The following is a 54,895-nucleotide window of genomic DNA, read 5'->3' as shown; positions in this document are numbered from 1 at the left end:
AGTGATTTCGCCAACTCCTTCTTCGATCTGACGGATGTCTTGGGGGATGGCCTCATCGACACCGGTGAGGGCGAGGAGATGCACGATGCCACCCATGTGGTGGAGAAGATCCAGAGTGTGGATGAACTCTTCAACGCCTTCCGGGAGGGTGTCGAGCAGCAGGTCAAGGGTGATGACTACGACACTCACTACAACCTCGGCATCGCCTACAAGGAAATGATGCTGATCGAGCCCGCCATGGAGGAGTTCAAGAAAGCCATGCGGGATCCCGAGCGCACCCTGGAGTGCTGCTCCATGCTCTCCATTTGCGAGCAGGCCCAGGGGAACCTGGAGGAGGCCGTTGCATGGTTGCGCCAAGGCATTGAATCCCCTGGTTTCCCTCCAGAGGATGGCATTGGCCTCCGCTATGACCTGGGTGAGATCCTGCTCCTCCAGGGCAACCATGAGGAAGCCCTGGAGCAGTTCCATCAAGTCTACGAGATGGACCCTGACTACCGCGAAGTGGCTGCGCGGCTGGGGTGATCGCCGTGGGGTGCTGAAAGATTCAACGCGGAGGGCGCAGAGGGAGGTCGGAACCTTCTCTGCACCCTTCGGTGGATCCTGTGTGGGTATCAGAGCTTGAAGCGGTCCTTCAGCTCCTGGGCCATGCCGAGGAAGACCTGGGACTGGGGGCTTTCGGGGTGTCCCACCACCAGGGGCGTCCCTTCGTCTCCGCCCTTGCGCAGGTCCAGGTCAATGGGAACCTCGCCAAGGAAGGGCAGGCCCATGCGGGCAGCGGCGGCCTTGACCGTTCCGTGGCCGAAGATCTGGGTCTCGGTGTGGCAGCTGGGGCAGATGAAGCTGGACATGTTCTCGACGATGCCCAGGATGGGCAGCTCCACGGTCTGGAAGAGGCTGATGGCCTTCCTGGCGTCCAGGAAGGCGACATCCTGGGGAGTGCTGACCACGATGGCCCCGCCCTTCTGGATGGCCTCCTTGGCGTTCTGGACCAGGCTGATCTGGACATCTCCGGTGCCGGGGGGGAGGTCGATCACCAGGACATCCAGGTCGCCCCACTCCACATCCCCCAGGAACTGCACCAGGGCCTTGTTGAGCATGGGGCCGCGCCAGATCACCGGCCGGTCGTCATCGATGAGGAAGCCCATGGACATGAGCTTGAGCCCGAACTTCTCGATGGGGATGATCCGGCCCTCCGGGGTGCCTTCCGGCCCGTCCTTGACCCCGAACATCATGCCCATGCTGGGGCCGTGGATATCCATGTCCAGAAGCCCTGTCTTCAGCCCTTTCAGGGCCAGGGCGCAGGCCAGGTTGGCCGCCACGGTGCTCTTGCCCACGCCACCCTTGCCGCTGCCCACGACGACGCAGTGCTTGACGGTGGGAAGGAGGTTGACCGTTTCAACCTCCGGGGCCCGCTCCCAGGCAAAGCGGAGGGTGAGCTCGGCGGCTCCGGCCCGTTCCCGGAGGCGGGTTTCCAGCTCCTGGCGCATCACGGCTTCGTGGGGCTGGAAGACACTGGAGAGGCGGAGGTCCAGCAAGACCCGGTCCTCCTCCACCTCCATGCGCTGCACGGCCTTCATGGCCACTAGGGAGGCGTTGGCCCCCGGCGCCTGGAAGGCGTTCAGCACATCGTAGATTGCGGCCCGACTGATCTTTCCCATGATGCCTCCGAGAACTACCAGTCTAAGGCCTCAGATGTCCTCATCGTGATAAGTCCCGCTCAGCTTCTGGGTGACGAACCTGGCGCCGCTTACGAAGAGCAGGTGCTCGTAGGTCTTGATCTGACTGTTGAGGCGAGGGCCATTGGGGTCCAGGCCGCGGCGGAGCACCGAACCATCTGGGCCCAGGACCCTCCCCTTGATCGTGTCCTGAAGTTGGAGTTCCAGAAGTTCCACCACCTGGGCGGCCACGATGGGATCCACCAGGGGGAAGGCCACTTCGACACGGTTGTCCAGGTTCCGGCTCATGAGATCCCCGGATGCCAGGATGGTTTCCGGATCCCCGTCATTGGTGAAGTGATAGACCCTCGCATGCTCCAGGAAGCGATCCAGGATGGATACCACCCGGATGTTCTCCGAAAGACCGGGCACGCCAGGGCGGATGCAGCAGCTTCCCCGGACGATGAGATCGACCTTTACGCCGTCCTGGCTGGCTTCGTAGAGCTGCTGAATCATGGGGCCGTCGGCCAGTGCATTGCTCTTGAGAATCATGCGGGCTGGTTTGCCATCCCGGGCGTGCTGGCGCTCTCGGTCGATACGGTCGTAGAGGGCTTGGCGGAAGGATTGGGGCGCTATGATTAGCTTATGGAAGCTGGGGGGGCGGGTGTAGCCCGTCAGCAGGTTGAAGAGGTTGGAGAGGTCTTCGCCGAACTCCGGCCTGGCTGTGAAGAGCCCCAGATCAGAATAGAGGCGGCTGGTCTTTTCGTTGTAGTTTCCGGTGCTGAGATGGCAGTAGCGCTTGATACCCGTGGCCTCTCGCCGGATCACCAGACAGGCCTTGCCGTGGGTCTTGTAGGAGGGCATGCCATAGACCACGTAGACGCCGGCCTTCTCAAGGCGTCGGGCCCAGGCGATATTGGCCTCCTCATCGAAGCGGGCCCGGAGTTCCACGATGGCGGCCACCTGCTTACCCCGCTCCGCGGCGCGCTCCAGGGCGGAGGCGATGGGACTTTGCCGACTCATCCGGTAGAGGGTCATCTTGATGGCCAGGACGTTGGGATCGTCGGCAGCCTCCCTCAGGAAACGCATTACCGAGTCGTCGAAGCTCTGGAAGGGGTGGTTCACCAGGATGTCGTTCTTGGCGATGGCGTCGAAGACGGAATGGGCTTGCTCGATCTGAGGTACCGGAAGAGGGGGCATGGGGGCCTCCTTCAGGTGCGGCAGGTCGATCTGTTCGTAGAGCTGCATCAGGTCGGAGAATGCGGCGAAGCCTTCCGTGGGGTAGAGGTCCTCCGGCGCCAGTTCCAGTTCCTCAATGAGGGTGTTGAGAAGGTGGGGGCTGAGGCCCTCCTCATACTGGAGCCGGACCGTGGCGCCTCGGCGGCGGCTGCGGAGGTGCTCCTCCACGGTCTTCATCAGGTCTTCGTAGGGGTCCTCATCCAGGGGCAGATCCATGTCCCGGGTCACCCGGATGGCGTTGCAGTTCGTAATGGAATATCCGGAGAAGACCTGGTGGGCGAACATCCGGATCACGTCCTCCAGGATCACAAAGGCATAGCCTCCCTGGGGGCTGGGAAGCCGCAGGAAGCGGGGGGCCACCGTGAGGGGAACGTGGATGATGGACAGTTCTGATACGGGGAGGCGCTCCTCCTCCAGTCGTTCCTCGGCCTCCAGCTCCGCCATCAGCACCAGGGCGCGGTTGCCAAGGCGGGGGAAGGGGTGGCTGTTGTCCACCGCCAGGGGTGTGATCAGAGGGGAGATCGTCTGCTCGAAGTAGCGACGGACGAAGTCCCGTTGGAAATCGCTGAGCTGGTCCGGCTTGAGGATGTGGATGCCCTCGGAGCGCAGCAGGGGCTTGAGGGTGTCGTGGAAGATGGCGTGCTGGCGGGTGGAAAGGTCGTGGATCCGGGTGGAGATCTCGTCCAGGAGCTGCCGGGGTGTCCGCCCGTCAGGCCCGGGGTGGGTGATACCGGCATCGATCTGGCGCCAGATTCCGGCGACCCGGACCGAGAAGAACTCGTCCCAGTTGCTGGAGACGATGGCGAGGAACTTGACCCTGTCCAGGAGGGGGACATGGGGATCCTCGGCCTCTTCGAGCACCCGCTCGTTGAAGGCCAGCCAGCTCAGCTCGCGATTCAGGAAATCATCAGGGCGGGGGAGGGTTCGAACCATGATTACAGTCTGCCTGGGGGCCGTGACGTGCGTGTGACGGGTAATGGACCTTTGAAAAATAAGGGAAACGGGGGTATTCTAACAGCTTGCCCACGACGGGCATCCGGGCCGCCAGGCCCGTCCCCAACGAGAGGGCCGCGTTTCAGCGGCCAGGTAGGAGGAACCATGAGCGAAGAAACCATCGTCGTAACCCCCCGTGAGAAGGTCGGCAAGAACGCCACCCGCGATCTGCGCAACGCCAGCCTCATCCCCGCGGTCATCTACGGTCTCAACGAGCCCACCGTGTCCATCGCCATCAGTCCCAAGGTTGTGGCCCGCATCATCGCCAGCGAATCCGGCATGAACAGCCTGATCAACATGCAGCGTGAAGGCACGGACATCAAGCGCCACGTCATCATCAAGGACCTGCAGCGCGATCCCGTCACCGGCCGCCTCTCCCACGTGGACTTCATGCGCGTCGATCCCACCCACAAGGTGCGTGTCAAGGCTCCCCTGGTCCTCAAGGGCAACCCCATCGGCGTCAAGGAGGGCGGCATCCTGGACTTCACCCACCGCGAGGTTGAAGTCGAGTGCCTGCCCGCCTTCATTCCCGGTCACATCGATATCAACGTCGCCGGGATGCGCATTGGCGATACCCTTCGTGTGGATCAGGTGACCTTTGACACCCACCTGACCATCATTGGCGACACCCACAATGTGATCTGCACCATCCAGGGCAAGCCCGTGGAGGAGGTCGTCGAGGGCGCCGAGGAGGCCCCCGCCGCTGCTGCCCCTGCCAAGAAGGGCAAGAAGTAATCGAATCCCCCCAGGGGAAGGAAAAGGGCCGCGAGAGCGGCCCTTTTTTTAGCTGGCGGCGATGGTGATTTTGCGGGGTTGCACCTCCGGCACCTTGGGTACCGTCAGGGTGAGCACACCGTCCTTGATCTCTGCCCGGACACCGGCGGCATCGACGCCATCCGGCAGGGTGAAGGTGCGGGAGAAGTGGCCGAAGGCCCGCTCACAGGTGAAGACATTCTCGCCCTCCCTGCGGCTTTCCGCCTCCCGCCTCCCGGCGATGGTGAGGCGGTTCCCGGTGAGGTTGATGTCGAGGTCGTCGCGCTTCACGCCCGGGAGGTCGGCGGCGAAGACATACGCATCGCCAGTCTCCTTGATGTCGAAGGAGGGGACGAAGGCGCTGAGTTCGGTCCCGAGGTCCGTGTCCCGGAAGGGGGCCCACCTCATGAAGTCGCGCATGAGCGCAAAGGGCTCCAGGGTGGTGCCGAAGGCAGGGTTGCGGGTTCCACGACGGATGAGGTTCATGATGTCCTCCGTAGAAAAGGGGATGACTGGCTTTTGTGGCCTATGTCTATCCGCACATATAATCTGCGTTCAATGCGCTCACGTGTCAAGGGCGAAATTTCATCCATGAAAATGCCCCTCCGGAGAGGGGCGTTTCATTGGGATGGCCTGGGTTCAGTGCCGGTAGGCTTTCACCTTGTCGGTGACCTCCAGCTTGGGTCCCCCGATCTGATCGACGCAATCGGGGATAGCGGCGAAAACGGCGTCCAGGCACTCGCGGATGGCCTTGGGCTTGCCTGGGAGGTTCAGGATCAGGCTGTGGCCTCGGATGACGGCTGTCTGTCGGGAGAGGATGGCCGTGAGGACGATCTGGGAAGAGACGGCTCGCATGCGCTCTCCGAAGCCCGGAAGTTCCCGCTCCCCGACGGCCAGGGTGGCCTCGGGGGTCACATCCCTGGGGGCAATGCCGGTGCCGCCGGTGGTCAAGACCAGGCAGCACCCTTCGACATCACAGAGCTCCCGGAGGGCTGAGGCTATCTGGGTCTGGTCGTCGGGCACCAGGCGGGAGATCGGCTCCCAGGAGCCAGCCAGGAGATCCTGGAGTGCCGTCAGGATGGCCGGGCCACCAAGGTCCTGATAGACCCCTTGGTGGGCCCGATCCGAGATTGTGAGGACACCGATGCGCGGGGTGTCCATCGGAAGGCCTAGGCTTCCTCGGAGGCCACAGCGGCGGGTTCACCACCCTCCTGGGACTCCAGCTCGCCACCCTCCAGGCCACCGGCGTCGAAACGGGCGGCGGGAATGCCCATCTCGCGGCGGCGCTCCAGTTCGACCAGTTTCTCGAAGGCTTCCTTGTCCAGGAGCTCCTCGGTGACGGTGGAGTAGGAGCTCAGCTTGGCAAAGATCTTCTCGGTGCGGGCGCGGCCCTGCAACTCGGCGAGGCTGCCGTGGCGCATGAGCTCGGCCTTGAAGGCTTCCAGGGGCTGCTGGACATCGTGCTCGGCCATGAAATCCTTGACCTGGGTGTCCAGCTCCTCCTCGGTGACGGTGATCTCCTCGGCATTGCCGATGGCCTGGAGCAGGTAGCCGCTGCGGACGGCCTTGCGGGCGTCCTCGATGCGGGTCTGACGGTAGGCATTCCAGTTGATCTTCTTGGGGTCAACGCCCCGGCGGGAGATGGTGCGGGCGAACTCGTTGCAGTAGTCATCCAGCTGGAGGGAGACCATGGAGTCAGGGGCCTCGAAGGGGGTGATTTCCAGGAGCTTCTCGAGGATGGCGGACTCGAGGCGGATCTGGGCATCGCGCTCGGCGGCCTCGTTCAGATCCTTTTCCACAGAAGCCTTCAGGGCGGCCAGATTCTCGTAGTCGCCCAGATCCTTGGCCAGATCGTCATTGGCCTCGGGGATTTCGCGCTTGCGGAGGTCCTTGAGGGTCACCTCGTAGGCTACGGCCTTGCCAGCGACTTCGGGGTTGGCCACATCGCCGGGCATGGTCAGGCTGAACTGCCTGGATTCGTCGATCTTGAGGCCCAGGACCTCCTTGTCGAAGGGACGCTCGTCGGAGAGCTCGATGACCTGGTCCTGGTAGTTCTGACCCTTCATGCCCTGGGGCTTGATCTTGATGTCGAGGGTGGCGATGAGGCCGATGGCGGCGGCGGCGTCCTCCACGGGGACGAAGCGGGCGGCCTGCTGGCGGAGGGCCTCGATCTGCTCGCCGATGGCGGCTTCGTCGATCTGGCGCTTCTGCTTGGTGAAGGCGAGGCCCTTGTAATCGGGCAGGGTGACCTCAGGGGCGACGTCGAAGTGCAGGGTCAGCTTGCCTTCCTGGCCCTCGACCAGCACGGGGGGCTCGACGGAGGGCTGGGAGATGGGCTCGGCACCCACGGACTTGGTGGCGTTCATGAAGTGAGCCTTCACCAGATCGGTGGCGACCTCGTGGAGAATCTCCTGCTGGTAGCGGCTCATGAGCACGGACTTGGGAGCCTTCCCGGGACGGAATCCAGCGATCTTGGCCTTGGGGGCCAGCTCGGCAAGGACCTTGCTGTAGGCTTCACTCACCTCGGCGGCGGGAAGCACGATTTCCACGGACTTGCGGGTGGCGCTCTGGTGGGTGAGGGTGGCCTGCATGAAAACTCCTGAATCAGAATGGACGTGCTAGGTGGTGCGAATGGCGGGACTCGAACCCGCACGGGATGAACCGCTGGAACCTAAATCCAGTGCGTCTACCAATTCCGCCACATTCGCCAAGGTTGAAAAATCTCTCGTGGTGCGCCCGGAGCGATTCGAACGCCCGACCCTCAGGTTCGAAGCCTGATGCTCTATCCAGCTGAGCTACGGGCGCACTACGAATCCGCTATTTTGCCATGAATATCCTTGGGATTCACGTCCCAATCTGGAAGCACCAGGCATCCTCTGCAGATTGCTCCTGGAGCCGTTGTGCCGCTTCGGGGGAAATCCCGGTTCCCATTGCGCGCTGCCACTCGCCCGGCAGATCGCAAAGCATGACCCCGGGATCGTCTGTGCCAAGCCCGCAGCGGATGCCGGCCGCAAGGAAGCCGGGCAGGGGATGGTGATCGAGGCCGGGAACGAGGGCGTGGTTGGAGGTGAGGCAGACATCCACGGGGATCTGCCGTTCCGCCAGGAGTTCAAGGATGCTCGGTTCTTCGACGGCCCGGACAGCGTGGACGATACGTTGAACCCCGGCTTCTAGGATGGCCTCCCTGATCCGGGAGGCGGGGCCGTTCTCCCCGGCATGGGCGGCGAGCCGCAGTCCGGCCTTCCTGGCCCGCTCGAAGACCGGCGCCCATTCCCGGAAGGGAACCTTCTCCATCCCCCCGGTGGAAAAGCCGACGACCCAGGAGGGCCGTTCCCCCAGCACGAGGTCCAGAACCTCGTGGCCGTGGGCTGGGCCGAAGTGATTTACGGCATCGATGACTACGGCGACGCGGACCCCTTGGCAGCGCGCAGTCTCTATCCCCTGCTCAAGCCCCTTCCACAGGTGTGCCAGGCTGATCTGCCTGCGCTCCTTCACGAGCCAGTGGGGGGAGATCCAGAGATCGATGCCCCGGGGGAGGCCGGGCTCGGGGGGGGGGAGGCGCTTCACGGCGGCGCCCAAGGCCACCGCCACCGCTTCGCTGGAGGTCAGGAACCCGCAGGCGAAGACGAAGGTGGCGATGAAGGCCTCGAAGCTGTGAGCCTCGCCCCGCCAGAAGGCCTCGGTCAGGTCCGGGACCGACAGATGGCGACGGGCCGCCTCTAGCCGGACCCAGTCTGGGGCCAGGCTGCCCTCCAGGTGGGTGTGTCGATCCACCCGAGGGGGAAGGAGCACTCTACTCGTCGTAGTCGTCCATGTTCAGATCTCCGGGGTCCACGCCTTCCGCGCGGGCGCCGGTGATGCCGAAGCTTTCGACAATGCCGTCCTCGCCAGCGGCGTCGAGATCCGGCTCGGCTCCGAAGTCATCCTCGATCTGGATGGCGACTTTTTCCTTTTTGATGGCCCGCGGTTTGGCGGGGGCATCCTTCTGACTGGTGCCGCACTTGGGGCATGTGGCTTCTGGCTTGCCAAAGTCGTAGAACTTGGCGCTACAACTGAAACAAATCCATTTTTTACCCAAATTCGCCATGGTCCCCTCTGTATCCCTTTACAAGGTCAAAGGGTTTACCATGGAATGGGGCGAAAGTCACGTAAAGTGTGTCGAATTCCTCAAATCCAGGGGGCGGCTCCCAGCTTGACGGGGTCGCCACCGCAGAGCTGCTGGACCACGGTGGACAGGAAAATCTGGTGGTGGCGCTCCAGATCCTCGCCGTATCTTTCCACGAAGGAGGCTCGGCTGCGGTCCAGTTCATCCCGGAGCAGTCCGTAGAGGTTTCCTGCGCTTCGGCCCTGTTCCACCTTGGCCGGGAAGTACAGTTCGATGTCGCCCACCAGCACCCGGGCGCTGCGCTCGGCGTTGGCCCGCACCGTGGGATCCACCACCGGGGCCGGTGGCGTGGTCTCTGTGATGGGGTCCGGAATCTGCTGGGTCATGGAGGAGGGGTGGGAATCCGCCGGGGTATTGCGCTCTTCCTCCTTCAGCCCGGCGAGATGGGAGATGCACGCTTCGGCGGTGTGGACCAGGACTCGGATCGCGTGGGGGTGGTCCAGGGTGGGAAGGTGTCCGCTGTCGGCCAGGAGCACGGCCACGGTCTTGCGGCGGAGCTTCAGGGGCAGGATGAAGGCTGCTGGGGCCTCGAAGCGACTGAGGGGGTGCAGGAGGGCTTCGTACGCGGGGCCGGGCTGATCCAGGCGATGAATGCGTCCCTGGAAGAGGGCTTCCAGTTCCGAGGGGGGGACCACCGGTGAGCCGGGACGGGGCGCTTCGGCTTCGAAACCGCGGGAGGTGTAGAGGCTGGCGATGCCCTGCTTGACCACGAAGAGGGCACAGCGTTCCGCGAAGGGCTGGATTGTCTCCAGGAGGCGCTTGAGGACCTCGCCCTGGCTCTGGGCCGATTCGAGGAGTTCCAGTCCCTTCCCCAGGTGCCTCTCGATGGAATCGACGGGGGCGGGCAGGGAGGGTGGCTCGACGGTATTCAGGATGCCTTTGATGATGGAATCATCTTCAAGACAGCGTCTGAGCCCCTCCATCAAGGAGGTGTCGAGTTGCTCCTTGAGGGCTAGGTGTCGCTCCTCGACCCACTTGTGGAGGACTTGCTGAAGGGTTGCCTGGGCTGCATCCGTCATGAGAGATCCGGGGTCTGGTTTCCTCAAGCATACCAGGACAGCCCTGGCTTTTTCGCGCCTTGAAGGATAGGATTCACGCAGTTCATCTGGATCATCCGAATGCCTGATCTGGCGATGTCACTCTGGTTGGGTGACGCGAAGGAGGCCGTCCCTGGCATTGTTGAATGTGAAAGCGGAATGAGGGGCATGCGAGAGAAGATCGGCAAGTTCCAGATTCGGAGTCTCATCGGCAAGGGGGCCATGGGTGAGGTCTACCTCGGCTTGGACCCCGCCCTGGGACGGGAGGTCGCCATCAAGACCATCCTGCCTGGCACCGCCTTCGGGGAGGAGGCCCAGGCGCGCTTCGAGCGAGAGGCCCGGGCCACCGGATCCCTGAATCATCCCCACATCGTCACGGTCTACGAGTTCGGTGAGGACCAGGGGCTGCACTATCTGGCGATGGAATACGTGCACGGGGAGGATCTGGAGACGCTCATCCGGGAGCAAAAGCTGGCCAAGACCGAACTCCTGGAACTGGTGGCTCAGGTCTGCGAGGGTTTAGGCTATGCCCACGCCAAGGGGGTCGTCCACCGGGACATCAAGCCCGCCAATATCCTGGTGGCCTCGGGAAGGAAGCCCATGGCCAAGCTCATGGACTTCGGCGTAGCCCTCATCAGCCAATCGGACCTGACCCAGAAGGGCGTCTGGATGGGGACGGTCAACTACATGGCCCCCGAGTATCTGGATACGGGCAAGGCCACCCCCAGTTCCGATCTTTTCGCCGTGGGGGTTATGCTCTACGAGGTCATCACCGGAGGGCGGAAGCCCTTTTCCGGTGAAACGGTCACCACGGTGCTCAATGCCATCCTGAGGTCCACCCCAGGCCCCATCGAACCTGGGGAGGCCCAGGATGCGCCCCCTCAGATTCTGGCTGTCGTCGCCAAAGCCCTTGACCGGGAGCCTCAGAATCGATATGCCACGGCGGAAGACTTGGCTTCGGCTATCCGGCAGGCCATTCAGCCTGGAGTGCTGGTCCAGGCGGCACCCGCTGGGCCCCGTCCCCTTCCCAAGCGCTTTCAAAGTGATAAATTAATTATAGTCGGAAAGGGCGGGCGGGCCCATTGCCTGAGTCTTCGGGTGGCCCTGCGCCAAGCGGAGGCAGGGGTCCAGATCCTCCTTCTTCCAGGGCTCTACCGTGAGTCGGTGGTGGTGGACAAGGATGTGAGCATTCAAGGGGAGGGGGACCCTTCCCAGATCATTCTCGAGAGCCCCAAGGGCCCCTGCCTGACCCTTCAGAGCTCCCGAATTTCCATTCAAGGCCTGACTCTGAGGAAGGCCTGGACCCCAGGGAAGGATCCCGATCCGGCCCCAGCGGTACTGCTCCTCTCGGGCCAGGCCGAGCTGGAGCAGTGCGAGATCCTCTCGGATGGTGAGCCCGCTGTCAGTCTGCAGGGTGCCGGAAGCGCAATCACTCTTCGGAAATGCACCGTCGGGGGCGAGGGTCTCATTGGCATCCGAGCCATGGCTGGGGCCAACGTCACGCTGGAGGACTGCATCCTGGGGGGGCACGGGGCAGCGGAGATCCAGATCCTGGGGGCAAGCAGCCTCCTCCTGAAGCGCAGTGCGCTGCGCAATGGGAAGGGTGTGGGAGTCCAGGTGGATGGAGCGAGCCAGGCCACTCTGGAGGACTGCGAACTGGAAGATCTGGCCGGGGGGAGCATGGAGGCTGATGGGGACAGCCGATTGATCCTGCGGAGGAGCAGACTTCACGGGAGCCGTTTCGCGGGAGTGCTGGCCATGGACAAGAGCCAGGTCTTCCTGGAAGACTCGGAGTTCAGCGGCCACGCCGGTTCCGGGCTCCATGCCACGGGTGGAGCCTCCTTCCACCTGAAGCAGTGCCGCCTTCACGACAATGGGGGCTTCGGCATCTCGCTGATGGAGCAGAGCATCGCCACCTTGGATGACTGTGAGATTTACGCCAATACCCATCCCGGGCTCCTGGTGCACAAGGGGGCGACGGCCCAGCTCAAGCAGTGCCGACTGCACGACGGTCTTTCCTGGGGGGTCGTGAGTTCCGCCAGGGGGCGGGGGGTGCTGGAGGGCTGTGAGATCTATGGCAATGCCCGCAGCGGCGCCAAGGTGGAGCCCGGTGGGAGCCTCCTGCTGGTGCGATGCACCCTTCGGGATGGCCAGGACACAGGTCTCCTGCTCTTCGAAGAGGGTGAAGCCACCCTTGAGGAATGCGTGGTTCACCGGAACGCCCGGGGGGGCATTCTCTTGGCCAAGGACGCCTCGGACCCAGTCCTGCGGGGCGGTAATCGCATCGAGGACGATCTGCTTCGCATCGGTCCCGAGGGCAATGTGGTGAAACTGGCCCCGGTTCGGAAGTAGCCAGCGGAGCGGCGACGGGGTGGGACCTAACTTTCGATGCCGGCAAGCCCATCCAGGGTGCGGATCCAGTGTTCCTCGTCCTCTTCGGAAGAAGGGCTGAGTGGGAGGATCCTGGTTTGGCTGTCCAGGCCCATCATGAGGGATGGATCGGTCGCATCGCTGAGGAGGACTCCTGGAATTCCCCCCAGGGCCTTCAGGAGCTGTTCGAAGGCTTGCGGGGCAGAAGGGAGTTCGGCCAAGACAAGGCTGGGACGGTGGCCTTCCTGGCCCCAGACGCCCTTGGCCTGACCCAGGTCTCTGGCCAGCTCGATACGGTGATAGCCGTGCTTTTTCAAGAGCTCTAGGAGATGCTCCCGGGTCCCTGAGGCGGCGAGAATCAATCCCAGACGGGTCGTGCGCCGCTGTAGAATCCGAAGCGGGCTGTCGGCCTCCTCAAGTTCCGGCACCTCTTCGGATTCCTCGGGTCTCTCATCCTCAGCCTGGGCTTCGGAGCCCTTGCTCCTGGGCGGACTCGCTGCTCCTGGGGCGCTGGTCCGCACCCCAGCACCGGGCCCACGGGAGATCTTTTCCCGGAAATCAAGGCATTCCCGGAGGAGTCGCGCCTCCTCTTCTCCCAGTTCTCCGAACTCGAGGCCCAGGATCACCTCTTCCCCCCTTGGGGACATGTGGGCGACTTTTCCTCGCAGTTCCAGGAGCGGGAGCCTGGGGAGATCCTGGAGCCGGACCCGGTCGAAGACCATTCCCGCGTCAAGGGAGCCCGTATGGATCGGCAGCCGCATCTTGTCTTCCAGGCGTATGAGCCGGTCCATCCGAAGGGCTAGCCCACCCATGCTGATGTTGGCGAGGGGACCTGCCACGCCGAGTCCCATCAGCGAGCCTGATTGGGCGATGATGTAGGCGGATTCCCGGGGGCGGAAGGGGAATCGTGGATGCCGACGGCGATCCGAGTGGAAGAGCTGCTGGGGCATCTCGAAGCGGTACTGGAGGTAGGCCTCCCGACTGCGAAAGGTCGTCAGGCCCTCGTAGCGGTGTTCGGCCACCGTGAAGACCATGCGAAAGACGGCCCCCAGCGCCAGTTCGTGGGGCAGGGGCCGGACCAGCTTCAGGATGAACTGGCCCTTCTCCCAGTCCAGGGCCACTGCCTGGGAGGCGTAGGGAAGGGTGCTGGTGCCCTCCACCTTGATGGGGAATTCGGTTCCTTCGGCATGCAAAGCGGCCATGCAGCTCTTGACGAGCTGGGGATCCGCGATGGGCGCCTCGCGCCCAGCTTTACCGCCTTTGGTGGTATTCATGTGCCGTCCGGTTACGCCACAAGCCTAGCAGGCGCGGGCTTACACGTTGAACAGGAAGTGCACCACATCGCCATCCTGGACGACATATTCCTTGCCCTCGGAGCGCATGCGGCCCGCTTCCTTGGCACCCTGCTCACCTTTGAACTTGATGAAGTCTTCGTAACTTATGACCTGGGCTCGGATGAACCCCTTTTCGAAGTCGGTGTGGATGACCGCTGCGGCCTGGGGGGCGGTGTCTCCGATATGGATGGTCCAGGCCCGGACCTCCTTCACGCCAGCAGTGAAATAGGTCTGGAGTCCCAGCAGGCTGTAGGAGGCCCGGATGAGACGGTTCAGGCCCGGCTCGGAAAGCCCTGCCTCCTCCAGGAACATGGGGCGTTCCTCTGGGCTCAACTCCTGGATTTCAGCCTCGAGTTTGGAGCAGATGGCGATGACGGGGCAGCCCCGCTCGGCACCCACCTTCTCCAGGGCGGCGTAATGGGGATTCCCATGGGGGTTGGGAATGTCGCCTTCGCTGATGTTGCCCACCAGGAGCATGGGCTTCATGGTGATGAGGCAGAAGGGCTTGAGCTGGAGCACTTCCTCCTTGCTAAGGTCCACGGTACGGGCCCACAGCCCCTCGTTGAGGGCTGCGTTGACCCTCTCCAGGACAGTCACCAGGGCCTGGGACTCCTTGTTGCCGCTGCGGGCGGTCTTGGTGTGGCGATCCAGGGCCTTTTCGACGGACTCCATGTCCTTGAGAATGAGCTCAGTATCGATGATGCCGAGATCCCGCACGGGATCGACCGCCCCCTCGACATGGGTGATGTCGCCGTCTTCGAAGCAGCGCAGCACCTGGACGATGGCGTCCGTCTCGCGGATGTTGGCCAGGAAGGCGTTCCCCAGGCCCTCACCCTTGCTCGCGCCCCTCACCAGGCCCGCGATATCCACGAACTCCTGGGCCGCGGGCAGGGTCCGCTGGGGGTTGACGATCTCTGCCAGGGCATACATGCGCTGGTCCGGCACGTCCACCACCCCGGTATTGGGTTCGATGGTGCAGAAGGGATAGTTGGCGCTCGCGGCCCCAGCCTGGGTCAAGGCATTGAAAAGGGTGGATTTCCCAACGTTGGGAAGTCCCACGATGCCGCACTGAACTGCCATGATGCCTCCGGGCCAAAGAACAAGTTTCTCAGACCCTACGCAAGGATCAAGGTTTCTATTCCGAAGTGCCTGTCACCTTGACGCCGCGGGTTCCCCTCGGGGGAGGCTGGTCGCTGATATGGAAGCGTCCGCCATCATCGGTCCAGCGATAGAGGCGGGTGTTCAGCCTCGGCGGTGGCGTGGGAGCCGCCGGGGTGGCGGTGGCCAGGAGGGTCTCCGGGTTCTTTTGCGCCTTGGCGGGGCTTTCCTCTACCTTGAACCCACCATGTCCCTTCTTGAGAAGGGCCATGGATCCAGCGGCCCGAGGGTCGGGCTGAACGAGCTTGCGATGGTAGAGGTCCAGCACCCTGGGTACATAGGCCCGGGTCTCCTTGTAAGGGGGAATGCCTCCGTGGCGCTCCACAGCGCCTTCCCCGGCGTTGTAGGCTGCCACCACCTTGGTGGTGTCCCCCTTGAAGCGGTTCAGTAACCACCGCAGATACTTGGTGCCCCCGGAGATGTTCTGGCGGGGGTCGAAGGGGTCAAGGACACCGAAGCGCTGGGCCGTCTGGGGCATGAGCTGCATGAGTCCCAGGGCTCCGACCCTGCTCCGGGCCCGATAGTTGAAGGCGCTCTCGGCCTGGATGATGGCCCGGGCCAGGAACGGGTCCACTCCCTCGGCCGTGGCGATCTCGTCCACCAGGGCGAGGAGTTCGGGGCTGCGCAGGACCCTGGACATCTCCACCCGGCTCATGGCCAGTCGGACATGGCCGACTCCGACATGCTTGAGGATGAGCCCTTGTCCCTTGACGCTGGAGGGCGGGAGGTTGTTGATCACCAGGCTGCCGTTGCGATCGTAGTACGTGTAGAGATAGGCCGTGCCGGATCTGGATGCAGGTTTGCCCGCCCCGGCCAGGGCCAGGGTGAGCAGGGAAAGGGGTAGGAGGCGCCAGTTCACGTCTTTCAGGATAGCTGGTATTCACGGGCTGGGAATCATTGCCCGCCGAGTCTGGAACCCTATATTTCCAGACATAAAGGGGCCCCCCATGAGCAGCCAGCCATCCTCTCCGCAACTGCGCCCCCTCTCCAGGAAGGTGCTTGGGCTCAGCTTCGTGCCGGTGGTGCTCTTCCTTGTCCTGATCTTCGGGTTCATCGTACCCAGGGTGGGAAGCGCCATCCTCCAGGGCAAGCGCGACTCCATGCGTCAGGTGGTGGAGGTGGGCTACGGCATCATCCAGGCCATGGACAGGGAGGTCCAGGCCGGGAGGATGACCCGACCTCAGGCCGAGGCAGGGGCCAGGGCGATGCTTGGATCCCTCCGTTTTGACAAGACCAACTACTTCGTCGTCCAGGATCAGTCCGGGTTCCTCAAGGTGCATCCCCGGGGAGAACTGGTGGATAACCCCAGCATGCTGAAGGACGGCCCCTCCATGGCCATCCACAAGAAGTGGCTTGAAGCTACTCAGAACCCCGATGGGCGGGTGGTCGAATATGAATTCACCAAGCCCGGCCAGAAGGGCATGTTCCCTAAGATTAGCTATGTCAAAAAATACGATCCATGGGGATGGATGCTGGCGGCCGGGGTCTATGTGGATGATGTCGAGCGGGAGATTCGCCTCTTCATGGGGGCCATTCTGATCGCATCCCTGGTGGTGGCGGTGATTGTCTTCCTGCTTACCATGAAGGTGGCCAATCGCATTGTCGAGCCCCTGAAGCAACTGGTCCGGGGCCTGAAGGAGAGTGATCTCCGTCGCACGCTTGAGGTGACAACCCGGGATGAGATCGGCGCCGCCGCCCTGGCCTTCAATGAATACAACGCCAACCTGCGGGAGGCCGTGACGCGTGTCAGCACCTTCTCGGGCCGTGTGGCTTCCGGCAGCACCGAACTGGCAGCCTCTTCCGAGGAAATGGCCCGGACTGTGGCCGATGTCGCCAAGGTCAGCGAAGACCTGAAACGCGCAGGGGACCAAGTCTTCCAGGCCATGGACCAGCTCGCCGGCAATGTGAAGACGATGGCAGGGAGCGCCGAAGAAACCGAGCGTGAGAGTGCCCAGGCGGTGAATGAAGCCGCCAGCGGGGCCGAGGCCGGCAAGGGGGCTGCCCACGGCATGGATGAAATCCAGGAGGTCACCGGACGCATCTTCCAGGCGGTGAAGGTCATTCAGGACATTGCCCGCCAGACCAACCTGCTCTCCCTGAACGCGGCCATTGAGGCCGCCAAGGCCGGAGCCCAGGGGAAGGGCTTTGCCGTGGTGGCCGAAGAAGTCCGCAAGCTGGCCGAACGCAGCCGGGCCAGCGCCACGGAGATCGAGCAGCTCATCCAGACCGCCCAGGCCACGGTCCAGAACGGGGTGGGGAGTGTGAAGGTTACCTTGGAAAATCTGGAGGCCATCGGCCAGCGGATCTCTGGAATTGCGACGGGCATTCACGAAATCGGAGGGTTGAGCAAGGAACAGGCCCATACCAGCCAGAAAGTCGGTCACATGATGCAGGAGACCAACCAGCGCTTGGTGCAGAATGCCGCATCGACCCACGAACTGGCGGCCACTGTGGAGGAAATCTCCCATACGGCTGACGATCTGGCCCAGGTGGCCTCCGGGCTGCGGAAGATCGTGGAGGGGTTCAACCTCTAGGGACCGTCGCGGAATAACCCGTGCAGTTCGGGTTGTTCCGTTACGGCCGCTTATGCTGCTCCTCTGAATGTTTGTTCAGGTTATTTCTGGACAGCGGCTTAGTGCATTCCCTCCACATGGGGCAGGCAGGGCCCTCGCACTGCGTGGCCACATCCAGCACGGACCGCTTGGCGTAGAGCACCGGAACTCCGATTCGCTTGGCCTCCCTGCGGAGTCGCTGCATGGAGGCATGTCCCAGGTAGGACGTGAGCATGAGCAGGCAGTCCAGGCGCTGGGGGAGGGGGTGGGAGGCCTCGGACTCCTTGCGACAGCTCCGGTGCAAAACCTCGTCTGCCCCCAGGCTGCGCAGATAGTTCGCAATGGTATCGATCCGGTCCCCCCCTGCGATCATGACGCACATATCACCCTCCTTATTTAGGATACTGAGACTCAGTATCAAATAGCAAGGGGAAGCCTGACGGAATTGGTTGGGACCGGGTAGTATGGGACACATGGTGGAATTCGCCCCTCGGCCCTGGGACCGCCCAGCCCCTGAACGGGCTGGGCGGTTGTCGATATATGGAATGCTCCCCGAGGACTTCACGGCCATGGGGGCTCCGGGCAGGGCCGAGCATATCTTCGCCATGATCCAGCGCCCCTGGGAATACCGCGATGGCTTTCCACGCTTGTCCCGGGAGATCCGGGAGTGGCTCGTGGCCAATCTCGACACGGCCCTACCGGAGGTGGCGGAACGCCACGCCTCGGAGGACGGATCCACGAAGCTGATGCTGCGCCTGGGGGACGGCGAGTGTATTGAGGCGGTCCATATGCCCCGGGAGGTGCGAAATCCCAGGGTGACGCTCTGCGTCTCCAGTCAGGTTGGGTGCGCCATGGGCTGTGCCTTCTGTGCCACGGGAACGCTGGGGATCCGACGCAACCTCTCGGCCGGGGAGATCGTGGGGCAGGTGCTGGCGGCACTCCGGGAACTCGGCCCCGAGCGGCCCCATGCCATCACCCTGGTCTTCATGGGCATGGGCGAGCCCCTCCACAACCTGGAGCAGGTGCACCGGGCCATCCAGATCCTCAACCACACCCGGGGACTCAATATATCCACCCGACGGATCACGGTTTCCACCTCGGGCTTGGTGCCAGGCATCGAGCGTCTGGCCCACATGGAACCTCGTCCCTGGCTGGCCGTGAGTCTCAACGCCACCACAGACGAAGCCCGCAGCGCGCTCATGCCAGTGAACCGGGCATGGGGCCTGGCCCGTTTGCGGGAGGCCCTGGATGCCTGGTCTCTGGGGGACCGGGAGAGGCTCACCATCGAGTACGTCCTGGTGGCGGGTCAGAACGACACCATGGAGGACGCCGAACGTCTGGCGGAGTGGATGGGTGAGCTCCGCCGGGGCCACAACGTGAACCTCATCCGCTTGAACGAGCACGAGGCCGCTTCCTTCCGGGAGCCGGACGAGGCTCAGGTGAACGCCTTCGTTGCCCGCCTCAAGGCCCTGAACTGCTTCGTTACGGTGCGCAAGAGCCGGGGGCGGGATATCCAGGGAGCCTGCGGCCAGCTGGTGAAAAAAAGTAAGGGACCGTCAAAGCGGATCGAAAATTGCTGACCCTACAGGCAGGAGGCACACGATGTTCAGCCAGGAACTGATCAATGAGGACAATCCCTACGGGATGCTTCCCCAGGAGGATGCCGAGGGGGTTCATCGCCAGCCCCCTGCGGACAAGCCCAGGGAGGATCCCTACCATCCCGATCCCTACGCCTGAGGGGCCCCGATCGTGATCGTTCTCAATCATGTGGGCAAGCAGTACGGGCGTATGCACACCGCTCTGGCGGATGTGAACTTTCATATACAGGCCGGGGAGTTTGTTTTCCTGACCGGTCCCAGTGGTGCCGGCAAGTCTTCGCTGCTTAAGCTCCTTTTCCGGCAGCAGGTGCCCACCAGCGGCGAGATCCGCTTGGCTGGCCATCGTCTGGGGGAAATGCCTGAGAAGGAGATCCCCGTCCTGCGTCGCAAGATGGGGGTGGTATTCCAGGACTTCAAGCTGATCCACTCCATGACGGTCTTCGAGAACGTGGCCTTCGTGCTCCGGATCATGGGCGTCAGTTTTCCCGAACAGAAGAACCGAGCCTTCCGGGCCCTCAAAATGGTCGGCCTCCAGCATAAGCTCTCCAATTTCCCGCTCCAGCTCTCAGGCGGAGAGCAGCAGCGAGTGGCCATTGCCCGGGCCCTGGTGAATGACCCCCTGGTGCTTCTAGCGGATGAGCCGACGGGCAATCTGGACCCGGATCTGGCTCAGGAGATCATGTCCCTCTTCGAGCGGATCAATGGGCAGGGCACGACTGTGCTGGTGGCCACCCACGACCGCAGCCTCATCCAACGCATGAAGAAGCGGGTCCTGGGCCTGGAGCACGGCCATCTGGCCTTCGACACCCCGGCCCCGTCGAGCACACTGGCGGTCTGACCCCTCCGGTCAGGCCTTGGGGGAGGCCACAAGCTCCTGGATGAGGTCCATCAGATCCTGGGGGTTGAAGGGTTTGTGCAGGACCTGGGTGACCCCCATCCGCATCATCCGGGTCAGGACTTCGTCATCACGATGGGCTGTGATGACCACGACATGGGCGTGCCTCAGGGCGGCGTCCTCGTGGCAGGACCGGGCCAGGCTGAGGCCGGGGCAGTTGGGCATCAGGTAATCCGTCAGGATGATGGCGGGAGGGTTGCTCCGGAGGGCTGTCAGGACATCGAAGATACTGGTGGGATCGATCTCCTCGACCTCGTGCCCAAGCTTTCGGACACAGGTCGCCGCCACGGTGCGGGCGAGCCGACTGTCATCCACGATGCACACTCTGGCCACGGGGCCCCCTGTTCCGCTACATCTTAGCCTGTTGTCGAGGTACGGGCACCTTCAGTTGGCCCAGTGACTGACCAAATCCCATACATCATAATCGTAGGCCTCCCCATTCAGGATGATGGCGAAGACCCTGAGCTGGCCATCCATCCTCTGCATGTAGCCGCAGACACTGACCACGTTCTGGAGGTGCCCCGTCTTGCACCGGATCCGGCGGTTCAGGTTGGGGTACTTGGCCCGGAGTGCCCACGGCTCGCCGCCGATGACCTTCAGGGAGTCCACAAACTCGGGTCCGACCTCGAAGTCGTGCCAGGCGGCCCGGAGGACGATGGCCAGGGTTCGGGCGGAAAGGTGATTCTCCTTGCTGAGCCCCGAGCCGTCAGTGATGGCGATCTTGTCGGGCCCCAGCCCGAGCGCGGACTGGTAGAACCCCTGGATCCTGCCGATGCCCCTGGGCCAGGTGCCCTCCCCAAAGCTCTTCACCAGCATCTCAACCATGAAGTTGTTGCTGATCTTGTTGACATCCTGGACCAGGCGGCGAAGAGGAGCCGAAGATGTCCCCGCCAGGCGGCGCAGCTCGCCTGCCGGGACTGGGCCTTCCTCGACGACAAGTCCCGCTTCCCGGAAGATCCGGGTGAAGACCTCCACAGCTCTGGCGTCAGGATCCTGGACCAGACGACCTTCCGCCCGGTTGAAGTTGACAGAGAGAGGCAGGATGGGGGGGGTCGTGCTGGAGGAGGTGTTTTCCCATCCGAAGCCATACATCTGGGAATCGAAGGCGCTCTGATCGCTGCGGATCCGCCCCTTGATGCGCTGAACACCCTGGTTCTTCAGGTCCTGGGCCAGCATCCAGATCCGTTCTGACACCAGGGATGGATCGCCGTGACCTTTGACGATGAGATCCCCCAGGATGACACCCTCCTTGAGGTCTCCGAAAAGCTCCGTCTCCAGCACGGTGTCAGGCTTCCAGGTCTTCAGCATGGCGTACGTGGAGACCACCTTGGTGGTGGAGGCTGGAATGAGGGAGAGCTCCGTCTGGTGCCCTTCCAGGAGCTTGCCGGTGGAGAGGTCCCAGAGCCCTGCACTCACCTGGATATTCCGGGTCTGCATGGCTGCGAGCCACGTCGAGAAATCTGCAGCAGGGAGGGGCAGGGCAAAGAGCAGGGTGGCCAGGAGGCCTTTTTTCAGATGCATGGGATTCCCGGAACAGCTACTTGGTCTGGATTGTGGACAGGGTCTTGAGGAGCTCGGAAGAAACCCCGGGAATGCCGTACAGGTCGTCCGCGCCGGAAAAGATCCAGTCGCTGTACATGGTTTTCCCGTTGTAGGAGCGGAAGCTGTCCTTGGTGCAACGGCTGCGGACCGCTGCGATGGGGAGGCTGGTCTTGTCGCCGGAGGCTCCGGCCTGGACCGCTGTGACAACGTCCCAGTCCCCATTGGTCATGGGATCCTTGTACAGCTTGCGGATGATGCGAGGTTTGACCTTGAGCATGGCTTCCAGGGAGGTGGGGTAGCTTCCCGTGCTCTTGCGATAGGCCTTGATGGCCCGCGCGATGGCTTCACCCCTGAAGACGAGTTCTTCTTCGTTCTCTCGCTGGATTTCAGTGATGACCGAGGGCATGGCCTTGGTCATGAGGATGCCCATCACGGTCATGGCCCCGAGGACCATGGCGAGGATATAGCCCCTCTGACCTTTCCGAGCGGTTTTCGATTCCATCCGGGCCTCCGGCTCCAGCTTAACGCGTCCCGGAGCCCATCAATGCGAGGAACTCCTGGGCCAGGGCCGGATCGAACTGAGTGCCCGCGCTGCGGCGGATCTCCTCCAGTGCCTCGGCTTTGGGAATGGGGCTGCGATAGCCTGAATCCGCAGTCATCACCTCGAAGGCCTCGATCAGGGCGATGATCCGGCTGCCGATGGGGATCTCCTCCCCGACGAGGCCATCTGGGTATCCGGATCCGTCCCAACGCTCATGGTGGTGCCGGATGATGGTGGGGACGTCGAATGGGAACTGGAAGTCTTTGAGGAAGGTGGCGGCCAGAACTGGGTGGGCCCGGACTCGCTCCAATTCCTCGGGGCTCAGCTTCCCCAGGGTCTGGAGTTCGGGGTCCAGGAGGAGGGAGCCCACGTCGTGGAGGATGGCGGAGATGCTGACGGCCTCGACAGAGGCGCTCGGGAGTCCGAGTCGAAGCGCGAGGTTGCGGGCCAGTCTGGCGGTGTTGAGACTGTGGTTCCGCAACCCCTCGGCGGAGCCCAGGATCCTTTGGCTCACGGAGAGGAAGGCCCGGTGGTAGCGTTCGTGAAGGCGCGACTCCTGGAGGTGGCAGCCCACAATTCGGGCGATGTGCCGGATGAATGCCAGTTCGGTCTCATTGAAGGGCTGCTCCTGGAGGCGGAGCAGAAGCAGGAGGTCGCGACCCCCACCCTCCTCCTCCAGCACCACTGGCAGACAGATCTTGAAGGACCCGTCCAGGGGTTCCAGGGAAGGGGTTTCCACCCGGGCGAGGATGCGGAGAGAACCCGCGGTGTCGTCGGGAGTCTGCCCGGCGACAGTGGCATGGATCTCCCGCTTGAGTCCGGGGGATAGGGGGCGGTGGCTGAAGACCAGAATGGGGCGAATCTCAGCTGGCTCCTCCATCCAGAGAGCCACTGCGTGGATGGGGAGCGCCTGGAAGAGGAGTTCCGCCACTTCCCAGAAGAAGATCCGCTGCTCTGGCAGGAAGGTGCCCGCCAGAATCCTGCGAGGGGTTTCCTGGCTGAGGATCGGGGAGGGTGCCAGGGGGGAAACCATCGCTTCGCTGTGGGGAGCCGCAACGGGAAGGGGGGCCTGGGTTTCAGGGATGGTCTGCTTCTGGGGGGTATCCCCAAGGGCATCCGCAAGTTCCTGGCAGATGGCCAGGGTGAGCGGGACATCCCGTTCTTGCGAAAAGGGGATTCCTTGGTTGCGGTCCCGCTGGAGGAGCAGCCCGATCCGGGCCCCGCGCTCATAGATGGAGGCCACCAGGAACCTAGCGTTTAACGAGGCTTCCCGGAAGGGCGTCAGTTCCGGGAAGGGGGTCGGATCATTCGCGATGAAGGGACCCCGCTCCCGCTGGGCCCAGACAAGGATTGGGTCCTCGGGGGGCAGGGCGGAGGGGGGGGCGAAATGCCTGGGCCACCCATAGTGGGCGGCCAGCCGAAAAGTCTGATCCTCGGGGCAGAGAAGGTAGAGGGCCCCCTTGGTGCTCCCGATCTCCTCGAAGCAGCGATAGAGGATCTGGGAGGATCGGTGGAGCAGGGGATCGTGAGGATTCGACTGCTGGAATAGGGGCATCGCGGTGTCTCGGCAAAGGGAGGGTGGGTGAATCCTAAGTCATGAATCGGTGGCTGTCACCTCCTCATGCGCGAAGGCCCCGTCTGGAACGGGGCCCTCGTCTTGAGACCGGCAAGATGCCTAAAGCTTGTTGACGTTGGCAGCCTGGGGACCCTTGGGGCCCTGGACGATCTCGAAGCTCACCCGAGCCTTCTCCTCCAGCGTGCGGAAACCCCGGGTCTGGATGGCGGAGTGGTGGACGAAGATATCGGGGCCGCCCTCGTCCGGGGTGATGAACCCGTAACCCTTCTCAGCGTTGAACCATTTGACGGTGCCTTGGGACATGATGCTTTCTATCCTTGGGGTCGAGCCCCGGTTCCTGGGGTTGATCTCGCATGGTCCTTTCCAGGACAAGAACCCATGGGGAGCGTGGCTCCGTTTCGCCAAGCGGCTCCAAGGAACCGCCTGTCCCGAACCTGGGAAGGCTTTATGCCAGTAACGGGAAGAGTTGCGCACAGCGTATCTGTGCTTTGGGGTGTACTCAACGAGAATTTTTCGGGTGATCAGGCCTTGATGACATTGGTGGCCTGAAGGCCCTTGGGACCCTGGGCCACATCGAAAGCCACCCTCTGGTTCTCCTGAAGGGTGCGGAATCCGCGTTCCTGTATGGCGGTGTGGTGGACGAAAAGGTCCGTGCCGCCTTCATCGGGGGTGATGAAGCCGAACCCCTTTTCGGCGTTGAACCACTTGACGATGCCCTGAGCCATGGCTACTTCCTAGTGCGATTGGCCTGGAAGGAATGGTTACGCTGATAGCCTCCTCCAGGCGCGGAAGCCTCAGTTCTTGGATGTTTGGATGATTCTCGCCTAAGTCTTTACCCGGAAAATCAGTAAAGGCCAATAGGAAAAGCTAGTTCAGGCTCCAGAAAGTCTCCTGGTTGACCTGGCCCGGTAGCAGGGAGAGGTCCCTGGACTTGGCCAGGTGCGTCAGGAAGGCGGCAAAAGGGACATCCAGGGCCGAAATGGCTTCCTGTTCCTCGGGTGTCCACTCCCCCAGGACGAATTCGTGGAGGGGGCGGAGGAAGGGGCCGATGCCCAGGCGGAGGCGCGGCACCTCCTCGGTTCCGAGGTGTTCCATGATCGAGCCCAGTCCGTTGTGGCCGTTGGCCCGGCCCTTCATCCTGAAACGCCCCGCCCCCAGGGGCAGGTCCTTGTCGTCGAAGAGGACAACCATGCGGCCTGGGTCGAGACCGGCCTCCTTGGCCTCGCCGCAGACCTGGCCAGAAAGGTTCATGTAGGTGGCCGGCACCAGGGCCTGGAGGCTCGGCTCCAGGCCATAGAGGGTGCCGGTCTTGAATAGGTGGAGGGGTTCTGCGTGCAAGCCCCGGGCGGCCATCCAGCGCTGGAGCAGGAGGCGGCCCAGGTTGTGGCGGGTATTGGCATACTCCGGGCCGGGGTTCCCCAGCGGGATCAGGATCCAGGGCAGGCTCAAGCCTCTAGTCCTCGCGGACGGGGCCCAGGCTCAGGCCGCGGAGGTGTTCGGGCACCGGGCTGGAAGTGCTGGTGGAAGGGGGAGCAGCTTGCCTGGGGGCGGCCTGGCGAGGGGCATTCCCCGCGCCGCGAAGGAGGGCGTCCATCTGCTCCCCTGTGGCGAAGGGCTCCAGTCGCTCCAGCTGTTCCCGGGTGGGGAAAGCGGCGTAGCGCGTCCGGCGGGGGCCCCAGATGTCCACGGTCTCGCCCCGGACCTCCGGGATCCTGGGGAGGGTCTGGCGGAAGTAGATGCCCAGGGGGCGCCCCTGGGCATCGATGAAGCCCACAAGGTCCGTGTCCGGGAGTAGGCAGGGGGTCCCTTCCTTCCAGATGGCCATGAGCAGGGAGCGCCCCTGCTGGGTCCGAAGGGAAAGGAGTCCGGCAGGCTGCCCCAGGGCTGGGGGCAGGTCCAGATCCTGGGCCTGGCAGGCCGCCAGGAGATCGCTCTGGCGAAGCTCCCGCTGGGGTTGGGCGATGGGATGGGGATCCTGCAGGGTGGCCGGGAGGATTGTCTGGCCCACGTGCTGGTAGATCGTGGCGGAAATCCGATCGCCTGCGCTGCCGATGGCGGGCCCGATGGCCTCCACCAGTTTGGGCAGGAGCACCTGAGGGGCCACAAGCAGGCAGGTGCTGGAAGGGATAGCCAGGAAGGTGTTCTGCCCCGGGAAGAGCTCCGCCCAGAGCTCGGGAAGCAGGATGCGTGAGGCATCCATGCCGTCCCCGAAGGTGCTCTGGTAGATGCCGCTGGGCAGGCGTCGGACGGGTTTCCCGTGGCTGAGTTCCTGGAGGCGGGTCAGGGCACGGTCTTCCAGATCCTCTTCCGTGACGCCCCAGAGCACAAGCCAGGGACGGGGCACCAGTCTGCCGCAGGCCAGAATTCGCTGGCAAAGACCTTCGAAGAGGGGCTTGAAGAGGAATCCCTCCCGTTCCGCCTGCCAATGGGGCACGACCTGGGGCAGGAGGTCGAACTGGGCGTCCAGCCAGAGGGGAGGCATCTCCTGACCCTTGCTCCTCAACTCGGCGATCGCTTCGGCCCAGTGGCGCCGCTCCTCGGCGTCCAGGTGCTCGAAGTCGCCTTTGACGTCATCGAGCCCTGGCAGATCCAGGGAAATCCCCAATTCCGCAAAGAGTTCCTCCATGGAGGGCAGTGGGGCGCGCTGCGCCCGGGAGAAGAATCGAGAAAGAAATGCCATGATCTGTTTTCCTAGTGGACCCTCCATTTTGCCCGATCCGGGGGTATCTCACATGGAGTAATCTTGGAAGATGGTAGTGGACACCCTCAACAGACCCCTCCGATCGTTGCGCTTGTCCGTCACGGATCGATGCAACTTCCACTGCACGTACTGCAATCCCCGGACCGGGCGGGAGATCTCCTTCATTCCCCACTCCCAGATCCTCGCCTATGAGGAGATGGAGCGTCTGGTCCGCATCTTTGTCTCCCTGGGCGTCAAGAAGGTCCGGCTCACGGGCGGGGAGCCCCTGATCCGGCGGGATCTCATCGCCCTGGTCTCCCAGTTGCGGCGTATCCAGGGCTTGCGGGAGATCGCCCTCACGACCAACGGTTCCATGCTGGAAGAGCAGGCCCTTCTGCTGCGGGAAGCTGGGCTGAATCGCCTCACGGTGAGCCTGGATTCCATGGACCCGGAACGATTCCACCGCTTCGTGGACTCCGACGTACCCCTCGAAAAGGTGCTCAGAGGCATCGCCGTGGCTCAGAAGGTCGGCTTCTACCCCATCAAGCTCAACTGTGTCATGCAGCGGGGGGTTAATGAAGACGACATCATCCCCCTGGCGGAGTACGCCCGTCGCGAGGGCCATGTCCTGCGCTTCATCGAGTTCATGGACGCCGGCAGCGGCAATGACTGGAAGCTCGACCGCGTGGTGCCCTCCTCGGAGGTGGCCAAGCGGATCCACGAGGTCTGGCCCCTGGAGGCGATCCCGGCTCCCGGGAATGCGGTGGCTCAGGATTGGCGCTACCTCGATGGCGAGGGCGAGGTTGGGTTCATCGCTTCCGTCACCCAACCCTTCTGTCAGGGATGCGACCGTGCACGGATTTCGGCGGAAGGCCGTCTCTACACCTGCCTCTTTGCAGCCTCCGGCATGAGCTTGCGCGATCCCATGCGGGCCGGGGCAAGTGATGAGGAACTGGCGCAGCTGATCACCCAGCGATGGAACATCCGGGATGACCGCTATTCCGAGCGGCGCAGCGAACTGACGGAGCGCCTGCCCCGGGTGGAGATGCACCACATCGGGGGCTAGCTACAGCACTTTCAGTGCTTCCTGTAGGCAGGCTTCCCAGACTTCGTCCGGGGTCTCCTCCAGGTAGAACTCCACGGCATTCCCCGCCGGGTGGGCCTCGGGGTGAGCGCTCCAGGCGAGGAACAGGGCATCCAGGCCCGTGGCGTCCAGCTTGCTGTCCCGATGCTTGTGGGACTTGCGGCCCCGATCGGTGTCCGGTCCACGCAACACCAAGCCTTCCCGCTGGGAGGCGTGGAAGGTGAAGGCGTGGCTCCAGACCTTGCCGATGAGCTGGTTGAAGTGGAGGTAGGCCCCGTGGTTGGAGTAGGTGGAGTCCAGGGCCCGCTGAGGGCCCTGCCAGGCGGTGCCCCAGCGCTCGAGAAGGGCTTCAGCCCGCTGCTTGTTACTGGCATGGCGGACGACGGAACTTGCGGCGAGGATGAAATCGGAAAGGACTTCCAAGAGGGCTCCTAGTGGAAAAGCACAGCCTTTCAAATTACCTGGAGCAGGATACTCCGGAAAGCGGGAAGATTGTTCCGTACAACCTTTCCTCTTCCACCCCTGGGAATCCTCTGGTATCTATTTGAGGCTCTCACTCCAGGTCCGAGGTCGCCCATGATCAAGATCGATATTGCATCTGCCCTGATGCAGACCCTCCCCATCTCCAAGGCCACGGCGCTGCAGGTGGTCGATCTGCTTACGGATCATATGAAGAATGCGTTGCTGGATGGGCATCGGATCGAGATTCGCGGATTCGGCGTCTTCGAGCCGCGCCCCCGCAAGCGGGGCATGGGCCGGAACATCAAGACCGGCGACTCCGTGGCCATCCCCAAGGGGCGCTCCATCCGCTTCAAGCCCGGCAAGGACCTCCGGGCCATCGAGATCGGCTAGTCGCGATTGTCCCTTGAGCAGCGCCAGCCCAGCCAGGCGCAGCAGAGCAGGATACCCAGCCAGGCCAGCGCGGTGAGTGTCCGCGCGTAGGTGATGTCCTTGTCCAGCACACCCCACTGGCCCAGGAGGGTGGCCCAGTCGTGTTCGCCTCCTCCCACCAGAGGCAGGAGCTGGGCCCGGGCGTCCGCCATGTAGCGGGCGATATTGAAGCCGTTCTGGAAGAACCAGACTCCCGCCAGGGCCGTGGCCACCGCCTGCCGCTTGTACCAGGCCGAGGCTGCCACCATCAGCGGCACCAGGAGCTGCATGAAGGTGCCTCCCAGGAACCCGATGGTTTCTCCGAAGACTCCAAAGATGGGGTGTCCCGCTTCGTGGAAGACCAGGTTCAGGTTGTCCACCAGGAAGATCCATCCCTCCCGGCTCGCCAGGTAGACCAGCAGCAGCAGCGCCACCGCCCCCAGGGCGCTCCCCAGCTTCAGGGGCGTGACTCTGCTCCACGGCGTCTCATGGATGTCCCGGAACCATTGGATGAGCTCGGCGAGCACGGGTCAATCCCCGACCGGGAACAGCGCGGCGATGGTGTCCCGGTAGACCTCGTTCACGACCCGGCGCCTCACCTTGAGGGAAGGCGTCAGCAGGCCATTCTCGGCGGTCATCTCCCGGTCGAGCAGGGCGATCTTCCGGACCTTCTCATAATTGGGCAGGTGGGCGTTCACACGGTTCACCCGGGTCATGATCTTGGTGTGCACCTTGGGATGGGCAACCATTTCAGCATCGTCCGCGAACGCCAGGTGCTTGCGCTGGCACCATTCCCGCAGGGCAGGCAGGTGTGGCACGATGATGGCCGCAAGGTAGTTCTTGTGGTCTCCGACCAGGACGGCCTGTTCGATGTAATCGTCGGCCCGGAGGGCGTTCTCTATGGGTTGGGGAGCCACATTCTTGCCAGCGTTGGTGACGATGATCTCCTTTTTGCGGTCCGTGATCTTGACCCGGCCAAGGCGGTCGAACTCACCTACGTCCCCGGTGAGGAAGTAGCCATCACTATCGAAAACGTCGCGCGTGGCCTCTTCGTCCCGCCAGTAGCCCTGCATGACGTTGGGGCCGGCGCAGAGGATCTCGCCATCCGGAGCCAGCTTGAGGAAGGGGCGATCCTTGTACTGGCGCAGGATGGGGTTCCCAACGTAGCCTGGGCGCACCTTCCCCAGGCGATTGAGGGTCAGGATGGGGCTGGTCTCCGTCAGGCCATATCCCTCATAGATGGGCACGCCCATGGCCCAGAAGAATTCCATGATCCGAGGGTTCAGAGCGGATCCGCCGGTGACACAGAAACGCAGACGACCGCCGGTCTTTTCCCGGATCTTGGAGAGCAGGATGCGGTCCGCCAGTTCCAGCTGGAGTCGCAGCAGCCCCCGGGGCTGGCGGTTCAGGTAGAGGTGGCGTACGGCCCGATGGCAGGTACTGGAGGCCCACCCGAAGGCCATGCGCTTCAGCAGGCCTCCAGAGGTGGCCATGTCCCGGACCCTGGCATAGATCTTCTCGAAGATCCTGGGGACGGCCATCAGGACGACCGGCTGGACCTCCAGGAGGTTGGCGGGCAGGGAGATCAGGCTTTCCGCGTAGTAGATGGCGATGCCCAGGTAGAACATCGTGTAGTGGCCGCCCGTGCGCTCGAAGACATGGGAGATGGGGAGGACACTGAGGCACCGATCACCGCGCTCAGGCCTCAGGGCTGCCACAGCCACCTCCACCGTGTCCAGGATGTTGCTCATCAGGTTGCCGTGGCTGAGCATGGCCCCTTTGGGATCACCGGTGGTGCCAGAGGTATAGATGAGGGTCAGCAGATCTTCCGGGGTTCTCTCCTTGGCCCATGCTCTGACCTCCGGGCGCCTGGCTTCGAGTTCTGCCCCTTCGGTCTGGAGCTGGTCCCAGGTTACGAAGGCCTTGGGGGCCTCCAGGGGCACCGCCGCATCCAGTACCAGGACGGTTTCCAGTTCTGGCAGCCTGTCCCAGGTGGCCTTGACCTTGGCCAGCTGGGCGTTCGTGGACAAGAGGAGCCAGCGGGCCCCGCTGTGCTGGATGATGTAGGCAGACTGGTCCGGGGTGAGCGTGTGGTAGATGGGAACGCTCACGAGTCCGAGGATGGCGCAGGTGAAATCGGCAATGGCCCATTCCGGCCGATTTTCCGCCAGGAAGGCCACCCGGTCGCCGACTCTCATCCCCCGGGCATGGAGGGCCAGGGCGAGGCGCTCCACCCGTGCCTGGAGCTCCCGGTGAGAGATGGGGACATAGGCCTTGCCGATCTTGGAGGCAAGTGCATCCGGCAGATCGAAACGCAAGGTCTCGTAAAACATCTCAGCAATGGTCTGAACCAAGACTGCTCCATGGGGCGTGGCTTCTGGCATCTTAGCAGGAGGCTGGTGCGGGGGCCCGAAGGGTGCCGGGTCAGGCGTGGGCGCGGTGATTGCGCACGATCCAGGCCACCACCTCCTCCAGGCTCATGTTGCTGGAGTCCAGTTCGGTGGCGTCCGGCGCCTTCCTTAGTGGGGCGATGGCCCGGGTGGTGTCCTGGTGGTCCCGCCGCTCCAGGTCCTGGGCCACCTCCTCAAGGGGGGTCGCATTCCCCTTGTTCCGAAGCTCCAGGAAACGGCGTCGGGCTCGGGCATCCACGCTGGCGGTGAGGAAGATCTTGCAGCAGGCATTCGGGAAGACCACAGTGCCGATATCCCGCCCGTCCACGACCCAGCTGCCCCGCGAACCGATGGCCCGCTGCTGCTCCAGGAGCATCTGGCGGACTCGGGCGTCAGCGCTCACGGAGGAGACCATGCGGGTGATGTCCGGTCTGCGGATGGCTTCGCTGACATCCTCTCCATCCAGGAACTCCCGGGTGCCCCGCTGCTCGATGCGGAGTCCGTCCAGGAGGAGCTGGAGCCTGGATCCATCCTCGAGGGTGATTCCGGCACGGTGAAGGGCCAGGGCTGTGGCCCGGAACATGGCTCCGGTATCCAGGTAGTTCCAGCCCAATTCCAGGGCCACCCGCTTGGCGGTGGTGGATTTCCCGACTCCGGAAGGGCCATCCAGGGCAATCAGGGGCAGATGGTTCACGCGGTCACACACATAGCTTGGCTCATGGCCCTATTGTAAACGGACGGAGGCCAAATGGGCTCCGTCCGTCTCAGTGCCGCTTGCGGGCTACTAGGGTTTCTTGGCGGGTTCAGGGGCTGCGGGAGCAGCTGCCGCTTCCAGTTTGGCGGCTTCAGCCTTGGGCTTGGGAGGGACGCGCCTGCGGAGGTATTCAGCAAAGAAGACGGTCATGGTGTCGCCGTGGGATGCAAGAAACTCGAATCCGTGAGCCTTGCCAGCCACACCCTTTGCGTAGACCCCTGGCAGTCCTGCCAGGGCCTTGCTGTTCTGCCATGCGTCAGCGTCCTCTTCCGAGGCGAAGGTGAAGACCGCGCTCCGGGCATGGTTCACTGCGCCCTTGAGCCTCGCCTCGGTGTCTCCGCCGAATGCTGCGTTTCCGGCGGGGCTGAGGGCCAGGACGGCAATGGGGTGGACCTTGGGGGCGGCCAGGAGGGCGGAGAGGGCGCCGACGCTTGAGCCGGCCAAGCCGAGGCGACGACCGTCGATGCCTGGCTGCCTGCGGAGCCAGGCGGCCACCAGCTCAAGGTCATGGGGGATCTGATCAAAGCCCACCCGTTTGGCGGAGTCTTTGAAATCTTCACCAACCGTCAAGCTTGCGCCATTGTGGTCCGTGCTCTGGCCATGACCCCTGAGGTCCAGGGCCAGGGTGGCGATGCCATGCTTCTGGAGCTGCTCGGCCAAGGGTGCCCATCCGGCCCGATCGGACTGGAACTGGTGGGCCAGGATTACGGCCGCGTGGCGGCCGTGGCCGGCCGGCACGGTCAGGGTGCCCTTGAGAGTGAAACCATCCGGGGTCTTGAGGCTGAGCTCCCGGACGCTCGGATGGGCGGCCGTGAGAAGGGATGGAAGGGCGAGAAGGACAAGGCTGCGGCGCACGGTAACTCCTTTCGGAAGTTGGACTGTCAAGCCGGTGAGGGGGATTTTCAGCGCTTCTTTTTCTTTCTGTTCTTTTCCGACCCGAAGACCTTGGCCAGGAACCCTTCAGGTTGTTCGGGAGCCTGTCCATTGGAGATCATCGTTTCCAGCAATTCTTTCACAAGCTGTTCCTGCTGGGGGGTCAGTTTCTGGGGAACCGCCACCCTCAGGTGCAAGTATAGGTCGCCGCGGCCTGCGCCCCTCAATCGGGGCACACCGGCGTTGGGAATCTTCACCACCTTGTCGCCTGGCGTCCCAGGGGCGATCTTCAGGGTGTCCTGACCGTAGAGGGTCTCGATGGGGAGGTTGCCACCCAGGGTGAGGATCGGCCAGGGCACCTCGAAGGTCCGGTGGAGGTCGAATCCGTCCCTTTCGTAGAGCGGATCCCCGGCCACGTCGAATACGACGTAGAGATCCCCCCGGCCGCCCCCGTTCCGGCCGGACTCGCCCTCGCCATTGAGGCGGAGCCGCTGGCCCCGGTCGATGCCAGCGGGGATCTTGAACTTGATCTTGCTGCGGCGGTGGATGCGCCCCTCGCCCCGGCAGTTCGTGCATGGACTGGGGATGATCTGCCCCCGGCCTTCACAGCGGGGGCAGGTGACATACATCTGGATGAAGCCCTGACGCACGGCCACCTGGCCGTTGCCCCGGCACTGGGGGCAGGCCTGGGGACGGGTGCCGCTCTCGCAGCCACTTCCGCCGCAGGAGTCGCAGGCCTCCATGCGGGGGATTTCGATCTCCTTGGCTTCCACGCCGAAGACAGCCTCCTTGAAATCCACCCGGAGGGTGTATTGGAGGTCGGAGCCCTGTTCTGCTCCCCCGGCGCGACGCCGCTGTCCGGAGCCGAAGATGTCTCCGAAGATGCCCCCTCCGCCGAAGAAGCTGCCGAAGATGTCCTGGAAGTCCGCGAACTGGTTGGGGTCGAACTGAAAGCCGCCGCCCCCCCCGGCTCCGCCCACTCCGGCATGGCCGAACTGGTCGTAGTTCCGACGCTTGTCGGCGTCCGACAGGACGGCATAGGCCTCGGCGGCCTCCTTGAACTTCTCTTCCGCTTCCTTGTTCCCGGGGTTTTGGTCCGGGTGGAATTGCATCGCAAGCTTGCGGTAGGCCTTTTTGATCTCGTCCACGGACGCGTCCTTGGACACGCCCAGGATCTCGTAGTAGTCCCGTTTCGTCATGGAATCAGATTAGCAGACCCGCGAAGGCGGTTTCAGAGCTTCAATCCAGTGGGACCACCCATGGCGTCGCCCCCGTCGAGGCTGCTCATCATGGCCTCGCTGGCTGCAAGGACTGCGTTCGTGAGGAGCTTCTGGACTTCCAGCAGCTGGCTCTCGCAGTTCTTGACGGCCTCGATGTCCTTGGTGGCTACGGCCTGACGGGCGGCATTCAGGGTGTCCCGGACTGTGTTCTGGTCAGGTTCCGGCAGGAACTTTCCGCATTCCGTGAAGCTCTTGTCGCAGGAGAAGAGCAGACCCTCGGCGCTGGCGATGTACTTCAGTTCGTCCTTGCGCTGGGCATCAGCCTCGGCGTTGGTCTGGGCCTCCCGGATCATGCGCTGGATTTCCAGTTCCGAGAGCCCGGAACTGGGGCGGATGCTCATGCTCTGCTCCAGGTTAGTCATGAGATCCTTGGCGCTCACCTTCACGATGCCGTTGGAATCGATATCGAAGCAGACCTCGATCTGGGGGACCCCCTTGGGCAGGGGAGGGAGATTGACGAGGTCGAAGCGCCCGAGGCTCTTGTTGGCCTCAGAAAGCTCGCGCTCACCCTGGAGTACATGGACCTCCACCCGACTCTGATTGTCCACGACGGTGGTGAAGACCCGGCTATCCCGGGTGGGAATGGTGGTGTTGCGCTGGATGATTTTGACGAAGCCGCCGCCCTGGGTCTCGATGCCGAGGGAGAGGGGTGTCACATCCAGGAGCACTAGGTCCTTGACCTCGCCGGTGAGCACAGCGCCCTGGATACAGGCCCCCATGGCCACCACTTCGTCGGGATTGAGGTCCCGGTTGGGCTCCTTCTTGAAGTAGCTCTTCAGCACCTGCTGGACCAGGGGCATGCGCGTCTGGCCGCCCACCAGGAGCACGGAGTCGATCTGATCGGGGGGGAGCTTGGCCTCCTTCAGGGCGTCCTGGATCGGAAGGATCATGCGATCCACGAGGGAGCGGACCATGGCCTCCAGTTCCTCCCGGGTCAGGGAGGCTTCCAGGTGCAGGGGGCCCGCCGCACCCTGGGCGATGAAGGGGAGGCGGAGGTCTACCTTGTCGAGGGTGGATAACTCGCACTTGGCCTTTTCGCTGGCCTCCTTGAGGCGCTGGAGGGCCATGCGGTCCTTGGAGAGGTCCACGCCGGTCTGCTCCAGGAAACGCTCCACCAGCCACTGGAGGATCACCAGATCGAAGTCCTCGCCCCCCAGGAAGGTATCTCCGCAAGTGGCCAGCACTTCGAAGACACCATCGTTCATCTCCATGAGCGTGAAGTCGAAGGTGCCGCCGCCGAAGTCGCAGATGGCCAGGACCTCGCGCTTTCCCTTCTTGTCCAGGCCATAGGCCAGGGCCGCTGCCGTGGGCTCGTTGATGATCCGAACGACATTGAGGCCCGCGATGCGGCCTGCGTCTTTGGTGGCCTGACGCTGGGCGTCATCGAAGTAGGCTGGGACCGTGATGACGGCATCGACGATCTCTTCGTGAAGGAAGGCCTCGGCGGATTGCTTCAGGGCTCGCAGGACAATGGCGGAGATCTCGGGGGGGGCGTAGTCCCGGTCCCCCACCGCCAGCCAGGCATCTCCGTTGGGAGCCTTGGCCACCGGAAAGGGCAGGCGGCTGATGGCCTCCTGGACCCTGGGAGCACTGAATTTCTGGCCGATGAGGCGCTTGACCGCAAAGAGCGTCCGCTGGGGGTTGGTGACGGCTTGTCGCTTGGCGATGTGTCCTACCAGGACATCGCCCTTGTCGGTGAAGGCTACGACCGAAGGGGTGGTGCGACTGCCCTCACGGTTGGGGATGACCCGTCGCTCGCCGCCCTCCATGATGCAGGCACAGCTGTTGGTGGTTCCAAGATCTATCCCGAGCAGCTTACCGGGCATGGGCGGACTCCGGAGGAAAAGGGCTAGCTGTTGCTTTCCGGGTCCTCGTGGTGGGAGGGCTCGGCATGGTTGACGACGACCCGGGCAGGCCTGAGGAGGCTATTGCGCAGGAGGAAACCGTTCTCGAAGACGGCGGCGATGGAGCCATCCGGCAGAGAGGGGTCGCAGGTGGTGGTCAGGGCCTCGGTGTTCTGGGCGTCGAAAGGGTCTCCGGGCTTCAGGTCCACCTTCTCCACCCCCAGGCGCCTGAGTGAATCAATAAACTGTTTATTTATTAGAGAGACCCCTGCGTGGAAGTCCCCGATGGACTGGTACTGGGAACTCAGGCAACGCTCGAAGCTGTCCAGGACAGGGAGGACCTCCAGGAGGAGCTTCTTTTCCGCCAGATCCACGGCCATCTGGATGTCCCTGGACGCGCGGTTGCGGAAGTTGGCGAAATCCGCCAGAAGCCGGTGATGCTTGTCCGTCATTTCGGTCCCGTGCTTCTCGAGTTCCTGGATGCGGGCCTGGGCTTCCCCCAGGCTGCGCTCGAATTCCTTGGCCAGGAGGGAATCTGGACAGTTCGAGACTTCCTCCTCCATGACTTCTGGGGACTTGTCGGCGATCTCGTCAGCCAGGGCCTGGAGATCGTCCACCTCTTCCAGGCCGTCTAGGGTCAGGTCCACGGTCATATCGCCGTCCTGGGGACGGGGATCCTCGGGCTGGTTATCGCTGGGATTGGGATTGATCTGCGTCATGGGGAGATTCTAGGGGGGTCAACCCCTAATGGGAAGGGAGCCCGGAAGGAAGTTGGGCAAGCTTATGGTCTGAAGGTCTGCAGAGAGTCTACATTCAGAGCGATTAGAGCGATCGGTGAATTCGCTGATCGATTTCTTCGGAGATCCAGGTCAGACCCCCGAGCATCCGGGTGTAGTCCATGCGCAGAGGCCCCACCAGGGCCAGAGCGATCCGGTCGTTCTGCGGGAGCGACACCGTACGCATGGCCGTGGCCAGGGGGATGGAGGGGAAGTACGGATTCTCGGAGCCCAGGAGGAGTTGCACCTCATGGGTTGCGGATTGGGCAAAGGCATTGAGAAGCTGGGCCAGGCGGCGGTGCCCCTCGAAGGCCTCCACCAAGTGGCGGAAACGACCGGGATCCCCGAACTCCGGGGTCTTGCCCAGGGACCCCAGGCCGGTCACGACCACGGATGGCTCCCCGGCCGGTTCTCCGAGGTGTTCAGCCAGGTTGGCGAGGCGGGCCCAGAGCCCTCTTGCCTCGTTGGCCTGGCCCTGGAGGTCCGAAAGCAGCTTCTGGCGGAGCTCGTTCAGGGTGAGTCCCTTGAAATGGGCGGTGGCGAAATTGCCAAGCTCGGTCAGGGAACTGGCGTCGAAGCCCCAGGTGTTCTCAACAATTTGGTGTTCCACGTTGCCGGAGGTGCCGATCCAGATGGCCACGATGCGTCGGAGGTCGATGGGGACGAATTCGAGGCGCACCAGCTGGCTGGCGGCCATGCGGACCGGCAGGGCTATGCAGATCCCCCCCATGACCTCTGAAATGATGCGGCTGGCGTGGCGGAGCCATACTTCGGGGTCCCGGTCCAGGCCTTCCAGAGCCACGGAAAGCTTGGCGGTCATGTCCGGCCCGGGAGGCTGGGGGCGCACCCAGCGGTTGACGTAGTAGCGGTAGGCCTTCTCGGTGGGCACGCGCCCCGCGCTGGTGTGGGGCTGGGAAACCAGCTCATCCTCCTCCAGGTCTGCCAGGACATTCCGGATGGTGGCCGGGGAAAGGGATTCGGAGAAGCGCTTGGCCAGCAGGCGGGATCCCACGGGTTCACCCTCCACCAGATAGGCCTCGATGAGGGTCCGGAGAAGAGATTCACTGCGGGTTGGAGTGTTTGGATTCACCTGGGGCACCAGTAGGCCTTCCCTTAAAACTATACTTTCACTCCGTACCACCTGTCAGGAGGACCTGTGAACCTTTCTCACCCCGCCGAAGATATGGAAGTGATCCTCCAGGAGATCTGCGAGAGTTGTCGAAGGCTCTATGCCCGCAATCTCCTGGCAGGGGGGGACGGGAATGTGAGCTGGCGCTTCCCGGATGGGCGGATCGCCATGACTCCCTCCGGTGTGAGCAAGCGGGGGCTCCGGCCCGGGGACTTGGCCTGGCTGTCCCTGGAGGGAGAGGTGCTCCTGGGTTCCCCGAGCAGCGAGCGGCTGATGCACCTGGCAGTGTACCGGGCCTGTCCCGAGGCCCGTTGTGTGGTCCACGCCCACCCGCCCACCACCATCGCCTGGACCCTCGCCCGGCCGGAGTGGGACGAACTGCCCTCAGGTGCTATGCCAGAGGTGATCCTGGCTGCGGGTCGCATCCCCGTGGTCCCCTATGCCCGGCCAGGCACCCCGGCCCTGGGGGAAAGCCTGATCCCCCATCTCCCTGCCCACCGCCTGCTGGCGTTGGCCCGCCATGGGGGACTCGCCTGGGGGGAAAGCCTGGAGGAGGCCTGCAACGGGATGGAGCGGCTGGAGCATATCTGCCAGATCCTGAAGACGGCCCAGGACCTGGGGGGCTTCACGGAGCTTCCGCCGGAAGAACGGGAGGTCCTGAGGGTCCGTCGGGCGGCCATGGGTCCAAGGCTTCTTTAGGCCGCCAAGGGGTTCCTGTTTCGGTGGAAGAGGCCGGAGGTCCTGGCCGTTCCTTCCTCCCGGATCAGACACCAGCAGCCAGAGCCCAGGGCGGCGGGGGCGTGGCTGGTCCCGTTCCGGTGGTGGGCCCACCGCCCCCGGGTGAAGAGCTCGTCCCCATCCTCCAGATGTCCTTCCAGCACGAGGATGCTCTCGGATCCGAGGTGGGTGTGGAGGGGTTGCTGATAGCCGGGCAGAGCCTGCAGCAGGGTCAGTCTGACCCCGCGGTCCTCACATAGGAGCACCGAGCGCGAGGTGGGGTGGGTGCGCCAGGGCCACTGGGAGGGGGGTGGCAGGAGGGCGAGCACTTCCTGCGGCAGATAGGGGGCCTCGGAAGGCATGTGCCCCTGGGCGAGGCTCTCCCGGGCTTGGGAAAGAAATCGGAAGGGGGCGTCCTCCTGCCCGGCCAGATCGACCGGGGGAGGGTCCACGGCCAAGGCTTTGGCGGAGCGAGGGCGGCCCAGGTCTGCCAGGGCCCTGGCCAGAGCGGCCCTGGCCTCCAGCGGCACTGAGGGAAAGGATTCCGTAAGGGCCTCCCGACAGACCCGGGGGGTGACGTTCAAGGTTGATCGGAGGACGGCGCACCCGTGGCAGAGGGAGAGGTGAAGCCTCACACGCAGCCGCAAAGAGGCGGGCAACCTCTCCTCCGAGTAATCGGAGAGGAGTTCGGCAACCTCCTGGCAACTCAGCATCAGGCTCATGAACGCTCCCCGGTCATGAAATCTTCCAGGACACCACGCAGTCCCAATCGAGCGCGATGAAGCCTCTGCCTGACCAAGCCCCGGCTGATACCTAGCATCTGGGCCACCTCTTCCGTATCCATACCTTCCAGATCCCTCAGGATGAAAACCGACCTCTGCTCATCTGAAAGCTTCTCCAGGCCTTCACGAATCTTCTCCCTCACCTGCTCCTGCTCCACCAGGTCCAGGGCCACTGCTTCCTGACTCCAGTCGCGCAGGCTGTCTGTATTCATCAGATGCCCGTCGGGGGCAAAGCGTGGCAGGAAATCCTCGATTTTGTCCTCCCGCTTGCGGAGCTTGGAGCGGCGCATCATCAGGGCCTCGTTGATGCAGACCCGATAGGCCCAGGTGCTGAACTTGCTCATGCCCTGGAATCGGTAAAGTTCGGTATGGATGCTCAGGAGGGCTTCCTGGAGGGCGTCCTGGGCGTCCTGGGGATCCTGGAGAATTCGATGGATACCGGCATAGAAGAGCCCCAAGTACGGCTCCACCAGGGAGCCGAAGGCATCGCCATCCCCTTGAATGGCCTGGGCGATCAGGTTGGCTTCGTGACTGACATCCATTGTTGATGACCTACCGTGGTTGCCGGGGAAGGCGGGTGGTGAGGGGGGATCCGGGCCCCTGGCCAAGGCTGGCGGCGCGAATGTATCCATGATGGGCCGCAACGATCTGCTTGCACAGGAAAAGTCCCGAGCCCGAACCAGGAATGTTCGGTCAATACTCCTGGCTTGCATCCTATTTTAGGGCAGTCATCCTATGAGCACACATGAACGTCACACCTCCCAACCCCCACAAGCCCGGCCAGTCCCCGGTCCGCCCTGGGCTCGGGACCAGCATGCAGCAGTGGGGATCGAGTGAGGAGATTCTTGCGGAGCTGCTCCACAGCCAGCGTCAGATTTCCCAGATGGCGGCGGAACTGGGGGAGATGCGGAGCAAGCTGGCGGACCGCACCCACCAGATGACGGTATTGCAGCATGTGGCCGAGATCCTGGCAGCCACCCCCAAGGTGAACCAGGTCGTCAGTGTGCTCATGGATGTCTTCGTGCAGGAATACAACGCCAAGCGCTGTGTCATCTGGATCCTGGAGGACGGAGGATCCTGTTTCCTGCCCAGGGTGGGAAACGGCATCCCTAAATCCCAGTGGTCTCAGTTTCTGCTTCCGGCCCCCAATCCTTTTCCTGAATCGCCTATCGTCCTCTACCAGGCCCAGTGGCTGGACATGGGTTCCCTCGGGGGAACCATGGGGGCTTTGACGCCAGCGGGAAAGGACACCTCTCTCTTCTTCATCCCCTTCGAGCACCAGCTCCTCCTGATGGGCTTTGCCGTTCTGGAACTGGAGACGGGGCACCAGCTGGAGGACGACCTGGACTCCCTGACCATCCTCCAGCGTCAGGTCGCCGTTTCCATTTACAACGCCTGGCTCTTCCGGGATCTGGGAGAGCAGCGGGACGCCCTCCGGACCAAGACCGGAGAACTGGAACGGGCCAATGCGGCCCTCCGGGAGGCGGATCGCTTCAAGAGCGAGTTCCTGGCCCTCACCAGCCACGAACTGCGCACCCCCCTCACGGGTATCCTCGGCTTCACCCGGCTCGTGCTGGACGGCCTCTATGAAGACGAAGGCGAGATGCGGCAGATGCTTCGGGACAGCTACCATTCCGGTCAGCACCTCCTGGCTCTCCTCAATGACATCCTGGATCTGGCCAAGATCGAGTCGGGGCGGATGCAGATCCGGATGGAGCCGTGGAGCCTCCACATCCTGGTCGAGGAACTGAAGCCCATCGCTGCCGCCTATCCTCGCAACCCCGGGGTGGAACTGGCCTGGCCCACGGACCTCAAGGAGATGCCCGAGGTGTCCATCGATCCCGGGCGCATGAAGCAGGTTGTCCTGAACGTCCTCTCGAATGCCCTCAAGTTCACCAAGGAGGGCACGGTCACGCTCGGAGTGGAGCGGGGCATCGGTTGCATCAACCTCACCGTGGCGGATACGGGCATCGGAGTGAGTCCCGAGGCCCAGGCCAACCTCTTCCAGAAGTTTGTTCAGGCTGACGGGGGGCATTCCCGGGAATACGGGGGGACCGGCCTGGGGCTGGTCATCTGCAAGCACCTGATGGAGATGATGGGGGGCTCGATCCAGCTTCACAGTGAGGGCGAGGGGTTGGGCACCACGATTACCATGACTCTGCTCATTGCGTGATAACCTGGGCGCGTTATGCCTAGGAGGTTTTGAATGAGCTGGACATCTCGTTGGATCGCCGCTGCCCCCCTTGCCCTGATGCTGGTGGGCTCCGGCCTGCAGGCCCAGGAGGCCGAGTTTGGTGTTCAGGGCGGACTCCAGATCCCCATGGGGGATCTGGGAACAACCCTGGACCACAGCATGGGCTACGTCTTCGGCGCCCATCTGGGGCTCTACTACGGTGACGGCCATGAGTTCCGCCCCCGTGTTGACTACCAGTCCTACAATGGGCACTACGACAGCACGGGGCAAAAGACTGATGTCAGCGCCTGGAGCCTGGGTGCCGATTACGTCTACTACACAGAGCAGCGCCGGAAGGGGCTCTATCTGACCATGGGGCTTCAATACAACTCTTGGGACGTCGACCCCGGCGGCAGCAAGAGTGGTGTGGCTCTGGCCGCTGGTGCCGGCTACCGCCTGGACCGGTACTGGTCCTTCGAGGGGCGCTTCACCACGGGCCAGTTCCGCTCCGACAACGGCCAAGCCAACGCCCTTCAGGCTGTGGCATTGTTCCACTTCTGATAATCCCCCCCCCGGCGCGGTCCCCTCTCCGGGGCTGCGCCGAGCCGCAGTAATCTGCCGTTCGGCGCCTGGCGGAACCCGTTCAACAAATATGGGTTCCGCCCGCCTGTGTACCCACTTGAAGAGCCCTGCTCCCGGGCAATCCGTGAAATGTCGCGCTCGTTTGGTATCCTGAGCAACCGGATGGCAGGCTTTTGGCCCGCCAGGACTCCCAGCACCCCCCTGAGGTTCCCATGACGACCCACGCAGAAGCCCTAGACCGCAATGCCCGTATCCAGGCCATCAATCCCGTCGTCCTGGAGGCCCTGTCGCCCCTGGGTCACCGGGCCTTCTTCCCCAAGGGCATTCCGTACCAGGCGGGCCAGGCCAAGGCCTGCGCCATCAATGCCACCATCGGGCAGATCACGGATGGCGCCGGGAATCCCATCCCCCTGGCACCCATGGCGGAGAAGCTCGCCGGGTTGAACCCCAAGGACGCCTTCCTCTACGCCCCGATTGCAGGTCGGGAGGCTGCCCGGAAGATCTGGCACGCCAAGCTGGTGAAGGAAGATGCCCGCATGGAGAAGGTGGGGCTGCCGGTGGCGGGGGCGGGGGTCTGCCATGCCCTCAACATGGCCTCCGAGCTCTTCTTTGCCCCGGGGGACACCTTGATCCTGCCTGACCTCTACTGGGACAACTACGAACAGGTCTTCCAGGTCCGCCTCCAGGGCGACTTCATGCCCTTCCCCTTCTACGGAGCTGACGGGGGCTTCAATCTGGAGGGTCTCAAGGAGAAGCTGGCCTCCGTGCCGGGCAAGGTCCATGTCCTCCTGAACTTCCCCAGCAATCCCAACGGCTACAGCCCCACCCCCGAGGAGCTGGTGGCCATCGGGAACGTGCTGGTGGAGGCTGCGGCGATCCGGCCCGTGGTGGTCTACTGCGACGACGCCTATCACGGTCTGGTCTTCGAACCCAGCGCCACCACCAAGAGCCTCTTCTTCGAGCTCATCGATCGCAGTCCCAATCTCATCCCCCTGAAGTGCGATGGGGCCACCAAGGAGCTGAGCTTCTTCGGCGGGCGCGTCTCCTTCCTCCACTTCGGGGTGGACAAGGCCATCGCCGAGATCCTGGTGGACAAGTGCATGGGCCTCATCCGCAGCGGCCTGGGCGGCACCGTGGGCCTCAGCCAGCACCTGGTGGAGCTGGAGCTCCAGGATGAGCGCCACGAGGCCGAGTTCGAGCGCCTGCGCCTGATCCTGGCGGGTCGCTACCAGCGCCTCAAGGCCGCCCTGGCCAAGCCCTCCCCCTACTGGACCGTCTACCCCTTCAATGCCGGGTGCTTCTGCCTGCTGAAGCTGAGGGACGGCCTGGACGCCGACCAGATCCGCCAGCAGCTCATCGCCGAAGAGGGCGTGGGCGTGGTCTCCCAGCAGGGCAACTGCATCCGCATCGCCTTCTGCTCCATCAAGGAGGAGAGTGTGGTGCCCCTGATCGAGGCCCTGGAAAGGGTCTGCGCGAAGCACTAGTCCATGTCCACACCCATGCTGCAACAGATCGCCGCCCTGAAGCGGGAGGCGGGGGATGCGATTCTTTTGACGCGCATGGGGGACTTCTACGAGCTCCTGGGGGAGGACGCGGTCAAGGCCGCCCCGGTGCTGGAGATTGCCCTGACCCTGCGGGGCAAGGGCTCCGAGAGCGAAACCCCCATGTGCGGGGTGCCCCACTTCGCCCTGGAGGGCTACCTTCCCAAGCTCCTGGCGGCGGGGTATTCGGCGGCCATCGCCGAGCCCACGGCCAAGCCCGAAGAGGTGAAGGGGCTTCTCCCCAGGGCCATCAAGCGCATCATCACCCCTGGCACTTGGCTGGATGACGATGGCCGCTGGCTAGGCTGCGTCCATCGATTAGGCAACGCCTGGGGCATCGCCCTCCTGCAACTGGCCTCGGGCCAGCTCCGGGTCATTCCCGGAGAAGGCCCCGAACTCCTGAGCTCCACCCTGGAGCGCCTGGGCCCCAACGAGCTGGTGCTGGCGGAGGGCAGTGAAGACGCCTTCGAGTTGGACGCTGCCCGTACCCATCTCCCCCTCTGGCGCTTCGAGACCGAGCGCGCCCGTCAGCAGATCCTGGGCTTCTTCGGCTGGACCCACCTGGAGGGCGTGGGCCTGGACCCCTATCCAGCGGCCATCGGGGCGCTAGGGGCCCTGCTGGATCAGGTGGAGGCCACCCAGAAGGGCAGGCCCGCTCACATCCAGGGGGTCTCCCTGGAGCTGGGGGCCGTGGGCCCGCTGCTGGACGCCACCAGTGCCCGGCACCTGGAGGTCTTTGGTAACACGCTGGATGGGTCGAAGGCCGGAAGCCTTCTGGCCATGCTGGACCAGAGCCGCACCCGCATGGGAAGCCGCCTCCTGAAAGGCTGGCTGGACCAGCCCCTGCGGGACAGGGATTCCCTCGAAGAACGCTGGCGCCAGGTGGCCTGGCTTACGGAGGACCGGCGACGGGATCCTCTCCAAAAGCTCCTCTCCGGCGTACCGGATCTGGACCGCCTCCTGGGCCGCGTGGCCATGGGGATGGCCACGCCTCCCGAGCTGGGACAGTTGCGGGAGGGCCTGGCTTCGCTCCAGCGGCTCCCTGGCCTGATCCAGGAGGGAGGCTGGCTGGAGGACGCCCGTTCCCTCCACCTCTGGGACGAAGATACCCCCCTCTGTACCCCCCTGCTGGAAGAGCTGCGGCGCTGTCTGGCCGAAGCACCGCCCCTGGAATTGGACAAAGGTGGCGTGATTCAGGAGGGGGTGGACCCTGAACTGGATGCGGTGCGCCGACTGGCCCGGGACGCCAAGCAGGTGATGCTGGAACTCGAAGAAGAGGAGCGCGCCGCCAGCGGCATCGCCAGCCTCAAGATCAAGTACAACCGGGTCTTCGGCTACTACTTCGAAATCACCAAGTCCAACCTGGGCTCGGCCCCTGCCCACTTCATCCGCAAGCAGACCCTGGCCAACGCCGAGCGCTTCACCACCGAGAAGCTCATGGCCTTTGAGCAGCGGCTCCTGAGCGCCGAGACGGACCAGTTCCGCCTGGAGGATGTCCAATATCGGCGCCTCCTGGCTCTGGTGCTGGAATCCCGGGGCGAGCTGACCCGGCTCTCCCAGGCCAGTGCCCGGCTGGATGTCCTCTGCGCCCTGGCGGAGCGGGCCCGGCAGTCCGGCTGGGTGCGTCCCGAGCTGAGCGACGAGCGGGAGTTGGTGCTCAGCGGGGCGCGCCACCCCATGCTGGAGTCCCGCATGGGCAGGGAGTGCATTCCCAATGACCTGAGCCTGCGCCAGAGCCGGGCCATGGCGGTGGTGACTGGCCCCAACATGGGTGGCAAGAGCACCTTCCTGCGCACAGCTGCCCTCCTGGTGGTCATGGCCCAGATCGGTTCCTTCGTCCCGGCGGAACTCATGCGCTTTGGGCTGACTGACCGCATCTTCACCCGCATCGGCGCCAGCGACTTCCTGGCCAAGGGCCAGTCCACCTTCATGGTGGAAATGACCGAGACCGCCCGCATCCTCAACCAGGTGACCCCCCACAGTCTGGTGATTCTGGACGAGATCGGCCGGGGCACCAGCACCCGGGATGGCCTGGCCCTGGCGGAGGCCATCGCCTTGCATCTGCGGGACTTGAAGGGTGGGGAGCCTCGAACATTATTTGCTACTCATTATTTCGAACTTACGACCCTGGCGGAGGACCCCCGCATCCAGAACCTCCATGTGGAGGTCCAGGAATGGGAGGAACAGCTCCTCTTCCTCCACCGCATCGCCGAGGGGCCCGCGGATCGCAGCTACGGTATCCAGGTGGCCCGCCTGGCGGGGCTCCCCAAGGGGGTCATCGCCAAGGCCCAGCGCATCCTGGCCGAAACCCCAGAAGTGCCCATCGAAGCCCCGCGCAAGGCCAAGCGGACCCAGGCTGTCCAGCAGCCCATGCTGCCCCTCTTCGAGGCCGAGTCCGACCCCCTGCGGGAGGAGCTCATGGCCCTGGATCTGAACGCCATGACGCCTCTCCAGGTCATGAACTGGGTGGCGGAGCGGCAGAAACGGTAGCTACTCCTCCTTCCGGGTCCGCCAGATGGAGATCAGGAGCCAGATGCCTCCGATCGAAGCGATCAGGAAGCCGAGGAGCCCGAAGAAGGGCAGGCCAAAAAGCTTCGGGCCTCCCGGAACCGTCATGACGATCGAGGACCCGATGATGAGCGCTGCCACGACGATGCCGATGGTGATGCGGTTGGCGGCGCGGTCGAGCTGGTTGCCCACGCGCCTCAGGTGCGTGACATCGATATGGATCTCCAGGCGGCCCCGCCGGGCCGCGCGAAGGAGGCGGGAAAGGTCGTTGGGAAGTCCTGCGAGGAGGGTCAAGGCCTCGCCAGCCGTCTTCCAGGTGCGCCTGAGGACGGCCTTCGGCGTGTAGCGGCGCCGCATGGCCTTCTCCACCATGGGCATCGCCTCCCCGACCATGTCGAAGTCCGGGTCCAGTTCGTGCCCCATGCCTTCCAGGGAGATGAAGGCCTTGATGAGCAGAGCCAAGTCGACGGGTAGCGAGAGGCGGTGCTGCCGCAGCAGGTTGACCAGATCGGAAAGCATGGCGCCAAGATTGAGCTGCTTCAGGGGGACGCCGTGGTATTGGTCCACGAAGGCCTGGATTTCCAGGATCAGTCCAGCCTCATCGACTGGGCCACCTCCGGTCCAATCCATCAGCACCTCCGCGACGAGGGATGGGTCGTCCCGCACCAGGCCCACCAGCAGGCGGATCAGCTGGTCGCGACGCTCCTCGGTGAGGCGTCCCATCATCCCGAAGTCGATGAAGGCGATGCGGTTGCCAGGCAGGTAGAAGATATTCCCGGGGTGGGGGTCGGCATGGAAGAACCCGTCCTCGACGATCATCTTCAGCACGGCCCGGGCTCCTCGGCGGGCGAGTAGCCTTCGGTCCAGTCCGGCCTTGTCTACGGCGGCCAAGTCCCGCCCCGGGGTTCCGTCGATGAACTCCTGCACACAGACCCGTTCAGCGACCCATTGCCAATGAACTCGGGGAATGACGATGATGGGGGGCTCGCCTGGATCCCCGGTGCTTGAGTCATCCTGGTCGGCATAGTCCGCGAATCTGGTTGCGATGCGTTCCGCATTGCGGCACTCGTTGGTGTAGTCCAGTTCGCGTCGCAGCGACTGGGCCAGTTGGCGGACCACCTCGGCCGGATGGAAGCTGGCCAGTTCGGAATGCTCCGATTCCGCCAGCTCTGCCAGTTTGGCGAGCCAGCGAAGATCTGCCTCGATCGTCGGACGTATGCCGGGGCGACGGACCTTGACCACGACCCGGGTGCCATCTGCCAGGCGGGCTCTGTGCACTTGGCCGATGGAAGCCGCAGCCATGGGCACGGGATCGAACTCCGCGAAGATCTCCTCGGGTGGAGCTCCCAGGTCCTCGATCAGCTGATGGCGTATCTCCGTGTAGGGGACGGCTGGGGCCCGGTCCAGGAGCTTGCTGAACTCATCGATCCACTCCTGGTCGAAGAGGTCCACCCGGGTGGCGAGCACTTGCCCGAGCTTGATGAAGGTCGGCCCCAGCTCCTCCAGGATTCGCCTCGCCCTGGAGGCGGGAGGCAGGTGGGCGAGCGCCTCGGCGTCCCGCCAGTGCAGGGCGCGTCCAGCCTTCTCCAGGGGGGTGGCGAGGCCCAGGCGACGCACGAGATCCCCGAACCCGTAACGGATCAGAATCGAGGCGATCTCGTGCAGGCGCCCGAGATCCCGCATTGACGCCATCGCCTGCCAGAGCATTCAGTCCTGCTTTCTCTTGGGCTGGATGTGGTCGGCCAGGCCCGTGAGTGCCCCTGCGGTGAGTTGGCGCAGGAGTCCGACGGTGCCCTGGGCGAGGTGGAGGCCCACCTTGGCCTGGGCCTCGCCCGTGGCCCCAGCCTGATGGGCAAGGGCGGAGAGGGCTTCATGGGCTTGGGTGCCGACGGCTGAGCCCTGGGTGCGGAGGTGGGAGGCCAAGTCCTTCAGGATTGCACCGGCGCTGTGCCGCCCTGTGGCGGCGGTGTTCTCCAGGGTTTCGAAGAACATGGTGTCCAGGCTTTCGAGCTCCTCCCGGAGCCGCGCGAGGTCCTCGCCGGGAACCTGTTTGGCGTGGCTCGTGGCCTCTTCCAGGGCCAGTTTGGAGGCCAGGGCGAACTGGGCCAGGGCGGCATCCAGCCCTTCGATGGCCGAGCCGAGGCGCTGTCTCGCCAGCTCTGTCTGCGCCCTGGATTGGTCCAGGTCCTTCTCGATGCCAGCTCTGGCCCCCCGGATCACGGCCCCTGCGATACTCCGGAGGGAGGCGAGGTCCTGGGTGAAATCGCTCATCCTCCGCAGCGTAAGCTGCCGCACGAGTTCCTGGATGTCCTCACCCCGCTCGATGGCGTCGCGGATCCTTCCTTCAAGGTCCTTCGTATCCCGATCCGTTTCCTGTTGTGTCATGGGAACCTCCAGATGACGTGATGTTTTGGCCCCAACTTAACCCATCTCGCCCACCGGTCCAGTGCTCAGGCGTTTCCCCGAATGAGGATCGGCGATCTTTCCCGTTCCCGTGGGGCAGAGGTCCAGAGTGCAGCAGTTTGGGCAGTCCGGCTTCCGGGCATCGCAGGTTCGCCTTCCGTGGAAGATCAGCAGATGGTGGAGCTCGATCCAGGTCTCCCGGGGGAAGAGGGCGCAGAGATCGGCCTCGACCTTCTCCGGGGTGCTGGCCTCGGAAAGCCCCAGTCGCCGGGCCACGCGGAAGATGTGGGTATCCACCGCCAGGGCTGGGATGCCGAAGGCGTTGGCGAGGACGACGTTGGCGGTCTTCTGGCCCACACCGGGCAGGGCTCCCAAGGCCTGGGCCTCCCGGGGGACCTCGCCTCCATGACGTTCCACCAGGGCATGGGCCATGCCGATCAGGTTGCGGGCCTTGTTCCGGAAGAAACCCGTGGATCGGATGAGGGTTTCCAGTTCGCTCTGTTCGGCCTGAGCCAGGGCCAGGGCATCCGGAAAGCGGAGGAAGAGCCCCGGCGTCACCAGGTTCACCCTGGCGTCCGTGCACTGGGCGCTCAGGATGGTGGCGACCACTAGCTGGAAGGGGTCCATGTGCTCCAGGGCGCACTTGGCGTCCGGATAGGCCTCCCCCAGGGTCACGGCCAGTGCGTCCAGGGATTTCTTGGTCCATCGCTTCATGCCTACAGCATGGACCGGATCGGCGGGGAATGCGATCCTGGGGCGTGGATGCGCCCCTTCTCTTCGCCCTTGTTCGTGCCCGGCTCCGTGTCGGTGGTTCGGTTCAGAACGTCCTGGTGAGCCCCCGGGCCCTCATCCTCCAGTGGGCGCCGGAGCGCCGGGCCGGGCTGGAGGCGGGCCTGGCCTGGGTCTTCCTGATCAATCCTTCGCCCGAACTGTGGCTGCTTCACGAAAAGGACGAGGCCTTCCGGCTCCTCAAGGGGGAGACCAAGGTGGATCTCTCCCGCCGTTGGGGCCAGGAGCTCAAGGGGGCCCGCCTGGAGGATCTGGAGGGCGATCCCCGGGAGCGCTGGCTGGGCATCCTTTTCCGCCGCACGGCGGTGACGGGGCGCATCGAAGTGAGCCGTCTGGCCTATCAGGCCATTCCCGGGCGCGGCGGCCTGCGGCTGGATGGCCTGGATCTCAACCCCGCCCGCATGGGTATGGGTTCGCCCTTCCCGGCCCAGGCCCCGGAGCCTGCACCGGACTCCCCACCCATGAAGAAGTGGCGGGAGCGCTTCGGGGAGAACCTGGAGGCGGCCCTGGCCGGGGAAAACCCCGAGGTGCTGCCAGGGGAGGGCACCCTCTTCGCCCGGCATCGGGCCTGGTCCCTGGAGCGGGCGGACAAGCTGCTCCTGGCCCCCAAGAAGGCCGGTGTGGACCGCAAGCTCGTGGTGGAACGCCATCGTCTGGAGCGCTACGGGGAGGCCCTGGCCCAGGATCGGGCCCGCCACGAGGCCGCCCTGGGGCTTCGCGAGAAGGCCAAGCGCCTGAGCGCTGAACTCTATCGGCTGCACCACGTCCAGGGCGTGGCGGAGCTTTCCGATGGCACCCGGGTGGAACTGCCCCCGGGTCTGCGGGCCGAGGTCGCGGCCCAGAAGTGGTTCGCCGCCGTCAAGCGGGCTGAGCGCGGCCTGGGCCGGGTGGCGGAACTGGAGCGGGAGCGTCTGCGACAGGTCCTGGAACTGGAGGCGGCGGGTGTGCCCGCTCCTCCCCCGGTGATCCCCAAACCCCAGAAGGAGTCCAGGAAGATGGAACGGAAGGACAAGCGGGCTGACGGGAAGGGCAAGGCCTTCCGCAGCGTCATGATCGAGGGCTTCGAGGCCCTCATCGGCAAGGGGGACGCGGACAACGACGCCCTGACCTTCAAGGTTGGCGCCCCCCTGGACTTCTGGCTCCACGTGGCCGGGGTGCCCGGGAGCCATGTGATCGTGCGCAACCCCGACAAGGTGAGCGAGCTGCCTCGCCCCGTGCTGGAGCGGGCGGCGGAGTTGGCTGCCTTCTTCTCCAAGGCCAGGGATGGGGGCAAGGTGGAGGTCCACTGGTGCCGCGTGGCTGACGTGAGCAAGCCGAGGGGCTTCGCCCCCGGCAAGGTCATGCTCAAGACCTTCAAAAGTGTGCGGGTCTATCCGAAGGAGTAGCTACTGGATCGTTTCCTCTTCGTGGGGGTGGCCCATGCGCTCGGCGGGGAGGGCGACGCCCCGCCAGCCCACCAGCCAGGCGAGGTTGAGAGTAAGCCCCAGCAAGGTGTAGACCGCAAAGAAGGGCATGAAGAATCGATCCTGGAAGATCACCAGAAGGGAGAGGACCGCCACGAAGGCCACAGCTGTCCACATGGTGGCTCGCGGGTGGTGGGACTTCTTCTTGAAGCTCGGGAAGCGTACGGTGGAGACCATGAGGAGTCCCACCATGACGAGTTCCGCTGCGAAGAGATAGGCGTGGCCACAGCTTGCCGGGGAGTTCGGCCAGAAAAGGATGACGGACGCCACACAGGCGGCACCGGATGGAATGGGCATGCCCACGAAGAACCGCGAGTCCGTGTGGCCGACCTGGACGTTGAAGCGGGCCAGACGGAGGGCTCCGCAGGCCAGGAAGAAGAAGGACGCTGCCCACCCTACCGCCCTCAGTTGGTGATCGGCCATGCCCAGGGCAAAGAACCCGTAGCGGTAAGCCAGGATGGCCGGGGCCATGCCGAAGCTGAGAACATCGGCGAGTGAATCCAGCTGGACCCCGAACTCGGTGGAGGTATTGGTGGCACGGGCTACACGGCCATCCAGGCCGTCGAAGATGCCTGCGGCCACCAGGAGCCCGGCTGCCCACTGGAAGTACCAGCTGGGATGTTCCCCAGCTGCGTTCATGGACATGACCACGCTGGAGAATCCGCAGAGGACTGAGATCAGGGTGATTGCGGAGGGCAGGGCGAACTTGGAGCGTCGGACCGCCCGTCGTCGGCGTTCCCTGCGTTCCTCGAGCGTGAGGCGTTGTCTCATCCTTTTATCTCCGTTTCCCCTGGCGAGTGTCGAACTCTACCCTATCCTCATCATAAGACTGATGGCCTCCGGGCATTCGTATGGAGTGATGTGATGACCCTGGTGCTTCAGATCATCCTGGCCCTGGCCCTCGTGGTCCTGGTGGGCTTCCTGGTCCCTCTCCTCATCCAGCTTCGCCGGACGGCGCAGGCAACGGAAGAGCTGGTACGTAGTGCCCAACAGGACGTGAGCAGGATGGCGGAGGATGTGCATCAGATTCGATTGCAGACAGATGAGGTGATGGGCATGGCCAGGGCGACCCTCGAACTGCCCTGCGCTCTTTCCCAGATGGTTTCTGGCCTGGTGCACGCTGTTCCTGCCCTCTTTGGAAAGAAAGAAGGCGGGTTCGGCGTCCTGGAACTGCTCGTGGCGGGTTTCCAGGCGGCGGCATCATTCATCCGGCGGCCGGCCGCCGCCGAGGAAAAGGAGGCAAGCCATGAGTGAAGACCGTGGATCCATCGGCACCTCGCTGGTGATATTCCTGGCGGGTGCGGCGGTGGGAGCCGCCGTAGTTGCGCTTCTGAACCCGAAGAGTGGCCCGGAACTCCGGGCTGATCTCCGGGGGCTGGGCGAGAAGGTGAAGGACAGGGTCGCCCGTTTCCGGGGAGAGTGCTGCTCGGGTGAGGCCGAGCATGAGGCACCCGGGAAGGGTGAACCCTCCCATCCCTACTCAGGGGGGTGAAGCCTGAAAGTCTTCCGGTCTCTCCCCGCTAGACTGGGGGATCGGGAGTTGTCATGCATCTTGTGGTCATTGGCGGCGGTCACGCCGGAGTCGAAGCGGCGCAGATCGCCGCCCGGATGGGTGTCGCTACCACCCTGCTCACCCTCAACCTTGATCAGATCGGTCAGATGAGCTGCAACCCCTCCATCGGAGGGGTTGGCAAGGGGCATATGGTGCGGGAACTGGATGCCCTGGGCGGTGCCATGGGCCGCCTGGCGGATGCCACCGGCATCCATTTCCGCATCCTGAATGGGAGCCGGGGCGTGGCCGTGCGTGGGCCCCGGGCCCAGGCGGACCGCGTCAAATACCGGAACGCCGCCCGAAACATGCTTGAGCACACCCCCAATCTGCACCTGCGGCAGGGGATGGCGGCGGCTCTTCGCTGGGCGAATGGCACCCATGGACTGGAGGGGGTGGAGCTCCTGGACGGCTCCTTCATCCCCTGCCGGGCGGTGGTGATCACGGCGGGCACCTTCCTGAACGGGGTGGTGCTCCTGGGTGACAGGCGCATCCCTTCGGGCCGGGCAGGAGAGCCCCCTTCGACCCACCTCGCCGAGCAGCTGGCGGCCCTTGGCTTGCGCCGCAAGCGCCTCAAGACCGGCACCAGCCCCCGCATCGCAAAAGGCAGCATCGACTTCGAGCGCCTGGAAGCCCAGCCTGGGGACAATCCCCCCAAGCCCTTCAGCTTCTTTACGGAGTGCATTCCCCAGCCCCAGGTCTGCTGCCACATCGTCCATACATCGGCGGAGACCGAGCGGGTGATCCGGGAGAACCTCCATCGCTCCTCCATGTACGGGGGGCATATCGAGGGCGTCGGTCCCCGCTACTGCCCCAGTATCGAGGACAAGTTCGTGAAGTTCCCTGATAAGGGGCACCATCAGATCTTCGTGGAACCCGACTCCCTGGAAACGGACGAAATCTATCTGGCGGGCCTCTCCACTTCCATGCCCGTCGATGTCCAGGTGCAGATGGTCCACAGCCTGCCGGGTTTCGAGCGGGCGGAGATTCTGCGTCCCGGCTATGCCATCGAGTACGACAGCTACGACCCGCTCCAGTTGGGGCGGGATCTGCGTATGGCGAACCTGGAGGGCGTCTGGTTTGCCGGGCAGGTCATCGGGACGACCGGGTATGAAGAGGCGGCGGGCCTAGGCCTGATGGCTGGCATCAACGCCGCCCGCTGGATCCAGGGGCGGGAGCCCATCATCCTGGCCCGGAATCAGGCCTACATCGGGGTCATGGTGGACGATCTCGTCACCAAGGGGACCGATGAGCCCTACCGGATGCTCACCGCCCGGGCTGAACATCGCCTAGGCTTGGCCTGCGATTTGGCTGACAGTCGCCTCCTGGCCCTCAGTCGAGACGTGGGTGCCCTGGGGACGGAGGCGCTGGGGCTTATCGAAGCAAAACTGACGCGGCGTTCCCGTCTGCGGGAGGCCTGCGATACCGCCTGGGTCGCCCCGTCCAACGCCTTTGGGGCACTGGCCGAAGAGGCCGGACTGACCCTGAACGTCGGCATGAGCCTCATGGATCTCTTCAAGCGGCAGCAGATTACCACTGCCTACGCCGATCGGGCATTGGGCATGGTTGAGGGTTGGGCCGGGGCAGGTCCGGGATGGGAGCCGGAGTGGGAGCGGGACTGGCTTCTCTTCGAGGCCCGCTACTCCGGCATCCGGGATCGCGAGAACCGGGTGCTCCAGGCCCAGCGGGCCTGGGACCACATCCTCATTCCCGTGGATTTCCGGATCGAGCACCTCCCGGGCTTCAGCCGGGAGGTGAAGGAGAAGCTCCTCAAGCACCGCCCGGAGACCCTGGGGCAGGCTTCCCGCATTCCGGGCATCACTCCGGCGGCGGTCACCCTCCTGCACCTCATGATCGAGCGCGAACGCTCAGAATGAAGTGGTCAGTCCCTTCAAGTAGGCCTTGAACTCGGGCCCTAGATCTTCCCGTTTGAGGGCGAACTCCACGTTGGCCTTGAGGTAGTCCAGCTTGTTGCCGGTGTCGTAGCGTTTGGCCGGGATGGGGGTGGCGGCCAGAAGCCCTTCCTCCGCCAGTTTGGCCAGGGCATCGGTCAACTGATATTCGCCGCCCACGCCAGGCTGAAGGGCCAACAGATGATGGAAGATCCTGGGCGTCAGGACATAGCGACCCACCACGGCCCAGCAGCTCGGTGCGAGCTCGGGCGAAGGTTTTTCGACGATCTGGTGGACCTTCCACCATCTATCGCCATTAGGGGGGGCGTTGACGATGCCGTACCTGGAGACGTGCTCCAAAGGGACCTGCTGGACACCCACCACGGATACCCCCGATTCGTGGTGCGCCTTGATGAGGGCGCTCAGAGCCGGATCGGCCTCATCAAAGACATCATCTCCCAAGAGCAGGGCAAAGGACTCGGAGCCGACGGTGGGTTGGGCGCAAAGGACGGCGTGACCCAGTCCCAGGGGTTCGCCTTGGCGTACATAGGCGAAGCGGCCGAGTTGAGTGATGGCCTGGATCTGCCTGAGATCGTCCTGGCGCCCGCGACGGGAAAGGGTGTCTTCCAGTTCATAGGCCACATCGAAGTGGTTCTCGATGGCTCCCTTGCCCCTACCGGTGACCAGAATGACGCTCTCGATGCCAGCGTGGATCGCTTCCTCCACGACATGCTGGATGACTGGCTTGTCCACTAAAGGGAGCATCTCCTTAGGCTGCGCCTTGGTGGCAGGAAGGAACCGAGTCCCAAGACCGGCAACGGGAATGACAGCTTTTCGGATAGGTTTCATGAACCCTATCTTCTCTCGGACCGGTGTCGGGGGCGAGGGAAAACTGGGAGCCGAGCTTTGAGCTCCTTGGGACATCTAACCTATTCTGGAAATATGATTTACGAGTCCAAGTGGGGGGCTGTGTGTTGTCTGTCTTGATTTTCCCTTGCAAGTGTCCGCAGTGGTGGTAACCTAGTATTTCGCTGCGGTTGAGGCTGCAACGGGTCAGAAGGCGAGGCGGTCGGGAAACGACGGTCAAGCCGGGATGGGACGGGAGCCTTCGGGTTCGGGTGTCATCTGACGGTTCAGGCGTCTTTGAAAGCCGGATAGAGAGAATGGAAGCCTTTGAGAAGCTACCGTCGCAAGACGGGAAGCGATCAAACATATACTACGAATAGCGAGACCGGTTTTCGAACCGGTTCGAGCATAGAGATTAAACATGAGAGTTTGATCCTGGCTCAGAATGAACGCTGGCGGCGTGCCTAACACATGCAAGTCGGATGTGCCCGCAAGGGTGCATGGCAGACGGGTGAGTAACGCGTAGGAGACCTACCTTTTTGTGGGGAATAACGTTCCGAAA

Annotated in this window: 54 protein-coding genes, 2 tRNA genes and 1 rRNA gene (2 of these 57 cut by a window edge); 19 read left to right on the top strand and 38 right to left on the bottom strand. The window is 63.9% G+C overall.

What is annotated here, in order from left to right; translation table 11 throughout:
* Positions 1–522, top strand: the 3' portion of a protein-coding gene (locus tag HOLFODRAFT_RS0210550; protein ID WP_005033174.1) for a tetratricopeptide repeat protein. 2,160 nt of this gene lie to the left of the window's left edge; the window shows 522 of its 2,682 coding nt (coding positions 2,161–2,682); its start codon lies beyond the left edge, outside the window; its stop codon occupies positions 520–522.
* An 89-nt stretch (positions 523–611) separates the two neighbouring features.
* Here the strand turns inward: HOLFODRAFT_RS0210550 and HOLFODRAFT_RS0210545 are convergent, their stop codons facing one another.
* Both HOLFODRAFT_RS0210545 and ppk1 read right to left on the bottom strand, forming a co-directional pair.
* Positions 612–1,658: an Mrp/NBP35 family ATP-binding protein gene (locus HOLFODRAFT_RS0210545; protein ID WP_005033172.1), complete on the bottom strand. Its 1,047-nt coding sequence runs from the start codon at positions 1,656–1,658 to the stop codon at positions 612–614.
* 30 nt (positions 1,659–1,688) lie between these two features.
* Positions 1,689–3,827: a polyphosphate kinase 1 gene (ppk1, locus tag HOLFODRAFT_RS20570; protein WP_005033169.1), complete on the bottom strand. Its 2,139-nt coding sequence runs from the start codon at positions 3,825–3,827 to the stop codon at positions 1,689–1,691.
* A gap of 165 nt (positions 3,828–3,992) precedes the next feature.
* Between ppk1 and HOLFODRAFT_RS0210535 the strand changes: the two genes are divergently transcribed.
* Positions 3,993–4,622, top strand: a complete 630-nt coding sequence (locus HOLFODRAFT_RS0210535) for a 50S ribosomal protein L25 (protein WP_005033166.1) — start codon at positions 3,993–3,995, stop codon at positions 4,620–4,622.
* Positions 4,623–4,670: 48 nt separating this feature from the next.
* Here HOLFODRAFT_RS0210535 and HOLFODRAFT_RS0210530 read toward each other — a convergent pair whose 3' ends face one another.
* The 8 genes from HOLFODRAFT_RS0210530 to HOLFODRAFT_RS0210495 form a co-directional block, all read right to left on the bottom strand.
* Positions 4,671–5,126: an Hsp20/alpha crystallin family protein gene (locus HOLFODRAFT_RS0210530; RefSeq protein ID WP_005033163.1), complete on the bottom strand. Its 456-nt coding sequence runs from the start codon at positions 5,124–5,126 to the stop codon at positions 4,671–4,673.
* Positions 5,127–5,279: 153 nt separating this feature from the next.
* On the bottom strand, positions 5,280–5,801 hold the full coding sequence (gene mog, locus HOLFODRAFT_RS0210525; RefSeq protein WP_005033161.1) for a molybdopterin adenylyltransferase: 522 nt from the start codon (positions 5,799–5,801) through the stop codon (positions 5,280–5,282).
* An 8-nt stretch (positions 5,802–5,809) separates the two neighbouring features.
* A complete protein-coding gene (gene tig, locus HOLFODRAFT_RS20565; RefSeq protein WP_005033159.1) occupies positions 5,810–7,231 on the bottom strand; it encodes a trigger factor in 1,422 nt (473 codons plus the stop codon).
* A 32-nt stretch (positions 7,232–7,263) separates the two neighbouring features.
* Positions 7,264–7,348, bottom strand: a tRNA-Leu gene (locus HOLFODRAFT_RS0210515).
* A gap of 20 nt (positions 7,349–7,368) precedes the next feature.
* Positions 7,369–7,445 (bottom strand) — tRNA-Arg (locus HOLFODRAFT_RS0210510).
* 39 nt (positions 7,446–7,484) lie between these two features.
* A complete protein-coding gene (locus HOLFODRAFT_RS0210505; RefSeq protein WP_026939236.1) occupies positions 7,485–8,432 on the bottom strand; it encodes an adenosine deaminase family protein in 948 nt (315 codons plus the stop codon).
* A 1-nt stretch (position 8,433) separates the two neighbouring features.
* A complete protein-coding gene (locus HOLFODRAFT_RS20560; protein ID WP_005033154.1) occupies positions 8,434–8,727 on the bottom strand; it encodes an FYDLN acid domain-containing protein in 294 nt (97 codons plus the stop codon).
* Between the two features lie 80 nt (positions 8,728–8,807).
* On the bottom strand, positions 8,808–9,824 hold the full coding sequence (locus HOLFODRAFT_RS0210495) for a GAF domain-containing protein (protein ID WP_005033152.1): 1,017 nt from the start codon (positions 9,822–9,824) through the stop codon (positions 8,808–8,810).
* A 186-nt stretch (positions 9,825–10,010) separates the two neighbouring features.
* On the opposite strand from HOLFODRAFT_RS0210495, the gene HOLFODRAFT_RS23030 reads away from it, so the two are divergent.
* Positions 10,011–12,194 (top strand): right-handed parallel beta-helix repeat-containing protein, encoded by a 2,184-nt coding sequence (locus HOLFODRAFT_RS23030; RefSeq protein WP_005033150.1) that lies wholly within the window; start codon positions 10,011–10,013, stop codon positions 12,192–12,194.
* 26 nt (positions 12,195–12,220) lie between these two features.
* Here the strand turns inward: HOLFODRAFT_RS23030 and HOLFODRAFT_RS0210485 are convergent, their stop codons facing one another.
* Genes HOLFODRAFT_RS0210485 through HOLFODRAFT_RS23025 form a run of 3 tightly spaced genes read right to left on the bottom strand, consistent with a single transcriptional unit; the run spans position 12,221 to position 15,563 of the window.
* On the bottom strand, positions 12,221–13,486 hold the full coding sequence (locus HOLFODRAFT_RS0210485) for a PilZ domain-containing protein (RefSeq protein WP_005033148.1): 1,266 nt from the start codon (positions 13,484–13,486) through the stop codon (positions 12,221–12,223).
* Between the two features lie 39 nt (positions 13,487–13,525).
* Complete coding sequence (gene ychF, locus HOLFODRAFT_RS0210480; protein ID WP_005033146.1) at positions 13,526–14,626, bottom strand: redox-regulated ATPase YchF; 1,101 nt, start codon at positions 14,624–14,626, stop codon at positions 13,526–13,528.
* Between the two features lie 55 nt (positions 14,627–14,681).
* Complete coding sequence (locus HOLFODRAFT_RS23025; RefSeq protein WP_005033143.1) at positions 14,682–15,563, bottom strand: transglycosylase SLT domain-containing protein; 882 nt, start codon at positions 15,561–15,563, stop codon at positions 14,682–14,684.
* An 88-nt stretch (positions 15,564–15,651) separates the two neighbouring features.
* Between HOLFODRAFT_RS23025 and HOLFODRAFT_RS0210470 the strand changes: the two genes are divergently transcribed.
* Positions 15,652–17,238 (top strand): methyl-accepting chemotaxis protein, encoded by a 1,587-nt coding sequence (locus tag HOLFODRAFT_RS0210470; RefSeq protein ID WP_005033140.1) that lies wholly within the window; start codon positions 15,652–15,654, stop codon positions 17,236–17,238.
* 40 nt (positions 17,239–17,278) lie between these two features.
* Here HOLFODRAFT_RS0210470 and HOLFODRAFT_RS24850 read toward each other — a convergent pair whose 3' ends face one another.
* On the bottom strand, positions 17,279–17,638 hold the full coding sequence (locus HOLFODRAFT_RS24850) for a DUF2325 domain-containing protein (protein ID WP_005033138.1): 360 nt from the start codon (positions 17,636–17,638) through the stop codon (positions 17,279–17,281).
* Positions 17,639–17,801: 163 nt separating this feature from the next.
* Here HOLFODRAFT_RS24850 and rlmN point away from each other — a divergent pair, with 163 nt between their 5' ends.
* Genes rlmN through ftsE form a run of 3 tightly spaced genes read left to right on the top strand, consistent with a single transcriptional unit; the run spans position 17,802 to position 19,692 of the window.
* Positions 17,802–18,836: a dual-specificity RNA methyltransferase RlmN gene (gene rlmN / locus HOLFODRAFT_RS20540; RefSeq protein ID WP_052572534.1), complete on the top strand. Its 1,035-nt coding sequence runs from the start codon at positions 17,802–17,804 to the stop codon at positions 18,834–18,836.
* 22 nt (positions 18,837–18,858) lie between these two features.
* On the top strand, positions 18,859–18,993 hold the full coding sequence (locus tag HOLFODRAFT_RS25515; protein WP_005033133.1) for a hypothetical protein: 135 nt from the start codon (positions 18,859–18,861) through the stop codon (positions 18,991–18,993).
* Between the two features lie 12 nt (positions 18,994–19,005).
* A complete protein-coding gene (ftsE, locus tag HOLFODRAFT_RS0210450) occupies positions 19,006–19,692 on the top strand; it encodes a cell division ATP-binding protein FtsE (protein ID WP_005033130.1) in 687 nt (228 codons plus the stop codon).
* 9 nt (positions 19,693–19,701) lie between these two features.
* Here ftsE and HOLFODRAFT_RS0210445 read toward each other — a convergent pair whose 3' ends face one another.
* The 8 genes from HOLFODRAFT_RS0210445 to HOLFODRAFT_RS0210410 all read right to left on the bottom strand — a co-directional run bounded on the left by HOLFODRAFT_RS0210445 (position 19,702) and on the right by HOLFODRAFT_RS0210410 (position 26,088).
* Positions 19,702–20,082, bottom strand: a complete 381-nt coding sequence (locus tag HOLFODRAFT_RS0210445; RefSeq protein WP_005033128.1) for a response regulator — start codon at positions 20,080–20,082, stop codon at positions 19,702–19,704.
* A 51-nt stretch (positions 20,083–20,133) separates the two neighbouring features.
* A complete protein-coding gene (locus HOLFODRAFT_RS0210440) occupies positions 20,134–21,270 on the bottom strand; it encodes a D-alanyl-D-alanine carboxypeptidase/D-alanyl-D-alanine-endopeptidase (protein WP_005033126.1) in 1,137 nt (378 codons plus the stop codon).
* A 16-nt stretch (positions 21,271–21,286) separates the two neighbouring features.
* Positions 21,287–21,793, bottom strand: a complete 507-nt coding sequence (locus HOLFODRAFT_RS24845; protein WP_005033124.1) for a type II secretion system protein — start codon at positions 21,791–21,793, stop codon at positions 21,287–21,289.
* Between the two features lie 19 nt (positions 21,794–21,812).
* The gene (locus tag HOLFODRAFT_RS23015; RefSeq protein WP_005033122.1) at positions 21,813–23,387 is read right to left on the bottom strand and encodes an HD-GYP domain-containing protein; all 1,575 of its coding nucleotides are present in this window, start codon (positions 23,385–23,387) and stop codon (positions 21,813–21,815) included.
* Positions 23,388–23,507: 120 nt separating this feature from the next.
* On the bottom strand, positions 23,508–23,711 hold the full coding sequence (locus tag HOLFODRAFT_RS0210425; RefSeq protein ID WP_005033120.1) for a cold-shock protein: 204 nt from the start codon (positions 23,709–23,711) through the stop codon (positions 23,508–23,510).
* A 218-nt stretch (positions 23,712–23,929) separates the two neighbouring features.
* Complete coding sequence (locus tag HOLFODRAFT_RS0210420) at positions 23,930–24,133, bottom strand: cold-shock protein (protein WP_005033118.1); 204 nt, start codon at positions 24,131–24,133, stop codon at positions 23,930–23,932.
* Between the two features lie 142 nt (positions 24,134–24,275).
* Complete coding sequence (gene pth, locus HOLFODRAFT_RS20525) at positions 24,276–24,857, bottom strand: aminoacyl-tRNA hydrolase (RefSeq protein WP_005033115.1); 582 nt, start codon at positions 24,855–24,857, stop codon at positions 24,276–24,278.
* Between the two features lie 4 nt (positions 24,858–24,861).
* Positions 24,862–26,088, bottom strand: coding sequence for a DUF1444 domain-containing protein (locus HOLFODRAFT_RS0210410; protein WP_005033112.1), 1,227 nt, complete (start codon positions 26,086–26,088; stop codon positions 24,862–24,864).
* Positions 26,089–26,158: 70 nt separating this feature from the next.
* On the opposite strand from HOLFODRAFT_RS0210410, the gene moaA reads away from it, so the two are divergent.
* Complete coding sequence (gene moaA, locus HOLFODRAFT_RS0210405) at positions 26,159–27,154, top strand: GTP 3',8-cyclase MoaA (RefSeq protein ID WP_005033110.1); 996 nt, start codon at positions 26,159–26,161, stop codon at positions 27,152–27,154.
* Here the strand turns inward: moaA and HOLFODRAFT_RS0210400 are convergent, their stop codons facing one another.
* On the bottom strand, positions 27,155–27,595 hold the full coding sequence (locus HOLFODRAFT_RS0210400) for a hypothetical protein (protein ID WP_005033108.1): 441 nt from the start codon (positions 27,593–27,595) through the stop codon (positions 27,155–27,157).
* A 153-nt stretch (positions 27,596–27,748) separates the two neighbouring features.
* Between HOLFODRAFT_RS0210400 and HOLFODRAFT_RS0210395 the strand changes: the two genes are divergently transcribed.
* Positions 27,749–28,024: an HU family DNA-binding protein gene (locus HOLFODRAFT_RS0210395; RefSeq protein WP_005033107.1), complete on the top strand. Its 276-nt coding sequence runs from the start codon at positions 27,749–27,751 to the stop codon at positions 28,022–28,024.
* On the opposite strand, the gene HOLFODRAFT_RS0210390 is transcribed toward HOLFODRAFT_RS0210395, so the two are convergent.
* The 8 genes from HOLFODRAFT_RS0210390 to hrcA all read right to left on the bottom strand — a co-directional run bounded on the left by HOLFODRAFT_RS0210390 (position 28,021) and on the right by hrcA (position 37,049).
* Positions 28,021–28,569: a hypothetical protein gene (locus HOLFODRAFT_RS0210390; protein ID WP_005033104.1), complete on the bottom strand. Its 549-nt coding sequence runs from the start codon at positions 28,567–28,569 to the stop codon at positions 28,021–28,023. The genes HOLFODRAFT_RS0210395 and HOLFODRAFT_RS0210390 overlap by 4 nt on opposite strands.
* Positions 28,570–28,572: 3 nt before the next feature.
* On the bottom strand, positions 28,573–30,396 hold the full coding sequence (locus HOLFODRAFT_RS20520; RefSeq protein ID WP_005033101.1) for an AMP-dependent synthetase/ligase: 1,824 nt from the start codon (positions 30,394–30,396) through the stop codon (positions 28,573–28,575).
* A 70-nt stretch (positions 30,397–30,466) separates the two neighbouring features.
* Complete coding sequence (gene cmk / locus HOLFODRAFT_RS20515; protein WP_211237948.1) at positions 30,467–31,126, bottom strand: (d)CMP kinase; 660 nt, start codon at positions 31,124–31,126, stop codon at positions 30,467–30,469.
* A gap of 90 nt (positions 31,127–31,216) precedes the next feature.
* A complete protein-coding gene (locus HOLFODRAFT_RS0210375) occupies positions 31,217–32,041 on the bottom strand; it encodes a dienelactone hydrolase family protein (RefSeq protein WP_005033096.1) in 825 nt (274 codons plus the stop codon).
* 47 nt (positions 32,042–32,088) lie between these two features.
* Positions 32,089–33,258, bottom strand: coding sequence for a molecular chaperone DnaJ (gene dnaJ / locus HOLFODRAFT_RS20510; protein WP_005033094.1), 1,170 nt, complete (start codon positions 33,256–33,258; stop codon positions 32,089–32,091).
* Positions 33,259–33,290: 32 nt separating this feature from the next.
* Positions 33,291–35,165, bottom strand: a complete 1,875-nt coding sequence (gene dnaK, locus HOLFODRAFT_RS0210365; protein ID WP_005033092.1) for a molecular chaperone DnaK — start codon at positions 35,163–35,165, stop codon at positions 33,291–33,293.
* Positions 35,166–35,188: 23 nt separating this feature from the next.
* The gene (grpE, locus tag HOLFODRAFT_RS0210360) at positions 35,189–35,902 is read right to left on the bottom strand and encodes a nucleotide exchange factor GrpE (protein ID WP_005033090.1); all 714 of its coding nucleotides are present in this window, start codon (positions 35,900–35,902) and stop codon (positions 35,189–35,191) included.
* Positions 35,903–36,005: 103 nt separating this feature from the next.
* On the bottom strand, positions 36,006–37,049 hold the full coding sequence (hrcA, locus tag HOLFODRAFT_RS0210355; RefSeq protein ID WP_158412944.1) for a heat-inducible transcriptional repressor HrcA: 1,044 nt from the start codon (positions 37,047–37,049) through the stop codon (positions 36,006–36,008).
* 66 nt (positions 37,050–37,115) lie between these two features.
* On the opposite strand from hrcA, the gene HOLFODRAFT_RS0210350 reads away from it, so the two are divergent.
* Entirely contained in the window at positions 37,116–37,787 is a 672-nt protein-coding gene (locus HOLFODRAFT_RS0210350) for a class II aldolase/adducin family protein (protein WP_005033085.1), read from the top strand.
* Here the strand turns inward: HOLFODRAFT_RS0210350 and HOLFODRAFT_RS0210345 are convergent.
* Both HOLFODRAFT_RS0210345 and HOLFODRAFT_RS20505 read right to left on the bottom strand, forming a co-directional pair.
* Positions 37,784–38,527, bottom strand: coding sequence for a cupin domain-containing protein (locus tag HOLFODRAFT_RS0210345; protein ID WP_005033081.1), 744 nt, complete (start codon positions 38,525–38,527; stop codon positions 37,784–37,786). The genes HOLFODRAFT_RS0210350 and HOLFODRAFT_RS0210345 overlap by 4 nt on opposite strands.
* Positions 38,524–39,129, bottom strand: coding sequence for an RNA polymerase sigma factor (locus HOLFODRAFT_RS20505; RefSeq protein WP_005033080.1), 606 nt, complete (start codon positions 39,127–39,129; stop codon positions 38,524–38,526). The genes HOLFODRAFT_RS0210345 and HOLFODRAFT_RS20505 overlap by 4 nt, the downstream gene beginning before the upstream one ends.
* 203 nt (positions 39,130–39,332) lie before the next feature.
* Here HOLFODRAFT_RS20505 and HOLFODRAFT_RS23010 point away from each other — a divergent pair, with 203 nt between their 5' ends.
* The 4 genes from HOLFODRAFT_RS23010 (at position 39,333) to mutS (ending at position 45,373) form a co-directional block, all read left to right on the top strand.
* Entirely contained in the window at positions 39,333–40,760 is a 1,428-nt protein-coding gene (locus HOLFODRAFT_RS23010; RefSeq protein ID WP_005033079.1) for a GAF domain-containing sensor histidine kinase, read from the top strand.
* 33 nt (positions 40,761–40,793) lie between these two features.
* Positions 40,794–41,321, top strand: a complete 528-nt coding sequence (locus HOLFODRAFT_RS0210330) for an outer membrane beta-barrel protein (RefSeq protein WP_005033077.1) — start codon at positions 40,794–40,796, stop codon at positions 41,319–41,321.
* 233 nt (positions 41,322–41,554) lie between these two features.
* Positions 41,555–42,826 carry an aminotransferase class I/II-fold pyridoxal phosphate-dependent enzyme gene (locus HOLFODRAFT_RS0210325; protein ID WP_005033074.1) on the top strand — a complete coding sequence of 424 codons (1,272 nt, stop codon included), beginning with the start codon at positions 41,555–41,557 and terminating at the stop codon, positions 42,824–42,826.
* A gap of 3 nt (positions 42,827–42,829) precedes the next feature.
* Positions 42,830–45,373, top strand: a complete 2,544-nt coding sequence (gene mutS / locus HOLFODRAFT_RS0210320) for a DNA mismatch repair protein MutS (RefSeq protein ID WP_026939233.1) — start codon at positions 42,830–42,832, stop codon at positions 45,371–45,373.
* On the opposite strand, the gene HOLFODRAFT_RS0210315 is transcribed toward mutS, so the two are convergent.
* The 3 genes from HOLFODRAFT_RS0210315 to nth are packed head-to-tail and all read right to left on the bottom strand — an operon-like array spanning position 45,374 to position 48,508.
* Positions 45,374–47,098: an ABC1 kinase family protein gene (locus HOLFODRAFT_RS0210315; RefSeq protein ID WP_005033070.1), complete on the bottom strand. Its 1,725-nt coding sequence runs from the start codon at positions 47,096–47,098 to the stop codon at positions 45,374–45,376.
* Positions 47,099–47,776, bottom strand: coding sequence for a DUF6781 family protein (locus HOLFODRAFT_RS0210310; protein ID WP_005033068.1), 678 nt, complete (start codon positions 47,774–47,776; stop codon positions 47,099–47,101).
* A 36-nt stretch (positions 47,777–47,812) separates the two neighbouring features.
* Positions 47,813–48,508: an endonuclease III gene (gene nth / locus HOLFODRAFT_RS0210305; protein ID WP_005033066.1), complete on the bottom strand. Its 696-nt coding sequence runs from the start codon at positions 48,506–48,508 to the stop codon at positions 47,813–47,815.
* A gap of 29 nt (positions 48,509–48,537) precedes the next feature.
* Between nth and HOLFODRAFT_RS25075 the strand changes: the two genes are divergently transcribed.
* Positions 48,538–49,968 carry an NFACT RNA binding domain-containing protein gene (locus tag HOLFODRAFT_RS25075; protein ID WP_005033065.1) on the top strand — a complete coding sequence of 477 codons (1,431 nt, stop codon included), beginning with the start codon at positions 48,538–48,540 and terminating at the stop codon, positions 49,966–49,968.
* Here the strand turns inward: HOLFODRAFT_RS25075 and pssA are convergent, their stop codons facing one another.
* On the bottom strand, positions 49,969–50,817 hold the full coding sequence (gene pssA / locus HOLFODRAFT_RS0210295) for a CDP-diacylglycerol--serine O-phosphatidyltransferase (protein ID WP_005033063.1): 849 nt from the start codon (positions 50,815–50,817) through the stop codon (positions 49,969–49,971).
* Between the two features lie 93 nt (positions 50,818–50,910).
* Here pssA and HOLFODRAFT_RS0210290 point away from each other — a divergent pair, with 93 nt between their 5' ends.
* From HOLFODRAFT_RS0210290 to mnmG, 3 genes are read left to right on the top strand one after another with little or no spacing between them, the layout of a single operon-like run.
* Positions 50,911–51,300: a DUF948 domain-containing protein gene (locus HOLFODRAFT_RS0210290; RefSeq protein ID WP_005033060.1), complete on the top strand. Its 390-nt coding sequence runs from the start codon at positions 50,911–50,913 to the stop codon at positions 51,298–51,300.
* Positions 51,293–51,538, top strand: a complete 246-nt coding sequence (locus HOLFODRAFT_RS20495) for a YtxH domain-containing protein (protein WP_005033059.1) — start codon at positions 51,293–51,295, stop codon at positions 51,536–51,538. Before HOLFODRAFT_RS0210290 ends, HOLFODRAFT_RS20495 begins: the two co-directional genes overlap by 8 nt.
* A 53-nt stretch (positions 51,539–51,591) precedes the next feature.
* Positions 51,592–53,472 carry a tRNA uridine-5-carboxymethylaminomethyl(34) synthesis enzyme MnmG gene (gene mnmG, locus HOLFODRAFT_RS0210280; protein ID WP_005033057.1) on the top strand — a complete coding sequence of 627 codons (1,881 nt, stop codon included), beginning with the start codon at positions 51,592–51,594 and terminating at the stop codon, positions 53,470–53,472.
* Here the strand turns inward: mnmG and galU are convergent.
* Entirely contained in the window at positions 53,464–54,336 is an 873-nt protein-coding gene (gene galU / locus HOLFODRAFT_RS0210275) for a UTP--glucose-1-phosphate uridylyltransferase GalU (protein ID WP_005033055.1), read from the bottom strand. The genes mnmG and galU overlap by 9 nt on opposite strands.
* 414 nt (positions 54,337–54,750) lie before the next feature.
* Between galU and HOLFODRAFT_RS0210270 the strand changes: the two genes are divergently transcribed.
* Positions 54,751–54,895 (top strand): 16S ribosomal RNA (locus HOLFODRAFT_RS0210270); it runs 1,397 nt beyond the window's last position.

Origin of the sequence: Holophaga foetida DSM 6591 (assembly GCF_000242615.2) — a bacterium.
GTDB classification, from domain to species: domain Bacteria; phylum Acidobacteriota; class Holophagae; order Holophagales; family Holophagaceae; genus Holophaga; species Holophaga foetida.
Note: the sequence above shows the minus strand (reverse complement) of the source record. Positions and strands in the feature narration are given on the sequence as shown.

Bases quoted from the DNA above. Each gene is read 5' to 3' on its own strand.
- rlmN (WP_052572534.1), top strand. From the start codon at position 17,802: ATGCTCCCCGAGGACTTCACGGCCATGGGGGCTCCGGGCAGGGCCGAG.
- HOLFODRAFT_RS0210290 (WP_005033060.1), top strand. From the start codon at position 50,911: ATGACCCTGGTGCTTCAGATCATCCTGGCCCTGGCCCTCGTGGTCCTG.
- ychF (WP_005033146.1), bottom strand. From the start codon at position 14,626: ATGGCAGTTCAGTGCGGCATCGTGGGACTTCCCAACGTTGGGAAATCC.
- HOLFODRAFT_RS0210325 (WP_005033074.1), top strand. From the start codon at position 41,555: ATGACGACCCACGCAGAAGCCCTAGACCGCAATGCCCGTATCCAGGCC.
- HOLFODRAFT_RS20505 (WP_005033080.1), bottom strand. From the start codon at position 39,129: ATGGATGTCAGTCACGAAGCCAACCTGATCGCCCAGGCCATTCAAGGG.
- moaA (WP_005033110.1), top strand. From the start codon at position 26,159: ATGGTAGTGGACACCCTCAACAGACCCCTCCGATCGTTGCGCTTGTCC.
- HOLFODRAFT_RS0210485 (WP_005033148.1), bottom strand. From the start codon at position 13,486: ATGAATACCACCAAAGGCGGTAAAGCTGGGCGCGAGGCGCCCATCGCG.
- HOLFODRAFT_RS0210395 (WP_005033107.1), top strand. From the start codon at position 27,749: ATGATCAAGATCGATATTGCATCTGCCCTGATGCAGACCCTCCCCATC.
- HOLFODRAFT_RS0210425 (WP_005033120.1), bottom strand. From the start codon at position 23,711: ATGTCCCAAGGCACCGTCAAATGGTTCAACGCTGAGAAGGGTTACGGG.
- HOLFODRAFT_RS0210330 (WP_005033077.1), top strand. From the start codon at position 40,794: ATGAGCTGGACATCTCGTTGGATCGCCGCTGCCCCCCTTGCCCTGATG.
- HOLFODRAFT_RS0210535 (WP_005033166.1), top strand. From the start codon at position 3,993: ATGAGCGAAGAAACCATCGTCGTAACCCCCCGTGAGAAGGTCGGCAAG.
- HOLFODRAFT_RS0210315 (WP_005033070.1), bottom strand. From the start codon at position 47,098: ATGCTCTGGCAGGCGATGGCGTCAATGCGGGATCTCGGGCGCCTGCAC.
- HOLFODRAFT_RS20495 (WP_005033059.1), top strand. From the start codon at position 51,293: ATGAGTGAAGACCGTGGATCCATCGGCACCTCGCTGGTGATATTCCTG.
- HOLFODRAFT_RS25075 (WP_005033065.1), top strand. From the start codon at position 48,538: ATGCGATCCTGGGGCGTGGATGCGCCCCTTCTCTTCGCCCTTGTTCGT.
- HOLFODRAFT_RS0210410 (WP_005033112.1), bottom strand. From the start codon at position 26,088: ATGGCATTTCTTTCTCGATTCTTCTCCCGGGCGCAGCGCGCCCCACTG.
- pssA (WP_005033063.1), bottom strand. From the start codon at position 50,817: ATGAGACAACGCCTCACGCTCGAGGAACGCAGGGAACGCCGACGACGG.
- HOLFODRAFT_RS0210310 (WP_005033068.1), bottom strand. From the start codon at position 47,776: ATGACACAACAGGAAACGGATCGGGATACGAAGGACCTTGAAGGAAGG.
- HOLFODRAFT_RS0210495 (WP_005033152.1), bottom strand. From the start codon at position 9,824: ATGACGGATGCAGCCCAGGCAACCCTTCAGCAAGTCCTCCACAAGTGG.
- dnaK (WP_005033092.1), bottom strand. From the start codon at position 35,165: ATGCCCGGTAAGCTGCTCGGGATAGATCTTGGAACCACCAACAGCTGT.
- mnmG (WP_005033057.1), top strand. From the start codon at position 51,592: ATGCATCTTGTGGTCATTGGCGGCGGTCACGCCGGAGTCGAAGCGGCG.
- HOLFODRAFT_RS24850 (WP_005033138.1), bottom strand. From the start codon at position 17,638: ATGTGCGTCATGATCGCAGGGGGGGACCGGATCGATACCATTGCGAAC.
- HOLFODRAFT_RS0210345 (WP_005033081.1), bottom strand. From the start codon at position 38,527: ATGAGCCTGATGCTGAGTTGCCAGGAGGTTGCCGAACTCCTCTCCGAT.
- tig (WP_005033159.1), bottom strand. From the start codon at position 7,231: ATGCAGGCCACCCTCACCCACCAGAGCGCCACCCGCAAGTCCGTGGAA.
- nth (WP_005033066.1), bottom strand. From the start codon at position 48,508: ATGAAGCGATGGACCAAGAAATCCCTGGACGCACTGGCCGTGACCCTG.
- HOLFODRAFT_RS20560 (WP_005033154.1), bottom strand. From the start codon at position 8,727: ATGGCGAATTTGGGTAAAAAATGGATTTGTTTCAGTTGTAGCGCCAAG.
- HOLFODRAFT_RS0210530 (WP_005033163.1), bottom strand. From the start codon at position 5,126: ATGAACCTCATCCGTCGTGGAACCCGCAACCCTGCCTTCGGCACCACC.
- HOLFODRAFT_RS0210440 (WP_005033126.1), bottom strand. From the start codon at position 21,270: ATGCATCTGAAAAAAGGCCTCCTGGCCACCCTGCTCTTTGCCCTGCCC.
- HOLFODRAFT_RS0210420 (WP_005033118.1), bottom strand. From the start codon at position 24,133: ATGGCTCAGGGCATCGTCAAGTGGTTCAACGCCGAAAAGGGGTTCGGC.
- HOLFODRAFT_RS23010 (WP_005033079.1), top strand. From the start codon at position 39,333: ATGAACGTCACACCTCCCAACCCCCACAAGCCCGGCCAGTCCCCGGTC.
- HOLFODRAFT_RS23030 (WP_005033150.1), top strand. From the start codon at position 10,011: ATGCGAGAGAAGATCGGCAAGTTCCAGATTCGGAGTCTCATCGGCAAG.
- mutS (WP_026939233.1), top strand. From the start codon at position 42,830: ATGTCCACACCCATGCTGCAACAGATCGCCGCCCTGAAGCGGGAGGCG.
- galU (WP_005033055.1), bottom strand. From the start codon at position 54,336: ATGAAACCTATCCGAAAAGCTGTCATTCCCGTTGCCGGTCTTGGGACT.
- HOLFODRAFT_RS25515 (WP_005033133.1), top strand. From the start codon at position 18,859: ATGTTCAGCCAGGAACTGATCAATGAGGACAATCCCTACGGGATGCTT.
- HOLFODRAFT_RS0210470 (WP_005033140.1), top strand. From the start codon at position 15,652: ATGAGCAGCCAGCCATCCTCTCCGCAACTGCGCCCCCTCTCCAGGAAG.
- grpE (WP_005033090.1), bottom strand. From the start codon at position 35,902: ATGACGCAGATCAATCCCAATCCCAGCGATAACCAGCCCGAGGATCCC.
- dnaJ (WP_005033094.1), bottom strand. From the start codon at position 33,258: ATGACGAAACGGGACTACTACGAGATCCTGGGCGTGTCCAAGGACGCG.
- HOLFODRAFT_RS0210545 (WP_005033172.1), bottom strand. From the start codon at position 1,658: ATGGGAAAGATCAGTCGGGCCGCAATCTACGATGTGCTGAACGCCTTC.
- ppk1 (WP_005033169.1), bottom strand. From the start codon at position 3,827: ATGGTTCGAACCCTCCCCCGCCCTGATGATTTCCTGAATCGCGAGCTG.
- HOLFODRAFT_RS23015 (WP_005033122.1), bottom strand. From the start codon at position 23,387: ATGCCCCTATTCCAGCAGTCGAATCCTCACGATCCCCTGCTCCACCGA.
- HOLFODRAFT_RS24845 (WP_005033124.1), bottom strand. From the start codon at position 21,793: ATGGAATCGAAAACCGCTCGGAAAGGTCAGAGGGGCTATATCCTCGCC.
- mog (WP_005033161.1), bottom strand. From the start codon at position 5,801: ATGGACACCCCGCGCATCGGTGTCCTCACAATCTCGGATCGGGCCCAC.